General features: G+C 62.8%; 53 protein-coding genes and 2 pseudogenes (2 of these 55 cut by a window edge). 32 read left to right on the top strand and 23 right to left on the bottom strand.

The genetic code is table 11. From position 1 onward, the window contains the following. The 3 genes from ACYU03_RS24260 to gpmI form a co-directional block, all read right to left on the bottom strand. A protein-coding gene (locus tag ACYU03_RS24260; RefSeq protein ID WP_461887139.1) for a S41 family peptidase crosses the window boundary here: on the bottom strand, positions 1-180 show its start. 1,143 nt of this gene lie to the left of the window's left edge; only the first 180 of its 1,323 coding nucleotides appear in the window; the start codon lies at positions 178-180; its stop codon lies beyond the left edge, outside the window. Between the two features lie 89 nt (positions 181-269). Then, positions 270-1,553, bottom strand: a complete 1,284-nt coding sequence (locus ACYU03_RS24255; protein ID WP_461887138.1) for a murein hydrolase activator EnvC family protein — start codon at positions 1,551-1,553, stop codon at positions 270-272. Positions 1,554-1,786: 233 nt separating this feature from the next. Continuing rightward, on the bottom strand, positions 1,787-3,322 hold the full coding sequence (gpmI, locus tag ACYU03_RS24250) for a 2,3-bisphosphoglycerate-independent phosphoglycerate mutase (RefSeq protein ID WP_461887137.1): 1,536 nt from the start codon (positions 3,320-3,322) through the stop codon (positions 1,787-1,789). Between the two features lie 205 nt (positions 3,323-3,527). Between gpmI and ACYU03_RS24245 the strand changes: the two genes are divergently transcribed. The 3 genes from ACYU03_RS24245 to secB are packed head-to-tail and all read left to right on the top strand — an operon-like array spanning position 3,528 to position 4,722. Continuing rightward, on the top strand, positions 3,528-3,941 hold the full coding sequence (locus tag ACYU03_RS24245) for a rhodanese-like domain-containing protein (protein ID WP_461887136.1): 414 nt from the start codon (positions 3,528-3,530) through the stop codon (positions 3,939-3,941). 1 nt (position 3,942) lies between these two features. Continuing rightward, a complete protein-coding gene (grxC, locus tag ACYU03_RS24240; RefSeq protein ID WP_461887135.1) occupies positions 3,943-4,197 on the top strand; it encodes a glutaredoxin 3 in 255 nt (84 codons plus the stop codon). Between the two features lie 39 nt (positions 4,198-4,236). Next, positions 4,237-4,722 carry a protein-export chaperone SecB gene (secB, locus tag ACYU03_RS24235; protein WP_461887134.1) on the top strand — a complete coding sequence of 162 codons (486 nt, stop codon included), beginning with the start codon at positions 4,237-4,239 and terminating at the stop codon, positions 4,720-4,722. Positions 4,723-5,000: 278 nt separating this feature from the next. Here the strand turns inward: secB and ACYU03_RS24230 are convergent, their stop codons facing one another. Then, a complete protein-coding gene (locus ACYU03_RS24230; protein WP_461887133.1) occupies positions 5,001-5,456 on the bottom strand; it encodes a tRNA (cytidine(34)-2'-O)-methyltransferase in 456 nt (151 codons plus the stop codon). On the opposite strand from ACYU03_RS24230, the gene ACYU03_RS24225 reads away from it, so the two are divergent. Continuing rightward, positions 5,455-5,892, top strand: a complete 438-nt coding sequence (locus ACYU03_RS24225; RefSeq protein WP_461887132.1) for a hypothetical protein — start codon at positions 5,455-5,457, stop codon at positions 5,890-5,892. The two genes, ACYU03_RS24230 and ACYU03_RS24225, sit on opposite strands and share 2 nt — an antisense overlap. 358 nt (positions 5,893-6,250) lie before the next feature. Here the strand turns inward: ACYU03_RS24225 and ntrC are convergent, their stop codons facing one another. The 3 genes from ntrC to glnA form a co-directional block, all read right to left on the bottom strand. Beyond that, the gene (gene ntrC / locus ACYU03_RS24220) at positions 6,251-7,687 is read right to left on the bottom strand and encodes a nitrogen regulation protein NR(I) (protein ID WP_461887131.1); all 1,437 of its coding nucleotides are present in this window, start codon (positions 7,685-7,687) and stop codon (positions 6,251-6,253) included. Next, positions 7,684-8,769: a nitrogen regulation protein NR(II) gene (glnL, locus tag ACYU03_RS24215; RefSeq protein ID WP_461887130.1), complete on the bottom strand. Its 1,086-nt coding sequence runs from the start codon at positions 8,767-8,769 to the stop codon at positions 7,684-7,686. The genes ntrC and glnL overlap by 4 nt, the downstream gene beginning before the upstream one ends. A gap of 424 nt (positions 8,770-9,193) precedes the next feature. After that, positions 9,194-10,600 carry a glutamate--ammonia ligase gene (gene glnA, locus ACYU03_RS24210; RefSeq protein ID WP_461887129.1) on the bottom strand — a complete coding sequence of 469 codons (1,407 nt, stop codon included), beginning with the start codon at positions 10,598-10,600 and terminating at the stop codon, positions 9,194-9,196. Positions 10,601-10,932: 332 nt separating this feature from the next. Between glnA and thiI the strand changes: the two genes are divergently transcribed. The 3 genes from thiI to ACYU03_RS24195 all read left to right on the top strand — a co-directional run bounded on the left by thiI (position 10,933) and on the right by ACYU03_RS24195 (position 15,938). Further along, positions 10,933-12,387: a tRNA uracil 4-sulfurtransferase ThiI gene (thiI, locus tag ACYU03_RS24205; RefSeq protein WP_461887128.1), complete on the top strand. Its 1,455-nt coding sequence runs from the start codon at positions 10,933-10,935 to the stop codon at positions 12,385-12,387. A gap of 128 nt (positions 12,388-12,515) precedes the next feature. Then, positions 12,516-14,336 carry a translational GTPase TypA gene (gene typA, locus ACYU03_RS24200; protein ID WP_461887127.1) on the top strand — a complete coding sequence of 607 codons (1,821 nt, stop codon included), beginning with the start codon at positions 12,516-12,518 and terminating at the stop codon, positions 14,334-14,336. A gap of 180 nt (positions 14,337-14,516) precedes the next feature. Further along, positions 14,517-15,938, top strand: a complete 1,422-nt coding sequence (locus ACYU03_RS24195; RefSeq protein ID WP_461887126.1) for a PhoPQ-activated pathogenicity-related family protein — start codon at positions 14,517-14,519, stop codon at positions 15,936-15,938. 8 nt (positions 15,939-15,946) lie between these two features. Here ACYU03_RS24195 and ACYU03_RS24190 read toward each other — a convergent pair whose 3' ends face one another. Then, positions 15,947-16,351 (bottom strand): YkgJ family cysteine cluster protein, encoded by a 405-nt coding sequence (locus ACYU03_RS24190; RefSeq protein WP_461887125.1) that lies wholly within the window; start codon positions 16,349-16,351, stop codon positions 15,947-15,949. 184 nt (positions 16,352-16,535) lie between these two features. Here ACYU03_RS24190 and ACYU03_RS24185 point away from each other — a divergent pair, with 184 nt between their 5' ends. The 5 genes from ACYU03_RS24185 to ACYU03_RS24165 all read left to right on the top strand — a co-directional run bounded on the left by ACYU03_RS24185 (position 16,536) and on the right by ACYU03_RS24165 (position 21,776). Further along, positions 16,536-18,986: a glycogen/starch/alpha-glucan phosphorylase gene (locus ACYU03_RS24185; protein WP_461887124.1), complete on the top strand. Its 2,451-nt coding sequence runs from the start codon at positions 16,536-16,538 to the stop codon at positions 18,984-18,986. A gap of 177 nt (positions 18,987-19,163) precedes the next feature. After that, a complete protein-coding gene (locus ACYU03_RS24180) occupies positions 19,164-20,174 on the top strand; it encodes a class 1 fructose-bisphosphatase (protein ID WP_461887123.1) in 1,011 nt (336 codons plus the stop codon). A gap of 3 nt (positions 20,175-20,177) precedes the next feature. Next, positions 20,178-20,774 (top strand): DUF924 family protein, encoded by a 597-nt coding sequence (locus ACYU03_RS24175; protein ID WP_461887122.1) that lies wholly within the window; start codon positions 20,178-20,180, stop codon positions 20,772-20,774. A gap of 184 nt (positions 20,775-20,958) precedes the next feature. Further along, positions 20,959-21,213: an outer membrane protein assembly factor BamE domain-containing protein gene (gene bamE / locus ACYU03_RS24170; protein ID WP_461887121.1), complete on the top strand. Its 255-nt coding sequence runs from the start codon at positions 20,959-20,961 to the stop codon at positions 21,211-21,213. Further along, positions 21,210-21,776: a lipocalin family protein gene (locus tag ACYU03_RS24165; protein WP_461887120.1), complete on the top strand. Its 567-nt coding sequence runs from the start codon at positions 21,210-21,212 to the stop codon at positions 21,774-21,776. The genes bamE and ACYU03_RS24165 overlap by 4 nt, the downstream gene beginning before the upstream one ends. Before the next feature lie 63 nt (positions 21,777-21,839). Here the strand turns inward: ACYU03_RS24165 and ACYU03_RS24160 are convergent, their stop codons facing one another. After that, the gene (locus tag ACYU03_RS24160; protein WP_461887119.1) at positions 21,840-23,204 is read right to left on the bottom strand and encodes a formimidoylglutamate deiminase; all 1,365 of its coding nucleotides are present in this window, start codon (positions 23,202-23,204) and stop codon (positions 21,840-21,842) included. A gap of 144 nt (positions 23,205-23,348) precedes the next feature. Here ACYU03_RS24160 and hutC point away from each other — a divergent pair, with 144 nt between their 5' ends. The 17 genes from hutC to ACYU03_RS24075 all read left to right on the top strand — a co-directional run bounded on the left by hutC (position 23,349) and on the right by ACYU03_RS24075 (position 43,698). Further along, positions 23,349-24,059, top strand: a complete 711-nt coding sequence (gene hutC / locus ACYU03_RS24155) for a histidine utilization repressor (protein WP_461891542.1) — start codon at positions 23,349-23,351, stop codon at positions 24,057-24,059. Further along, a complete protein-coding gene (locus ACYU03_RS24150) occupies positions 24,056-24,634 on the top strand; it encodes a HutD/Ves family protein (protein ID WP_461887118.1) in 579 nt (192 codons plus the stop codon). The genes hutC and ACYU03_RS24150 overlap by 4 nt, the downstream gene beginning before the upstream one ends. A gap of 309 nt (positions 24,635-24,943) precedes the next feature. Then, a complete protein-coding gene (gene hutU / locus ACYU03_RS24145; protein WP_461887117.1) occupies positions 24,944-26,623 on the top strand; it encodes a urocanate hydratase in 1,680 nt (559 codons plus the stop codon). 130 nt (positions 26,624-26,753) lie between these two features. After that, entirely contained in the window at positions 26,754-27,722 is a 969-nt protein-coding gene (locus ACYU03_RS24140; protein ID WP_461887116.1) for an ABC transporter substrate-binding protein, read from the top strand. A 30-nt stretch (positions 27,723-27,752) separates the two neighbouring features. Further along, positions 27,753-28,604 (top strand): ABC transporter permease, encoded by an 852-nt coding sequence (locus tag ACYU03_RS24135; RefSeq protein ID WP_461887115.1) that lies wholly within the window; start codon positions 27,753-27,755, stop codon positions 28,602-28,604. After that, positions 28,601-29,431 carry a quaternary amine ABC transporter ATP-binding protein gene (locus tag ACYU03_RS24130; protein ID WP_461887114.1) on the top strand — a complete coding sequence of 277 codons (831 nt, stop codon included), beginning with the start codon at positions 28,601-28,603 and terminating at the stop codon, positions 29,429-29,431. Before ACYU03_RS24135 ends, ACYU03_RS24130 begins: the two co-directional genes overlap by 4 nt. 8 nt (positions 29,432-29,439) lie before the next feature. Continuing rightward, on the top strand, positions 29,440-30,963 hold the full coding sequence (locus ACYU03_RS24125; protein WP_461887113.1) for an HAL/PAL/TAL family ammonia-lyase: 1,524 nt from the start codon (positions 29,440-29,442) through the stop codon (positions 30,961-30,963). Positions 30,964-30,978: 15 nt separating this feature from the next. Next, complete coding sequence (gene hutH / locus ACYU03_RS24120) at positions 30,979-32,517, top strand: histidine ammonia-lyase (protein WP_461887112.1); 1,539 nt, start codon at positions 30,979-30,981, stop codon at positions 32,515-32,517. A 93-nt stretch (positions 32,518-32,610) separates the two neighbouring features. Then, positions 32,611-33,816: an imidazolonepropionase gene (hutI, locus tag ACYU03_RS24115; protein WP_461887111.1), complete on the top strand. Its 1,206-nt coding sequence runs from the start codon at positions 32,611-32,613 to the stop codon at positions 33,814-33,816. A gap of 10 nt (positions 33,817-33,826) precedes the next feature. Next, positions 33,827-34,627 carry an N-formylglutamate deformylase gene (gene hutG, locus ACYU03_RS24110; RefSeq protein ID WP_461887110.1) on the top strand — a complete coding sequence of 267 codons (801 nt, stop codon included), beginning with the start codon at positions 33,827-33,829 and terminating at the stop codon, positions 34,625-34,627. A gap of 150 nt (positions 34,628-34,777) precedes the next feature. Continuing rightward, on the top strand, positions 34,778-35,749 hold the full coding sequence (pip, locus tag ACYU03_RS24105; protein WP_461887109.1) for a prolyl aminopeptidase: 972 nt from the start codon (positions 34,778-34,780) through the stop codon (positions 35,747-35,749). Continuing rightward, positions 35,746-36,183, top strand: coding sequence for a D-aminoacyl-tRNA deacylase (gene dtd / locus ACYU03_RS24100; RefSeq protein ID WP_461887108.1), 438 nt, complete (start codon positions 35,746-35,748; stop codon positions 36,181-36,183). Before pip ends, dtd begins: the two co-directional genes overlap by 4 nt. Before the next feature lie 261 nt (positions 36,184-36,444). Next, on the top strand, positions 36,445-38,178 hold the full coding sequence (locus ACYU03_RS24095; protein WP_461887107.1) for a glucan biosynthesis protein G: 1,734 nt from the start codon (positions 36,445-36,447) through the stop codon (positions 38,176-38,178). After that, positions 38,171-40,744, top strand: coding sequence for a glucans biosynthesis glucosyltransferase MdoH (gene mdoH / locus ACYU03_RS24090; protein ID WP_461887106.1), 2,574 nt, complete (start codon positions 38,171-38,173; stop codon positions 40,742-40,744). Before ACYU03_RS24095 ends, mdoH begins: the two co-directional genes overlap by 8 nt. Before the next feature lie 337 nt (positions 40,745-41,081). Then, positions 41,082-41,879, top strand: a complete 798-nt coding sequence (locus ACYU03_RS24085) for a transporter substrate-binding domain-containing protein (protein WP_461891541.1) — start codon at positions 41,082-41,084, stop codon at positions 41,877-41,879. A 129-nt stretch (positions 41,880-42,008) separates the two neighbouring features. Next, positions 42,009-42,971, top strand: a complete 963-nt coding sequence (locus ACYU03_RS24080; protein WP_461887105.1) for an amino acid ABC transporter permease — start codon at positions 42,009-42,011, stop codon at positions 42,969-42,971. Further along, a complete protein-coding gene (locus tag ACYU03_RS24075) occupies positions 42,964-43,698 on the top strand; it encodes an amino acid ABC transporter ATP-binding protein (RefSeq protein ID WP_461891540.1) in 735 nt (244 codons plus the stop codon). Before ACYU03_RS24080 ends, ACYU03_RS24075 begins: the two co-directional genes overlap by 8 nt. A gap of 69 nt (positions 43,699-43,767) precedes the next feature. On the opposite strand, the gene ACYU03_RS24070 is transcribed toward ACYU03_RS24075, so the two are convergent. From ACYU03_RS24070 to ubiE, 13 genes and pseudogenes are all read right to left on the bottom strand, one after another. Continuing rightward, positions 43,768-44,481: a methyl-accepting chemotaxis protein gene (locus ACYU03_RS24070; protein ID WP_461891539.1), complete on the bottom strand. Its 714-nt coding sequence runs from the start codon at positions 44,479-44,481 to the stop codon at positions 43,768-43,770. A gap of 141 nt (positions 44,482-44,622) precedes the next feature. Beyond that, positions 44,623-45,699 (bottom strand): annotated as a pseudogene (locus ACYU03_RS24065) (methyl-accepting chemotaxis protein); the annotation flags it as partial. Positions 45,700-45,909: 210 nt separating this feature from the next. Then, the gene (locus tag ACYU03_RS24060) at positions 45,910-46,623 is read right to left on the bottom strand and encodes a methyl-accepting chemotaxis protein (RefSeq protein ID WP_461891538.1); all 714 of its coding nucleotides are present in this window, start codon (positions 46,621-46,623) and stop codon (positions 45,910-45,912) included. A 141-nt stretch (positions 46,624-46,764) separates the two neighbouring features. Continuing rightward, positions 46,765-47,826: pseudogene (locus ACYU03_RS24055) on the bottom strand (methyl-accepting chemotaxis protein); the annotation flags it as partial. A gap of 96 nt (positions 47,827-47,922) precedes the next feature. Continuing rightward, entirely contained in the window at positions 47,923-48,630 is a 708-nt protein-coding gene (locus tag ACYU03_RS24050; RefSeq protein WP_461887104.1) for a 16S rRNA (uracil(1498)-N(3))-methyltransferase, read from the bottom strand. After that, positions 48,627-49,418 (bottom strand): twin-arginine translocase subunit TatC, encoded by a 792-nt coding sequence (gene tatC, locus ACYU03_RS24045; RefSeq protein ID WP_461887103.1) that lies wholly within the window; start codon positions 49,416-49,418, stop codon positions 48,627-48,629. Before tatC ends, ACYU03_RS24050 begins: the two co-directional genes overlap by 4 nt. Further along, complete coding sequence (gene tatB, locus ACYU03_RS24040) at positions 49,415-49,795, bottom strand: Sec-independent protein translocase protein TatB (protein ID WP_461887102.1); 381 nt, start codon at positions 49,793-49,795, stop codon at positions 49,415-49,417. Before tatB ends, tatC begins: the two co-directional genes overlap by 4 nt. Positions 49,796-49,798: 3 nt before the next feature. After that, positions 49,799-50,068, bottom strand: coding sequence for a twin-arginine translocase TatA/TatE family subunit (locus ACYU03_RS24035; RefSeq protein WP_461887101.1), 270 nt, complete (start codon positions 50,066-50,068; stop codon positions 49,799-49,801). A 25-nt stretch (positions 50,069-50,093) separates the two neighbouring features. Then, on the bottom strand, positions 50,094-50,429 hold the full coding sequence (locus ACYU03_RS24030; RefSeq protein ID WP_461887100.1) for a phosphoribosyl-ATP diphosphatase: 336 nt from the start codon (positions 50,427-50,429) through the stop codon (positions 50,094-50,096). Position 50,430: 1 nt separating this feature from the next. Then, positions 50,431-50,823 carry a phosphoribosyl-AMP cyclohydrolase gene (hisI, locus tag ACYU03_RS24025; protein ID WP_461887099.1) on the bottom strand — a complete coding sequence of 131 codons (393 nt, stop codon included), beginning with the start codon at positions 50,821-50,823 and terminating at the stop codon, positions 50,431-50,433. Between the two features lie 72 nt (positions 50,824-50,895). After that, positions 50,896-52,503 (bottom strand): ubiquinone biosynthesis regulatory protein kinase UbiB, encoded by a 1,608-nt coding sequence (ubiB, locus tag ACYU03_RS24020; RefSeq protein WP_461887098.1) that lies wholly within the window; start codon positions 52,501-52,503, stop codon positions 50,896-50,898. After that, on the bottom strand, positions 52,500-53,123 hold the full coding sequence (locus ACYU03_RS24015) for a ubiquinone biosynthesis accessory factor UbiJ (RefSeq protein ID WP_461887097.1): 624 nt from the start codon (positions 53,121-53,123) through the stop codon (positions 52,500-52,502). The genes ubiB and ACYU03_RS24015 overlap by 4 nt, the downstream gene beginning before the upstream one ends. After that, positions 53,123-53,893, bottom strand: a complete 771-nt coding sequence (ubiE, locus tag ACYU03_RS24010; protein WP_461887096.1) for a bifunctional demethylmenaquinone methyltransferase/2-methoxy-6-polyprenyl-1,4-benzoquinol methylase UbiE — start codon at positions 53,891-53,893, stop codon at positions 53,123-53,125. The genes ACYU03_RS24015 and ubiE overlap by 1 nt, the downstream gene beginning before the upstream one ends. 121 nt (positions 53,894-54,014) lie before the next feature. Between ubiE and ACYU03_RS24005 the strand changes: the two genes are divergently transcribed. From ACYU03_RS24005 to ACYU03_RS23995, 3 genes are all read left to right on the top strand, one after another. Further along, the gene (locus tag ACYU03_RS24005) at positions 54,015-54,290 is read left to right on the top strand and encodes a polyhydroxyalkanoic acid system family protein (RefSeq protein ID WP_461887095.1); all 276 of its coding nucleotides are present in this window, start codon (positions 54,015-54,017) and stop codon (positions 54,288-54,290) included. 174 nt (positions 54,291-54,464) lie between these two features. Continuing rightward, positions 54,465-54,887, top strand: a complete 423-nt coding sequence (locus ACYU03_RS24000) for a phasin family protein (RefSeq protein WP_461887094.1) — start codon at positions 54,465-54,467, stop codon at positions 54,885-54,887. 10 nt (positions 54,888-54,897) lie between these two features. Continuing rightward, the gene (locus ACYU03_RS23995; RefSeq protein WP_461887093.1) at positions 54,898-55,686 is read left to right on the top strand and encodes a phasin family protein; all 789 of its coding nucleotides are present in this window, start codon (positions 54,898-54,900) and stop codon (positions 55,684-55,686) included. Between the two features lie 120 nt (positions 55,687-55,806). On the opposite strand, the gene ACYU03_RS23990 is transcribed toward ACYU03_RS23995, so the two are convergent. After that, positions 55,807-56,163, bottom strand: the 3' portion of a protein-coding gene (locus tag ACYU03_RS23990; RefSeq protein WP_461887092.1) for a TetR/AcrR family transcriptional regulator. It continues 258 nt past the right edge of the window; 357 of the gene's 615 nt are visible here — the last part of the coding sequence; its start codon lies off the right edge, out of view — the gene reads right to left on this strand; its stop codon occupies positions 55,807-55,809.

The raw sequence follows: 56,163 nt of genomic DNA, 5'->3' as shown, positions 1-56,163 counted from the left end.
GATCCGGTCCATGACCTCGGCGAAGGTACGCAGCTCATCCAGCGGCAGTGGTGCCTTGGTCGTCACTGCGGTGGCGGACGCCGCGGCTGGCCTGGCCGGCTCGGCCGCGCAGGCCAGGGGCGCGCCAACGACCAGGGCGATGGTCAGGGCCAGCGAGGTGAGGCGAGGCGATTGCTGCATGTCGAACGAACTCCTGATCCTGATAACGCTCCGCGGGGAGCACCGGCGCAGCCATGGCCTGCGCTACGCCGTCAAATAAGAGAAGGTGCCTATCCCTGGGCACGGCACCATTGCGCTGGGTCGCTGGGGCGCCCCTGCTGGCGGATTGCGAAATACAGGCCTGCGCTGTCCTGGCCGCCACTGTTGCCAACGGTGGAGATGGCCTCCCCGGCCTTGACGATGTCTCCGGCGCTCTTGAGCAGGCTTTGGTTGTGGCCGTACAGGCTCAGGTAACCATTCCCATGGTCGAGAATGACCAGAAGTCCGGCGCCGCGCAACCAGTCTGCGAACACCACTCGGCCACCATGCACGGCGCGTACTTGGCTGCCGGGAGTGGCACTGATCATCACACCATCCCACTTTGCCCGGGAGTCGTCACCCCGGGCTTCGCCGAAGCGTGCCAGTAATCGACCATTGACCGGCCATGGAAGTTTGCCGCGTGCGGCAGAAAAAGCGCCGCCATAGGTTTCGCCGGTACTGGAAACCAGCGGGCCAAGAAGGGGGCGCGGCTTCTTCGAGCCATCGTCGCGAGCCGCCAGGGCTTCGCGTTGGCGTTGTTTTTCAGCTTCCTGCCGGGCCAGCAGAGCGCGTTGGCGTGCTTGCTCGGCTTCGCGGGCCTGGCGCGCGAGGGTTTCTTCGATAGTCTTGAGCACGCGGGTCAGCTCGGCCTGGTCTTGCTGGCGGGACTGGAGCTTCTGGTCGCGGGCCTTCATGTCGCTATTGAGCTTGGCCAACACTTGCCGGCGTTCATTGCGCACGGCCTCCAGTTCCTGGCGGCGACTGTCGAGGTTGCCGCGCTGGGCCAGCAACTGGGCTTGCTGGCGGGCGATGTCCTGCTCGACGCCGGCCAGCTGGCGCAGGGTTTCGTTGAAGGCGCGCAATTGCTCCAGGCGTGCCTTGCTCAGGTAGTCGTAGTAGGTCAGGGTGCGGGCGAATTTTTCCGGGTTCTGCTGGTTGAGCAGCAGTTTGAGGTATTCCTCACGGCCATTCTGGTAGGCCGAGCGGGCCTGGACGGCAATCAGTCGCTGTTGTTCAATGCGGGCGCTCTGGAGTTTTTTTTTCTCGTTATCAAGGCGCTCCAGCTCGCCCTCGGTCTTTTTTAGTTCCTGTTGCAGAGCCTCCACCTGCTTTTCAAGCTTGCCGATGTCGGTCTCGGTAGCGCGCAGGTCTTTCTGCACGCCGGATTTTTCTTCCTGCAGCTTGCCCAGCATCTTCTGTAACTCGGCGATGTCCTGGCGGGTGGCGTCGAGTTTCTGCTGGGTCTGCGCGCGCTCGTCGGCGAAGGCCGGGCTGAGCAGGCAGGTCAGGACTAGGAGGATCAGGGCGCGAAGCATGGAATGGGCGTACCAGGGGCTGGAGACGGGCCTAGTATGCCCGCCATGGCCTGCAAAAAAAACGCCCCACGGTACATGCGGTAGGCGTTTGTCTGGAAAATCAATGTTCGGCCATTGCGAGGGCTTTGCCCTCGATCGCGACACAAGGCCGTTCCCATTAGGTTTCAAGTGAAGAGTCTGCGGGAGCGACCTTAGTGCCGCGATGGGCCGCATCGCGGCCCTTGGCGCGGATCTCAGGCGTTGACCAGGATCGAGGTGCCGGTCATTTCCGCCGGCTTCTCCAGGCCCATCAGTTTCAGCATGGTCGGGGCCACGTCTGCCAGGACACCGCCTTCGCGGACCTTGAGGGCACGCTTGCCGACATAGATGAACGGTACCGGCTCGGTGGTGTGGGCGGTGTGCGCCTGACCGGTGCACTCGTCTTCCATCTGCTCGACATTGCCATGGTCGGCAGTGATCAGGGCTTCGCCACCGACCTTGTCCAGAGCCTCGACGATGCGACCTACGCAGTGGTCCAAGGCTTCGACGGCCTTGACCGCTGCCTCGAACACGCCGGTGTGGCCTACCATGTCACCATTGGCGTAGTTGACCACGATGACGTCGTAGCGCTGCTGCTCGATGGCCTCGACGATGCGGTCGGTGACCTCGGGCGCGCTCATTTCCGGCTGCTGGTCATAGGTGGCGACCTTCGGCGAGGGGATCAGGATGCGCTCCTCGCCTTCGAACGGTTCTTCGCGTCCGCCGGAGAAGAAGAAGGTGACGTGGGCATACTTCTCGGTTTCGGCGATGCGCAGTTGGGTCTTGCCGTTCTTGGCCAGGTATTCGCCGAGCACGTTGTTCAGGCTGGCCGGTGCGAAGGCCGCTGGCGCAGGGATCTTCGCCGAGTACTGGGTCAGGCCGATGTAGGCCGCCAGCTTGGGCAGTCGGGCACGGGGGAACTCGTTGAAATCAGGCTCGACGAACACACGGGACAGTTCGCGGGCGCGGTCGGCGCGGAAGTTCATGAAGATCACCGCGTCGCCGTCCTCGACCTTGACCGCTTCGCCGATGCGGGTGGCTTTGACGAATTCATCGCTCTCGTCGCGGGCATAGGCCGCTTCCAGACCGGCCACCGCCGTGTCGGCGCTGTATTCGGCAACACTGTCGACGATCAGGTTGTAGGCGGCGGATACGCGGTCCCAGCGGTTGTCGCGGTCCATGGCGAAGTAGCGGCCGATGATGCTGGCAATGCGGCCCTTGCCAAGGCGCTGGAAGGTGGTGTCGAGCAGTTCCAGCGAGGATTGGGCGCTGCGCGGCGGGGTGTCACGGCCGTCGAGGAAGGCATGCAGGTAGATTTTCTCGGCTCCCCGTTGCGCGGCCAGTTCGGCCATGGCGATCAGGTGGTCCTGGTGGCTGTGCACGCCGCCATCCGACAGCAGGCCAAGAATATGCACGGCCTTGCCAGCACCCGCAGCTTTGTCGACCGCGCCGGCCAGCACCGGGTTCTCGAAGAACTCGCCGTCACGGATGGCCTTGGTTACCCGGGTGAAGTCCTGATACACCACGCGCCCGGCGCCGAGGTTCATGTGGCCGACCTCGGAGTTGCCCATCTGGCCGTCAGGCAGGCCGACATCCATGCCGGAGCCGGAGATCAGGCCATGTGGCTGGCTGGCGCGCAGGCGGTCGTAGACCGGCGTGTTGGCCGAGTAGATGGCGTTGTACTCGGGGCTTTCGCTGTGACCGAAACCATCCAGGATGATCAGGACCAGGGGTTTAGGCGTGCTCGTCATCAATCCCACTCACGGTTGCTCAAGATGATAAAGACACGCATTTTAGGGCAAATCGGCCAGGGATGACGAATTATCCTTGGCCTGGCTGCCAGCCGGGCCGACAGGCTGCAGCCATTACCGGCGTCGGCCCTGTCGGGCGGGCTTTGGCCGACCTTGGGGGCTGTGTATACTGGCCGGCATTTTCAATGGCCTGGAAACACCCCTGATGGTTGCTAACCTGATTGAATTCGCGACAAATCACTATCTACTGGTGGGTATCTTCGTCGTTCTGCTGGTCTTGCTGATCCTCAACGAAGCCCGCCGTGGCGGCCGCAGCTTGAGCAACGGCGAGCTGACCTCGCTGGTCAACAGTGAAAAAGGCCTGGTGATCGACATCCGCCCGACCAAGGAATACTCCTCCGGCCATATCGTCGGCGCCCTGAACATTCCCCAGGACAAGCTGACCAGTCGCATGGCCGAACTGGAAAAACACAAGGCCAAGACCCTGATCATCGTCGACAACATGGGCCAGCACTCAGGCGGCGTCGCTGGTGAACTGATCAAGGCCGGCTACACCGCGGCCAAGCTGAGCGGTGGTGTTTCCAGCTGGAAAGCCGATAACCTGCCGCTGGTGAAGTGATATGAAGCCCGTCATCGTCTACTCCAGCGACTATTGCCCCTATTGTTCCCGTGCCAAGTACCTGCTCGAGAGCAAGGGCGTGGCCTTCGAGGAGATCAGGGTCGACGGCAAGCCGCAGGTGCGCGCTGAAATGAGCCAGAAGGCCGGCCGTACCTCGGTGCCGCAGATATGGATCGGCAGCACTCACGTGGGTGGCTGCGATGAGCTGTATGCGCTGGAGCGAGCGGGCAAGCTCGATGCTCTGCTCGAGGCTTGATTCACCCCCCTTTAAAAGACCTTAGAAAAAGGATCTGCCATGACTGACCAACAGAACAACGGCGCTGCCGCTGACGAAAACGCTCCACAGTTCTCCATGCAGCGCATTTACGTGCGCGATCTGTCGTTCGAAGCTCCGAAAAGCCCGGCGATCTTCCGCCAGCAGTGGGAGCCGAGCGTCGCCCTGGACCTGAACACCAAGCAGAAGGCCCTGGAAGGCGATTTCCATGAAGTGGTGCTGACCCTGTCGGTCACCGTCAAGAACGGCGAGGAAGTGGCCTTCATCGCTGAAGTGCAGCAGGCCGGTATCTTCCTGATCAAGAACCTCGACGCCGCTTCGATGAGCCACACCCTGGGCGCGTTCTGCCCGAACATCCTGTTCCCGTATGCCCGTGAGGCGCTGGACAGCCTGGTGACCCGTGGTTCGTTCCCGGCGCTGATGCTCTCGCCGGTCAACTTCGACGCACTGTACGCGCAGGAAATGCAGCGCATGCAGGAAGCTGGCGAAGCTCCGTCGCTGCAGTAAGCGTTACCGCGACGAACGAAAAGCGTCCTGCGGGGTAATGCTGTTCACTTAAGCTGGAGTGCCTTCAGGTGGGGCTGCTACGCAGCCCATCGCGACACAAGGCCGCTCCCACAGAGGACTTGCAAGCCATACATTTACGTATCGGCAAGCCCCTTGTGGGAGCGGCCTTGTGTCGCGATGGGGCGCGCAGCGGCCCCAAACCATACGACAGATGCCTTAAGTGAACAGCATTACCCTGCGGGGCGCTTTTTTATGATTCGCAGGCTTTGCCCGCGATCTCAGGCAAAGCCCTGCTGGCGCCAGGCCTCGTAGACGGTGACGGCCACGGTGTTGGACAGGTTGAGGCTGCGGCAGCCGGGGCGCATGGGCAGGCGCAGGCGCTGCTCGGGGGGCAGGCTGTCGAGCACGTCGGCGGGCAGGCCACGGCTTTCCGGGCCGAACAGGAAGGCGTCACCTGGCTGGAAGGCGACCTCATGGTAGGGATGCGAGGCTTTGGTGGTAAAGGCGAACAGCCGGGGTTGGCCGAGGCTTTCCAGGCATCCGGCCAGGCTCTCATGGCGCTTGAGCGTGGCATACTCGTGATAATCCAGGCCCGCCCGGCGCAGGCGCTTGTCATCCAGTTCGAAACCTATGGGTTCGATCAGGTGCAGGTCGCAGCCGCTGTTGGCGCAGAGCCGGATAATGTTGCCGGTATTTGGCGGAATCTCTGGTTGAAAAAGGATGACGTGAAACATGCACGGCTCCGAGCGTGAAGATGGCGAGCATTCTACCCTCGAACCGGACCCGCGTTCGAAGGCCTGGCCACGGGTGCTGTTCTCCCTGGCGATTCTGGGCATGCTGGTGGGGCTGATGATCGGCCGCTTGACTGCACCTGAACCTAGGGTGTTGGAGCGGGTTGAGGTGGCCGAGGCCGGGCTGGACCTGTGGTTCAACGAAGAACCCAAGTTGCACGGGGAAGAGGTGGAGGGGACCGTGGCGCTGCTGTTCGATGCCCAGGGTAAAGCCCAGCGTGGCCAGTTGCAGATGCAGGGCAAGCCCGTCAGCTGGCGTGTGCAGAACAGTGAGGGTGGTTTGCTTGTGACCCTGATTGCCGCGCGTCCCCTGCACGGCGACTGGGCCGGTGCAGAGGACGCTGGGCGTTGGCGGGTGCAGGTGAGGCTGCACGAATAAAAGAGGGGATTTCCCGGCCTGCCTGTACCGAGGTCCCCAAAACTGGAGGTACTTGGCTTATTGCAGGTGTCGTGCCAATTCTGCAAAGGCCGAAAAATGGGCGGTTTAGAGGGAGTTGGGCGGGGAGGGCGGCTACTTTGTGCCTTCAGGCGGTGCAAGAAGCACAGGATCGGTGCATTGCATGTTGCGGCGGCTGCTGTAGGAGCGGCGGTTCGGCGCCCCGACTTGCCCGCGAATGCGGCGGTGAATTTACCGACGCATTCGTGGGCAAGCCCGCTCCTGCAGGGTCCTGCTAAGTCAATGAGCTATGTGTTGTTCTATGAGGGCCAGCGAGGGAGTGCAAAGGCTGGGGTGAGGCTCAGTGCTCATCACCCTCATCATCATCCCCGCCATCGACCTTCATCCCCAGTTCCTTGATCTTGCGGGTCAGCGTGTTGCGGCCCCAGCCCAGCAGCACAGCGGCATCACGGCGGCGGCCAGCGGTGTGCTTGAGGGCAGTCTCGATCATGATGCGCTCGAAGCTGGGCACCGCGCTGTCGAGCAGGTTCGACTGGCCACGGGCCAGAGCCTGGTCGGCCCACTGGCGCAGGGCTTGTTCCCAGTTGGTCACCGGGGCGGCGTCCTGGGGCAGGTTGAGCAGTTCGGGCGGCAGATCGCCAATGAGCACCTCTCGGCTGGAGGCCATCACGGTGATCCAGCGGCAGGTGTTCTCCAACTGGCGTACGTTGCCCGGCCAGGGCAGGTTACGGATGAACTCTTCGGTTTCCGGCTTGAGCAGCTTGGGCTCGACGGCCAACTCTTGGGCGGCGCGGCCAAGGAAGTGGCGGGCCAGAGCCGGGATGTCTTCGCGACGGTCGGCCAGGCGTGGAATGTGGATGCGGATCACGTTCAGGCGGTGGAACAGGTCTTCACGGAACTTGCCGGCCTGCACCAGGGTTTCCAGATTCTGGTGGGTGGCGGCGATGATGCGTACGTCGACTTTCACTGGCACGTGGCCGCCAACGCGGTAGAACTCGCCATCGGCCAAAACCCGCAGCAGGCGGGTTTGGGTGTCAGCGGGCATGTCGCCGATCTCGTCAAGGAAGAGGGTGCCGCCGTCAGCCTGCTCGAAACGGCCTCGGCGCAGGTTGGCTGCGCCGGTGAAGGCGCCTTTCTCATGGCCGAACAGCTCGGACTCCATCAGGTCCTTGGGGATTGCCGCCATGTTCAGGGCGATGAACGGCGAGGCAGCTCGAGGGCTGTGGCGGTGTAGGGCATGGGCGACCAGCTCCTTGCCAGTGCCGGACTCGCCGTTGATCAGCACGGTAATATTGGAGTGGCTGAGGCGGCCGATGGCCCGAAACACCTCCTGCATCGCCGGCGCTTCACCGATGATCTCCGGGGTACGGGCCAGGCTGGGTGGAGCATCCAGGCCTTGCTGCTCTTGGGCATGCTGGTTGGCGCGCTTGACCAGCGATACGGCTTCGTCCACGTCGAAGGGCTTGGGCAGGTACTCGAAGGCGCCTCCCTGGTAGGAGGCCACGGCACTGTCCAGGTCCGAATGGGCGGTCATGATGATCACCGGCAGGCGCGGATGCTGTTCGCGGATCTGCGCCAGCAGGTCCAGGCCGCTGGTACCTGGCATGCGGATGTCGGAGATGATCACATCAGGTTGCTGTCGTGCCAGGCGGCCCATGACGCCATCGGCGCTGTCGAAGCTCTGGGTGGTCATGCCCTCCTGTTGCAGGGCCTTTTCCAGGACCCAGCGGATGGAGCGATCATCGTCGACGATCCAGACAGTTTCACTTCGGCTCATGAGGCAGTGGCTCCTTGTTCCAGTGGCAGGAAGATCGAGAAGTTGGTGTGTCCAGGATGGCTGTCACACTCGATCAGGCCCTGGTGCTGGCTGATGATGTTCTGGGTGATAGCCAGGCCCAACCCGGTACCGTCCGGGCGACCGCTGACCATGGGGTAGAAGAGGGTGTCCTGGAGTTCTGCCGGAATGCCCGGGCCGTTGTCGGCGATCTCGACCCGCGCCACCAGGCGATGGCGAGTGTGGCCGATGGTGAACTGGCGCATGGCCCGGCTGCGTAGGGTGATGCGACCCAGGCGCAGCTCGTTCTGGCCGCTGATGGCTTGCATGGCGTTGCGCACGATGTTGAGTACGGCCTGGATCATCTGTTCGCGGTCGATCAGCACATCGGGCAGGCTTGGGTCGTAGTCGCGCACTATGGTGATAAGGCCCTGGCTTTCCGCCTCGACCAGGCTGCAGACCCGCTCCAGCACTTCATGGATATTGGTCATGGCCAGCGATGGCAGCTTGTTCGAGCCGAGCATGCGGTCGACCAGGTTACGCAGGCGGTCGGCCTCCTCGATGATCACGTTGGTGTAGTCGCGCAGCTCGTCAGCGGGCAGTTCCCGCGACAGCAACTGGGCGGCGCCACGGATGCCACCGAGGGGGTTCTTGATCTCGTGGGCGAGACCGCGCACCAGCATCTTGGTGGTCTCCTGCTTCGACAGCTGGGCTTCTTCCTTGGTGATGCGCAGCAGTCGGTCACGCGGATGCACCTCCAGCAACAACAGGGTCTGGCCCTGGTTGAGGATGGGCGTGACGGCATAGTCGACGGTGAGGTTCTGGCCGCTCAGCGATGTCAGCTGTGCCTCGCGCTTGGTGAACGGGTGTGCCTGTTCCACGGCCTGGCGCAAGGAGTTGAGCGCCTCGGCCGATTCGGTGAACAGCTCACTGATGAATTGTCCATGGCTACGCTGGCCACTGATGGCCAAGAGCATTTCCGCTGCCGGATTCATGTACTCGAGGCGCAGTTCGGCATTGAGCAGGATGGTGGCAGTGGTCAGGTTGTCCAGGAGCAGACGGTGCAGTGCATCGCTGATGGTCATAAGGCGTTGTTGACCTCTTTTGGCTCATGGCGCCTCTGGCTGGGCCAGGGGCGGGCGCGCTGGTAATCCGCTGATACGAAGAAAATGCAAAAAACAAACCAAGGCTCCGAAAAGAAGCGGGATTTCCGGATAAAGACCTGTAATTGCGCGGATCAGGGCTATAAACGCCTGGAATTCCAACTTTTGTGAGCCAAAGTGGGGAGTGGATTAGCCCGCTCGGGCGTCGTGCGCACCAATATAGAGCATAGGGTGCTCCAGGTTTTTCCGCGTAGTTGTCTGGTAGGGCGGAGTCAATCCCGGGACGGTGTCCGGAGGAGAGGGCGTAGCGCCTCATTCGAGAGGGCTGTCTGCGTAGGGGTGAAAAAAATGGCCTCACGAAGGAGGCCATTTTGGGAGGATGCCGCTGACGCCAGGCGTCAATGCATCAGACGCTGTAGTACAGGTCGTATTCCAGCGGGTGTACGAAGGTACGGACTTTGATTTCTTCTTCCGACTTCAGCTCGATGTAAGCGTTGATGAAGTCGTCGGAGAACACGCCACCCTTGGTCAGGAACGCACGGCCCTTGTCCAGTTCTTCCAGGGCTTCCTTCAGGCTACCGCAAACCTGTGGGATTTCCTTGGCCTCTTCAGGCGGCAGGTCGTACAGGTTCTTGTCGGCGGCATCGCCTGGGTGGATCTTGTTCTGGATGCCGTCCAGGCCGGCCATCAGCAGTGCGGCGAAGCACAAGTACGGGTTGGCAGCCGGGTCCGGGAAGCGCGCTTCGATACGGCGGGCTTTCGGGCTGGAAACGTATGGAATACGGATCGAGGCCGAACGGTTACGGGCGGAGTAAGCCAGCATGACCGGAGCTTCGAAACCTGGAACCAGACGCTTGTAGGAGTTGGTCGAAGGGTTGGTGAAGCCGTTCAGGGCCTTGCCGTGCTTGATGATGCCGCCGATGAAGTACAGGGCGGTGTCGGACAGGCCGGCATAACCTTCACCAGCGAAGGTGTTCTTGCCTTCCTTGGAGATCGACATGTGCACATGCATGCCGGAGCCGTTGTCGCCGTACAGGGGCTTGGGCATGAAGGTCGCGGTCTTGCCATAGGCATCGGCCACGTTGTGTACGCAGTACTTGAGGGTCTGTACTTCGTCAGCCTTCTTGACCAGGGTGTTGAACTTCACGCCGATTTCGTTCTGGCCAGCGGTAGCCACTTCGTGGTGGTGGACTTCGACGACCAGGCCCATCTCTTCCATGGCGTTGCACATGGCGGTACGGATTTCGTGGTCGTGGTCGACCGGTGGGACCGGGAAGTAGCCACCCTTGACGGCCGGACGGTGGCCCTTGTTGCCGCCTTCGATGTCGCCATCGGTCATCCAGGAGCCTTGCTCGGAGTTGATCTTGAACATCGAGCCGGAGATATCGGACTTGAACTTCACTTCGTCGAAGATGAAGAACTCAGGCTCGGGACCGACGAATACGGTGTCACCGATACCGGTGGACTTCAGGTATTCCTCGGCACGCTTGGCGATGGCGCGTGGGTCGCGGTCGTAGCCTTGCATGGTGGACGGTTCGATCACGTCGCAGACCAGGATCAGGGTCGGCTCTTCGGTGAACGGGTCCAGGACGGCGGAGTCGTCGTCCGGCAGAAGGATCATGTCGGAGGCTTCGATGCCTTTCCAACCTTCGATGGAGGAACCGTCGAACATCTTACCGGCTTCGAAGAACTCATCTTCCAGCGCGTCGCGAGCTGGCATGGTGACGTGTTGCTGCTTGCCTTTGGTGTCCGTGAAACGCAGATCAATCCACTTTACGTCATGATCTTTGATGAGCTGAACCGACTTCGACATGGTGTCCTCCGGATGGTCAAGAGCGCGGTTGGCCGCTGCCCTGGAAAAAGGGTGTCGCCGGGCGCGCATACTCGGCCAAGCTTACCTGCCTCACAAGAGAGCAAATTGCATGCCAGTGCCCGAAATTGGCGAGTTTGCCCCAATCTCAGGCGTTTTCAGGGGGATGCAGGCGCTGCAAGCGCTTTTGCTGCACTTATAAGAGGCGCCTGCACAAGATTGCGCACTAATTTGGTGCAAAGCAACCTTCTGTACAAAAGCTGCTCAAAGCTTGAGCAATTTCCGCTATAATTCGCGCCCTTCTTTTTCGGCAGGCCCTTCGCGCGCTGTTTTCCATGAAACTAATCGTCAAAGTCTTCCCAGAAATCACCATCAAGAGCCGGCCGGTGCGCAAGCGTTTTATCCGCCAGCTGGCCAAGAATATCCGCGTCGTGCTCAAGGACCTGGATCCGGAGCTCGTGGTCGATGGTGTCTGGGACAATCTCGAGGTGGTCACCCGTGCCTCGGACGAGAAGGTCCTGCGCGAGATGATCGACCGCCTGACGTGCATGCCGGGCATCGCGCATTTCCTGCAGGTCGAGGAGTACCCACTGGGCGACTTCGACGACATCGTCGCCAAGTGCAAGGAACACTTCGGCCACCTGTTGGCGGGCAAGCGCTTCGCCGTGCGCTGCAAGCGCGGCGGTCACCACGATTTCACCTCGATGGACGTCGACCGTTATGTCGGTAGCCAACTGCGCCAGCAGTGCGGTGCCGCCGGTATCGACCTGCGCAATCCTGAGGTCGAGGTGCGCATCGAGGTGCGCGACCAACGCCTCTATGTGGTGCACACCCGCCATCCGGGCATTGGCGGCTATCCGCTGGGCGCGCTGGAGCAGACCCTGGTACTGATGTCCGGTGGCTTCGACTCCACCGTTGCGGCCTATCAGATGATGCGCCGAGGCCTGATGACCCACTTCTGCTTCTTTAATCTTGGTGGCCGCGCCCATGAGCTGGGCGTGATGGAAGTCGCGCACTACCTGTGGAAGAAATTCGGCAGCAGCCAGCGTGTGCTGTTCATCAGCGTGCCCTTCGAGGAAGTGGTCGGTGAGATCCTCGGCAAGGTCGACAACAGCTACATGGGCGTGACCCTCAAGCGCATGATGCTGCGCGCCTCGGCCAAGATCGCCGAGCGCCTGGAGATCGACGCCCTGGTCACCGGCGAGGCGATTTCCCAGGTTTCCAGCCAGACGCTGCCGAACCTGGCGGTGATCGACCAGGCCACCGACAAGCTGGTGCTGCGTCCGCTGCTGGCCAGCCACAAGCAGGACATCATCGACACCGCCTACAAGATCGGCACCGCCGAGTTCGCCAAGCACATGCCCGAGTATTGCGGCGTGATTTCGGTGAACCCGACCACCTGCGCCAAGCCGCACCGGGTCGCCCATGAGGAGCAGCAGTTCGACATGGCGGTGCTCGAGCGCGCCCTGGAACGGGCCCGCTTCATCTCGATCGACAATGTCATCGATGAGCTGGGCCAGGACGTCGAAGTCGAGGAAGTGCGCGAGGCCCTGCCGGGGCAGATCGTCCTCGACATCCGTCACCCCGATGCCCAGGAAGACGAGCCGCTGGCGCTCGAAGGCATCGAGGTCCAGGCGCTGCCGTTCTATGCGATCAACAGCCGCTTCAAGCACCTGGATGCCAACCGGCAGTACCTGCTGTATTGCGACAAGGGCGTCATGAGTCGCCTGCATGCGCATCACCTGCTCAGTGAGGGACATGCCAATGTGCGTGTTTATCGTCCGACATAAGACGCCGGGGCTGTATGGCGGCAGTATCCGCCATCGCCCTCCCGACCATCCGGCCCACTGAGCACCATTCATTCATATTGGCCGCCTAGACTGGGCGGCAACCCGAATCCTCTGATCGAGATACACTTGTGATCGAAAATCTGCGTAACATCGCCATCATTGCCCACGTTGACCATGGCAAGACCACCCTGGTTGATAAACTCCTGCGTCAATCCGGCACCCTGGAACGTAACGAGCTCAACGACGAGCGCGTGATGGACTCCAACGACCAGGAAAAAGAGCGCGGCATTACCATTCTGGCGAAAAACACCGCCATCAACTGGAACGGCTACCACATCAACATCGTCGACACCCCCGGCCACGCCGACTTCGGTGGCGAGGTTGAGCGTGTAATGTCGATGGTCGACTCGGTGCTGCTGCTGGTCGACGCTCAAGATGGCCCTATGCCGCAAACCCGTTTCGTGACCAAGAAGGCCTTCGAGGCCGGCTTGAAGCCGATCGTGGTAATCAACAAGGTCGACCGTCCGGGTGCGCGTCCTGACTGGGTCCTGGACCAGATCTTCGACCTGTTCGACAACCTTGGCGCCACTGACGAGCAGCTGGACTTCCAAGTCGTCTACGCCTCGGCCCTGAACGGCATTGCTGGTCTGGACCACACCGACATGGCCGAAGACATGACCCCGCTGTACCAGTCGATCATCGACAACGTACCAGCGCCTGCCGTTGACCGTGACGGTCCGTTCCAGATGCAGATCTCTGCACTGGACTACAACAGCTTCCTGGGTGTGATCGGCGTTGGCCGTATCGCCCGCGGTCGCGTCAAGCCGAACACCCCGGTTGTCGCCATCGACGCCGACGGCAAGAAGCGTAACGGCCGTATCCTGAAGCTGATGGGCCACCACGGCCTGCATCGCGTTGACGTCGAAGAAGCCCAGGCCGGCGATATCGTCTGCATCAGCGGTTTCGACGAGCTGTTCATCTCCGACACCCTGTGCGACATCAACCACGTCGAAGCGATGAAGCCGCTGACCGTCGATGAGCCGACCGTTTCGATGACCTTCCAGGTCAACGACTCGCCGTTCTGCGGCAAGGAAGGCAAGTTCGTCACCAGCCGCAACATCAAGGAGCGCCTGGACAAGGAGCTGCTGTACAACGTGGCACTGCGCGTTGAAGAAGGCGACTCGGCTGACAAGTTCAAGGTTTCCGGCCGTGGTGAGCTGCACCTGTCGGTATTGATCGAAACCATGCGTCGTGAAGGCTTCGAGATGGCTGTTGGCCGTCCTGAAGTGATCATCCGCGAAGTCGACGGTGTCAAGCAGGAGCCGTTCGAGAACGTCACCATCGACATCCCTGAAGAGTCCCAGGGCAAGGTCATGGAAGAAATGGGCCTGCGTAAAGGCGACCTGACCAACATGGCGCCGGATGGCAAGGGCCGTGTCCGTCTGGAATACAACATTCCAGCCCGTGGCCTGATCGGCTTCCGCAACCAGTTCCTGACCCTGACCAACGGTGCGGGCATCCTGACCTCGATCTTCGACCGTTACGACACCATGAAGTCCGGCCACATGTCCGGCCGTCAGAATGGCGTACTGGTTTCGATCGAGACCGGCAAGGCCCTGACCTACTCCCTGGAAACCCTGCAGGCTCGTGGCAAGCTGTTCATCGAGCACGGGCAGGACATCTACAACGGTCAGATCGTCGGCCTGAACAGCCGCGACAACGACCTGGGCGTGAACCCGACCAAAGGCAAGAAGCTCGACAACATGCGTGCTTCGGGCAAGGACGAGACCATCGCCCTGGTTCCGCCGGTTCGCTTCACCCTGGAGCAGGCCCTGGAATTCATCCAGGACGACGAGCTGTGCGAAGTCACGCCGAAGTCGATCCGCCTGCGTAAGAAGATCCTGGACGAAGGCGAGCGTACCCGCGCTGCCAAGAAAGCCAAGGCTTGATCATCTAGCCTGAGCTGAAACGAAACGCCCCCGGTCGAAAGGCCGGGGGCGTTTTCGTTTGTGGGCATTGTAGGAAACGCGCTTGTTTGTTGAGGGTGTATTCGACAGGCATGCCTGTCGCCTTGCTGTCACCACGAAGCGCTTCTAGGTTTGCGGGGTCTTTGTCCAAGGAACCAGGCCATGAACCATCGCCTCATGCTCGCTATCCCTTGTCTTGCGCTATGCCTGCCGGCCATTGCTCGGCAGGACTGTGCCTCTCTGCGCCCCCAGGAGGTGGCTCGTTGCCATGTGCAGAACGTGCGCCAGACGCCGCTGGACTACCAGTTGCTTCAGCGTGTTCCAGCCGACGACCACACGCTCTACCGCTATCGTATGACCTCGCAGACCTGGGCGCCGGTGCCGGTGGTCGAACCCCGGCAGTGGGTGCACACCGTCGAGTTGTACGTGCCCGATGACGTCCTGCCACAACAGGCATTGTTGGTGGTCAACAATGGTGTGCGCTTCGGCGCCGAGCAGCAACAGCCGGACTATTCCGCTGAAGCCTTGGCTGAAATCGCCGTCCAGGCGCGCAGCGTCGTGGTGGTGATCAGCGATGTGCCCAACCAGTACGTGACCTTCAGCGATGCCACGGCACCGATGAGGGAGGACGATGCCGTGGCCCACACCTGGGCGCACTGGCTTCGCGGAGAGGGGGCCGCCCCGGAGCTGCCCTTGCACGTGCCGATGGCCGCCGCCGCCAGCCGGGCGATGGACCTGGCCACGCGCGTGCTGCCTGAGCAGCGCCTCGAGCGCTTCATCATCAGCGGGGCATCGAAGCGCGGTTGGAGTGCTTGGCTGACGGCGATGGCCGATGAGCGCGTCACGGCCATAGTGCCTTCGGTCATCGACATCGCCGACACCGACGCCATGCTCGCCGGCCTGCGTCAGCGCTACGGCGGTGCCTGGCCGATGGCTCTGTGGCCGTACCAGGCAGCGGGCGTGTTGCAGCAGCGCGGCAGTCCGGCCTTCGGTCGGCTGATGGCGATGATGGACCCGGTGCAGTACCTGGGCGAGCCCGGCGAGCGCCTGGCCATCCCCAAGTACCTGGTGTCGGCCAGCGGCGATGACTTCTTCGCTCCAGACCAGATCACCGACTTCCTACCGCGGCTGCCGGGCCAGACCAGCTTGAGGGTGCTGCCGAACTCGGACCATGGGGGCGTGCGCGGGCATGTCGTCAGCACGTTGGTGCCGCTAGTGCGACGGGTCCAGGCGGGCCAGCCGCTGCCTACTGTGCAGGTCTCGGCGGCGGATGGCGCGGGGCTTGTACAGGTCCGGCTGTCGGAGCGCCCGGTTGCCGTGCGGGTGTGGACAGCCCTCAACCCCAGGCACCGGGATTTCCGCTATGCCTGTAAGGTGCGCTACACGTCGCAGACGCTGGTGCCCAGCCAGGCGTTCAGCCTTGAATGGACGGCACCCTCATCGGGTTGGGAGGCCCGCTTCGTCGAGGCTCGTTTCGACGATGGTTTCGTTGCCACCAGCCCAGTGTCGGTGTTGCCTACGACCTTCCCTGATAACCCGCCCGTGGAAGTGGGCAAGGCCTGCAGGACCTTCCCTGACCACTGATACACGCCTCAGCGCCCGGTCTTCTTCGGCGTGTAGGCGCAGTAGCCCGGGCGCGGCCCTACCTTCGGGTGGTTGCGGCAGGTGTCCGGGCGTTTGTCATAAATGGTGCACAGCCGGCTCTTACGGTCCAGATACAGGCAATCATCGTTGCTCATGCGGGTCAGAGTGAAGATCCCCGACTTCTGGTTGAAGCGCTCGATCACTCCTTCCTTCTGCAAACGCTTGGCCACGTTCTTCGGCGGCTCATCCTTCTCGAACTCATCGACCACGCCAATACGGATCAGGTCCTTGATCTTGACCTCGACGGGCAGGGTGCAGCAGGTCGAGTTGCAGCCCCCGCACATATGGCTGGCGTAGCGTTGCCAGGTGTCCAGGCGGTCGACTTCGGCGGCGGCGATCAGGGTCGGTTTCATCGTGATGGGCTAATGACGGTCATGTGGGCGCGCGATCATACCGGAGTTGTTCAATTTGTGAACAACCTTTTGCCGGTTTCGCTATGCGCACATGAAAAGCGCGAACCCACGCTGTCGCTCTGTGTCGAAGCGTCTAGGCTGATACTTCTCCATCCGCTTTCGTCAACTTGCCCGAGGACTCCGCATGTCTCAGGAACCCACCGCACGTGACGCCGAGGTGGCTGCTTTCCGCGCAGCTGTACTGGACAAACTGACCTACGCGGTCGGTAAGGACCCGGAGCACGCTTTCGAACATGACTGGTTCGAAGCCATCGCCCTGGCTGCCCGCGACCACATGGTCGATCACTGGATGGATCACACCCGACAGGTCTACCGCAAGAGCCAGAAACGGGTCTATTACCTGTCGCTTGAATTCCTCATTGGCCGGCTGTTGTACGACAGCTTGAGTAACCTGGGCCTGCTGGATATCGCCCGCGAAGCCCTGGATGGGCTGGACGTGGATTTGGAACGCATCCGCTTGCTCGAACCCGACGCGGCCTTGGGCAACGGTGGTTTGGGGCGTCTGGCTGCCTGCTTCATGGAAAGTATGTCGACCCTGGGCATCGCCGCCCATGGCTATGGCATCCGCTATGAGCATGGGCTGTTCCGCCAGGCCGTGGTCGACGGCTGGCAGCAGGAGCAGACGGAGAACTGGCTGGATTTCGGCAACCCCTGGGAGTTCGAGCGTGCCGAGGTGATCTACCCGATCAGCTTCGGTGGCAGCGTCGAGACCGTGCACGACGCCAACGGCCAGCAGCGTCAGGTCTGGTGGCCGGGCGAGACCGTGCGGGCGGTGGCGTATGACACGCCGGTGGTCGGCTGGCGCGGCGCCAGTGTGAACACACTGCGGTTGTGGCGTGCCCGGGCGCTGGAGGAGCTGCACCTGGAGCGCTTCAACGCCGGTGACCACTTGGGGGCGGTGGCAGAGGTTGCCAGGGCTGAAAGCATCTCACGGGTGCTGTACCCGGCCGATAGTACCGAGGCCGGGCAGGAACTGCGCTTGCGTCAGGAGTACTTCTTCGTCTCGGCCTCGTTGCAAGACTTGCTGCGTCGCCACCTGAACATGCACGACAGCCTGCTCAACCTTCCCGATCAGGCGGCCATCCAGCTCAACGACACCCACCCCTCGATCGCCGTGGCCGAGCTGATGCGCCTGCTGGTCGACCAGCACGAAGTGCCGTGGGAAACCGCCTGGCAACTGACCGTCAATACCCTGGCCTACACCAACCATACCCTGTTGCCAGAAGCCCTGGAGACCTGGCCTGTAGGCCTGATGGAGCGCATGCTGCCGCGGCACATGCAGATTATCTATCTGATCAACGCCTTCCATATCGATGCCTTGCGCGCCAAGGGCATCCATGACTTCGATGTGTTGCGGGCGGTGTCGCTGATCGAGGAAGACAATGGCCGCCGGGTACGCATGGGCAACCTGGCTTTCCTCGGCTCTCACAGTGTCAACGGCGTGTCGGCGCTGCACAGCAAGCTGATGCGCAGCACCGTGTTCGCCGAGTTGCACAAACTCTATCCGAGGCGAATCAACAACAAGACCAACGGCATTACCTTCCGCCGCTGGCTGTACCAGGCCAACCCTCAACTGACCGGCATGCTGGTCGAGGCGCTGGGTGAGGTGGTGCTGGACGATCCAGAGGGGCGCCTTGCCGGCTTGGCACCTTTTGCCGACAAGAGTGGCTTTCGCAAGCAGTTCGCCGCCCAGCGCTTGCACAGCAAGCGCGCCCTGGCCGGCATCATCCAGGATCGCCTGGGCATCACGCTCAATCCCGAAGCGCTGTTCGATGTACAGGTCAAGCGCATCCATGAGTACAAGCGGCAGTTGCTCAACCTGCTGCACACCGTGGCCCTGTACCAGGCCATCCGTGCCGAGCCAGGGACGGAATGGGTGCCGAGGGTGAAGATCTTTGCCGGCAAGGCCGCGGCCAGCTACCACCAGGCCAAGCTGATCATCAAACTGACCAACGACATCGCCCGGGTCGTGAACAACGACCCGACCGTACGCGGCTTGCTCAAAGTGGTTTTCCTGCCTAACTACAACGTCAGCCTGGCGGAAAGCATCATCCCGGCAGCGGACCTCTCCGAGCAGATTTCCACCGCCGGTTACGAAGCGTCCGGCACCAGCAACATGAAGTTCGCCCTCAATGGTGCTCTGACCATCGGCACCCTGGACGGCGCCAACGTGGAAATGTGCGAGCAGGTCGGCTCTGAGAACATGTTCATCTTCGGCCTGACCGCCCAGCAGGTGGAAGCGCGCCGGCGCAGCGGCGATTTCGGCGCCAGCACAGCGATCGCCGCGTCGCATCGACTCAACGACGTGCTCCAGGCCATCCGCAGCGGTGTGTTTTCGCCGGATGATCCTGCGCGCTACACCGGCCTGGTCGACGCACTGATCGCTCACGACCGCTTTCTAGTCTGCGCCGATTTCGATGCTTACTGGGAGGCGCAACAGCGTGTCGAAGAGCTATGGCACCAGCCGCAGGACTGGTGGCGCATGGCAGTGCTCAACACCGCACATATGGGGTGGTTCTCCTCTGACCGGACCATCCGCGAATACGCCAGCGAAATCTGGAAGGCCTTGGCGTGACGTGACGGCCGGCCCCGGAGGGCGCTGAACTCCGGGGCTGAAGTGCCGTCTGATTCGCAGCAAGGCGACCGCGAATCGAGTCAGCAAAAGCCCTTGGGTATCTCTCATCGCTCGCTAGCGTCCAACTCTCCCTGTAAACTGCGGGGGTTTTTTCCACCTTTCCCTTCGGAGCCATACATGTCCCGCGTTACCCTGAGTCGCTATTTGATTGAGCAGACCCGCAGCAACAATACCCCTGCCGATCTGCGCTTCCTGATCGAAGTGGTGGCGCGTGCGTGCAAGGAAATCAGCCATAACGTCTCCAAGGGTGCCTTGGGCGGTGTACTGGGTAGCATGGGCACCGAGAACGTGCAGGGTGAAGTCCAGAAGAAACTCGACGTGATTTCCAACGAGATCCTGCTCGAAGCCAACGAGTGGGGCGGCCACCTGGCCGGCATGGCCTCCGAAGAGATGGATAACGCCTACCAGATTCCCGGTAAGTATCCCAAAGGCGCTTACCTGCTTGTCTTCGACCCGCTGGACGGCTCCTCGAACATCGACGTCAACGTCTCGGTCGGCACCATCTTCTCGGTGCTGCGTTGCCCGAGCGAGTACTTGAGCCAGAACGAAAGCCTGAACGAAAAGGCCTTCCTGCAACCGGGCACCAAGCAGGTCGCCGCCGGTTACGCCATCTATGGCCCGCAGACCATGCTGATCCTGACCCTGGGCAATGGCGTCAAGGGCTTCACCCTGGACCGCGAGCTGGGCAGCTTCGTCCTGACCCACGAGAACATCAAGGTGCCGGAAAGCACCGCCGAGTTCGCCATCAACATGTCGAACCAGCGTCACTGGGAGCCGCCGGTACAGCGCTATGTGAGCGAACTGCTGGCCGGTGAGACCGGCCCGTTGAAGAAGAACTACAACATGCGCTGGATCGCTTCGATGGTTGCCGACGTGCACCGCATCCTGACCCGTGGCGGCCTGTTCATGTACCCGCGCGATGCCCGCGAGCCTTCCAAGCCCGGCAAGCTGCGGCTGATGTACGAAGCCAATCCGATGTCCTTTATCATTGAGCAGGCCGGCGGTGCTTCCACCAACGGCCAACAGCGCATCCTCGACATCCAGCCGGAAAGCCTGCACCAGCGCGTGTCGGTCATCCTTGGCTCGAAGGAAGAGGTAGAGCGCGTCACCCGTTATCACCAGGAGTAAACCATGCTCGCACCTTGGCAGCCGTTGCTGGAATGGTGGTTCGGCTGGGGCAGCAGTCCCCAGGCCGTGGCTGACGAGAAGAGTACCCTGTGGTTCGGCAAGCACCACGACGACGAGGCGCGGGAGCGCTTCGGCGATCTGGTCGAGCAGGCCCTGGCCGGTGGTCTGGATGAGTGGCAGCAAAGCCCGCAGGGCTGGCTTGGCCTGATCCTGCTGCTGGACCAACTGCCACGCATGATCCACCGCGACACGCCGCGCGCCTTCGATGGCGACCGGCGTGCCCAGGTCGTGGCCATGCAGGGGCTGCAGAAGGGCTGGGACTACCAACTGCTGCCGATCCAGCGGGTGTTCATCCTGCTGGTGCTGGAGCATGCCGAGGTGCTGGACTGGCAGAACCTGTGCGTCGAGCGTTACCAGACCCTCCTGGACGAGCAGCCGGAAGCCAACCGCCGGCTGTTCGAGGGCTTCCTCGACTACGCCGAACAGCACCAGCGGGTCATCGCCCGCTTTGGGCGCTTCCCGCACCGCAACCTGGTGCTGGGCCGGCCGAGCACCGATGAAGAGATGGACTTTCTGCTGGAGCCGGGTTCGCGGTTCTGAGCTGATGAGATGGGCGCGGGGCGTTGATCCGCAGTCGGCGTCGTAAGCTGCAAGAGTTCGTCATCAGCCGTTCAGCGGCATCTCGAGAAAAGCCTGTGTGGGCAGGGAACCGAGGGGGTTTTTCCCCTTCTAAGCTCCCTGCAGGCCGCTGCGCCTGCATCTTCATGCCCAGGAGTGTCCCTTCATGTCGTTTCGTTCCCTCGCCCTGCTGTCCTTGTGCGTGTTTCTGACTGCGTGCAGCAAGATCAACCAGGAAAACTATTCCAAGCTCAAGGCCGGCATGACCAAGACCGAGGTCGAGCAGCTCCTCGGCACCCCAACGGAATGCTCCGGCGCCCTGGGCATGAGCAGTTGCACCTGGGGTGACGAGAAGAGCTTCATCAGCGTGCAATACGCGGCGGACAAGGTGTTGATGTATTCCGGGCAGGGCCTCAAATGAGACGCCTCTACCTCCTGCTGGGCGTGTGCGTAGCCTTGTTGTTGAGTGGCTGTGCCAGCACCGGCGGTGGACCGCTGGCGCCCAAGTCTGCCGGTAATGTCGACCTCAAGCGCTACCAGGGCAAATGGTTCGAGCTGGCGCGCCTGCCGATGCACTTCCAGCGTGATTGCGCGCAGTCCGAGGCGCATTACAACCTCAAGGCCGATGGCACCCTCGGCGTGCTCAACCGCTGCCGCACCCTCGACGACGAGTGGTTGCGTGCCCAGGGCACCGCCACGCCCCAGGAACCGGGCCATACCGACAAGCTCTGGATCGAGTTCGACAACTGGTTCACCCGCCTGGTGCCAGGTGTGGCCAAGGGTGAGTACTGGGTGCTCTATGTGGACGATCGTTATCGGACCGCACTTGTCGGCAACCCGAACCGCAAGTACCTGTGGGTACTCTCGCGCACGCCGAATGTGTCTGCGGTGGAGCAGGAAGTATTGCTGGCCAAGGCGCGGCAGCAGGGCTATGACACCTCGCGGCTGATCTGGCGGGTGTCTGATCGGGATATCGTGCACTGACACTCTGCAAGGCTTCGCAGCCCAGCGTCAGTTGACGCTGGGCTGCGAAGCGGCCCACTGGCTTTAGCCAAGCAACTCGCGTAACACGTCGGTAAACGCCAAGGCACTTTCTTCCTCGCCAGCATGACGCCCTTGGCTGACCACCCACTGGCCGTTGACCATCACGTCGCGAACCTGGCGATCGCCGCCGGCGAACAGCCAGCGGTTGAGAATGCCATCCCCGCTGGCGGTGGCCAGGTACGGGTCATTGCCATCGAGCACCAGCCAGTCGGCACGCTTGCCCACCGCCAGTTCACCCACCGGCTGGCCTAGGGCCTGGGCGCCGCCGCTCAAGGCGGCGTCATACAGGGTGCGCCCGACCATCGGCTGGTCGCTGCCATACAGGCGGTTGCGACGTTGGTCGCGCAAACGCTGGCCGTACTCCAGCCAGCGCAGTTCCTCGACCACGCTCAGTGACACATGGCTGTCGGAGCCGATACCCAGGCGCCCGCCCTGAGCGAGGAAGTCCACGGCCGGGAAGATGCCATCGCCCAAGTTGGCCTCGGTGGTCAGGCACAAGCCAGCCACGGCACCGCTGCGGGCCATGGCGCTGACTTCGTCGGCTTCGGCATGGGTGGCATGGACCAGGCACCAGCGTGGGTCCACCTCGATGTTCTCGTACAGCCATTGCAAGGGGCGGCGGCCGCTCCAGGCCAGGCAGTCGTCGACTTCCTTCTGCTGCTCGGCGATATGGATATGCACCGGGCAGGCCTGGTCGCTGGCGGCGAGCACCATGGCGATCTGCTCGGGGGTAACCGCGCGCAGGGAGTGGAAGCACAAGCCCAGCTGCTGAGCCGGGTGGGCGGCAAGCATCGGCTTGAGGCTTTCTTGCAGGCGCAGGTACTGCTCGCTGCTGTTGATGAAGCGGCGCTGCCCATCATTAGGTGCCTGGCCGCCAAAACCGGCATGGCTATAGAGCACCGGCAGCAGGGTCAGGCCAATGCCACTGGCGCTGGCGGCGGCGCTGATGCGCCGCGACAACTCGGTCGGGTCGGCATAGGCGCGGCCATCGCTATCGTGGTGGACATAGTGGAATTCGGCCACCGAGGTGTAGCCGGACTTGAGCATCTCGATGTAAAGCTGGTGGGCGATGACCTGCAGTTGCTCTGGGGTGATCTTGCCGACCAAGCGGTACATCAGCTCGCGCCAGGTCCAGAAGCTGTCATTGGGGTTGCCGGCCACTTCGGCCAGGCCCGCCATGGCGCGCTGGAAGGCATGCGAGTGGAGGTTCGGCATACCCGGCAGCAGCGGGCCGGCCAGGCGTTCGGCCCCTTGTGCCGAGGCGTCGGGCTCGACCTTGGCCAGGCGGCCGTCAGCCGCCACCTCGAGTCGGACGTTGTTGGCCCAGCCTGTTGGCAGCAGGGCGCGTTCGGCAAAGAAGGCAGGCATCGCGGCAAATTCCTGTTCTGATTGGTTGTATATACATATACAGGTGTTTGCCTGGTGGGTAAACTCCGGCAAGCTACCGTTCATTCAACCGAACAAGGATATCTTGCCGTGCCGACACCTCCTGTCTCCGCGCTGGTTGCCCAGATGGGCGAAGGGCCGGCGCCGCTTTATGCCCGGGTCAAGCAGATGATCATCCAGCAGATCGAGAGCGGCAGCTGGCCGCCGCATCATCGCGTGCCTTCGGAAAGCGAGCTGGTCAGCGAGCTGGGGTTCAGCCGCATGACCATCAACCGCGCCTTGCGCGAACTGACCGCCGAAGGGTTGTTGGTACGCATGCAAGGCGTCGGCACCTTCGTTGCCGAGCCCAAGACCCGCTCGGCGCTGTTCGAGGTCAACAACATCGCCGACGAAATCGCCAGCCGTGGCCATCAGCATAGTTGCCAAGTGATGGTCCTGGCCGAAGAGGCGGCCGGGTCCGAACGAGCCCTGGCCTTGGACATGCGCGAAGGGCAGCGGGTGTTCCATTCGCTGATCGTGCACTACGAGAATGACGTGCCGGTGCAGATCGAAGATCGCTACGTCAACGCCCTGATCGCCCCCGACTACCTCAAGCAGGACTTCACCCGGCAGACCCCTTATGCCTACCTGTCCCAGGTGGCGCCGCTGACCGAGGGCGAGCACGTGGTCGAAGCGATCCTCGCCGAGCCGGAGGAATGCCAACTGCTGCAGATCGAGCGTGGCGAACCTTGCCTGCTCATTCGTCGCCGCACCTGGTCGGGCCGGCAGCCAGTGACCGCCGCGCGGCTGATCCACCCCGGTTCCCGTCATCGCTTGGAAGGACGTTTCAGCAAATGAGTCGATTGCAGTTGTTGCGCGCGCAGGACTATCCGCGCATGCCCTGGAAGAACGGCGGTGGCAGCACCGAAGAGATCACCCGCGATGCAGGCGCTGGCCTGGAGGGCTTCGGCTGGCGCCTGTCGATCGCCGATATCGGGGCTTCTGGCGGGTTCTCCAGCTTCGCTGGTTACCAGCGCATTATCACCGTGCTGCAAGGCGATGGCATGCGCCTTCTGGTCGATGGCCAGCCCAGTCGGCCATTGCTGGCGTTCGATGCTTTTGCCTTCAGTGGTGAAAGCCAGGTCAGTTGCACGCTGCTTGGCGGGCCGATCCGTGATTTCAACCTGATCTACTCGCCGCAGCGTTACCTGGCGCGGTTGCAGTGGTTCAGTGGCAGCACCCGGCTGTTCAGTAGCGCCAGCACGGTACTGTTGTTCAGTGCCGAGGCCGCTTTGCTGGTCAGCCTCAGTGGTCACCCTGCGCAGCAGTTGGGCCTGTACGACTGCCTGCAGGTCAGCGACAACACGCAATTGCTGGAGCTGGAAACCTCTGGCCGCTGCTGTGTGATCGAGCTCACCAGCGTTTCCCGGTAACGCACACTTATCGCGCGCATTGTTACCAAATGCCCCAAGGTGGCGCACCGCCACCTTGCTCTGAAATCCCTTCCTCTACTTCGTCAGCACACTTTTTCGTTAGCGCTTCCCTCGATCCTGCGCGGCCTTCAGCCAGTTCACCTATTCGCTTCGAATCAGCGAGACACGACTTGGCAACTCAATTGCATATGCTTGTATGTACAAGTAAAGATAAGTGCGTATGAGTGGATAGGCCGTCCCTCCTGCGCTGTTGATACCGCGCCCGCCGAGCGGGTCGGGTTTGGATAGATCGCTTGAGGAGCCCTTTTCGTGACTGACAACAACCTGAACAAATTCCGTGATGTCGAGATCCGCGCCCCGCGTGGCAACACGCTGACCGCGAAGAGCTGGCTGACCGAAGCGCCACTGCGCATGCTGATGAACAACCTCGACCCGGAAGTGGCAGAGAACCCCAAGGAGCTGGTGGTGTACGGCGGTATCGGCCGTGCCGCGCGTAACTGGGCGTGCTACGACAAGATCGTCGAAAGCCTGACCAACCTGAACGACGACGAGACCCTGCTGGTGCAGTCCGGCAAGCCGGTCGGCGTGTTCAAGACTCACACCAATGCCCCGCGCGTGCTGATCGCCAACTCCAACCTGGTGCCGCACTGGGCCACTTGGGAACACTTCAACGAGCTGGATGCCAAGGGCCTGGCCATGTACGGCCAGATGACCGCCGGCAGCTGGATCTACATCGGTAGCCAGGGCATCGTCCAGGGCACCTACGAAACCTTCGTCGAGGCGGGCCGCCAGCACTACAACGGCAGTCTCAAGGGCAAGTGGGTGCTGACCGCGGGCTTGGGTGGCATGGGCGGCGCCCAGCCGTTGGCCGCGACCTTGGCCGGCGCTTGCTCGCTGAACATCGAATGCCAGCAGAGCCGCATCGACTTCCGCCTGAGCACCCGCTACGTCGACGAACAAGCCACGGACCTGGACGACGCCCTGGCCCGCATCGCCAAGTACACCGCCGAAGGCAAGGCCATCTCCATCGCCCTGCACGGCAACGCCGCCGAGATCCTGCCTGAGCTGGTCAAGCGAGGCGTACGTCCAGACATGGTCACCGACCAGACCAGCGCCCACGACCCTCTGAACGGCTACCTGCCCGCCGGTTGGACCTGGGAGCAATACCGTGACCGCGCGCAGACCGAACCGGCGGCGGTGGTCAAGGCGGCCAAGCAATCCATGGCCGTGCACGTTCAGGCCATGCTCGACTTCCAGAAGCAGGGCATCCCGACCTTCGACTACGGCAACAACATCCGCCAGATGGCCAAGGAAGAGGGGGTGGCCAATGCCTTCGACTTCCCGGGCTTCGTCCCTGCCTACATCCGCCCGCTGTTCTGCCGTGGTGTCGGTCCGTTCCGCTGGGCGGCGCTGTCGGGTAACGCCGAGGACATCTACAAGACCGACGCCAAGGTCAAGGAGCTGATCCCCGACGATGCCCACCTGCACAACTGGCTGGACATGGCCCGCGAGCGCATCAGCTTCCAGGGCTTGCCGGCGCGCATCTGCTGGGTCGGCCTGGGCCAACGCGCCAAGCTGGGCCTGGCCTTCAACGAAATGGTGCGCAGCGGCGAGCTGTCGGCACCGATCGTCATCGGCCGTGACCACCTGGACTCCGGTTCGGTCTCCAGCCCTAACCGTGAAACCGAAGCCATGCGCGATGGCTCCGATGCGGTCTCTGACTGGCCGCTGCTCAACGCCTTGCTCAACACCGCCAGCGGTGCCACCTGGGTCTCGCTGCACCACGGTGGTGGCGTCGGCATGGGCTTTTCACAGCACTCGGGCATGGTCATTGTATGCGATGGCACCGACGAGGCTGCCGAGCGCATCGCCCGTGTGCTGACCAACGATCCGGGCACTGGCGTCATGCGTCACGCCGATGCTGGCTACCAGATCGCCATCGATTGTGCCAAAGAGCAGGGTCTGAACCTGCCGATGATTACCGGCTGATCAGCGTCGCGGCGGAGGGCCGCAGGGCCCTTCCCGCAGACGTCGTTTCAGGGAAAGGGACGACCGGACGCATGGCTGCGTTTGCCACTGGACTGCCGATATCCACTTTCATGTTTGGGAGCGTCACGCAATGAAAACCACCAAGACCCTGCTCGCGTCGCTGTTTGCCCTTGGCCTGCTTGGCGCTGCCGGTGCGAGCCAGGCCGCGACCTGGTGCGAGTCCGGCAAGCCGGTGAAATTCGCCGGGCTGAACTGGGAAAGCGGCATGCTGCTGACTGACGTGATGCAGTTCGTGCTCGCGAACGGTTACGGCTGCAGCACTGACAGCCTGCCGGGCAACTCCATCACCATGGAGAACGCTTTGGGCACCAACGACATTCAGGTGTTCGCCGAGGAGTGGGTGGGCCGCAGCGAAGTCTGGAAGAAGGCCGAGGCGGCCGGCAAGGTGGTCGGTGTCGGCGCGCCAGTGGTCGGCGCGACCGAGGGCTGGTACGTACCGCGCTACGTGATCGAGGGCAATCCTGAGCGCAAGCTGCAAGCCAAGGCCCCGGATCTCAAGAGCATCGCCGATCTGGGCAAGTACGCCAGCGTCTTCCGCGACCCGGAAGAACCGGGCAAGGGCCGTTTCTACAACTGTCCGGCCGGTTGGACCTGCGAGCTGGACAACAGTCAGATGCTCAAGGAGTACGGCCTCGAAGGCAGCTACACCAACTTCCGTCCGGGTACGGGCCCGGCGCTGGATGCGGCGGTTCTGTCGAGCTACAAGCGGGGTGAGCCGATTCTTTTCTACTACTGGTCGCCCACGCCGCTGATGGGCCAGGTCGACCTGGTCAAGCTGGAAGAGAAGAGCGGCGTGGACAAAAGCGTTTCGATCAAGGTCGGCCTGTCCAAGACCTTCCACGACGAAGCGCCGGAACTGGTCGCGGTGCTGGAGAAGGTCAACCTGCCGATCGAACTGCTCAACCAGAATCTGGCGCGCATGGCCCAGGAGCGGATCGAGTCGCCCAAGCTGGCCAAGCTGTTCCTCAAGGAACATCCTGAAGTCTGGCAGGCATGGGTCAGCGAAGATGCCGCCAAGAAGATCAACGCGGCGCTCTGAGCGTCCACTCCTACTTGACGAGTGAACCTTATGTTTCCCGAAAACCTTACCTTCTCCATCGCCGACTGGGTCAATGGCTGGGTCGATGCGCTGGTGACCAACTACGGTGATGTGTTCCGGCACATCTCTGACACCCTGCTGTGGGCCATCGTCAACCTCGAAGGGCTGCTGCGCGCCACGCCGTGGTGGCTGATGCTGGGGGTGGTCGCGCTGGTCGCCTGGCACGCCACTCGTCGTCTGGTACCGACCCTGGTGATTGCTGGCCTGCTGTTCCTGGTCGGCGCCGTGGGCCTGTGGGACAAGCTGATGCAGACCCTGGCGCTGATGCTCGTGGCGACCCTGATATCGGTGCTGATCGGCATTCCGTTGGGCATTCTCTCGGCGCGCAGCAATCGCTTGCGCACGGTATTGATGCCGTTGCTGGACATCATGCAGACCATGCCCAGCTTCGTGTACCTGATTCCGGTGCTGATGCTGTTCGGCTTGGGCAAGGTCCCGGCGATCTTCGCCACGGTGATCTACGCCGCGCCACCCTTGATCCGCCTGACCGACCTGGGCATCCGCCAGGTCGACGGCGAAGTGATGGAGGCGATCAACGCCTTCGGTGCCAACCGTTGGCAGCAACTGTTCGGTGTGCAATTGCCGCTGGCCTTGCCAAGCATCATGGCCGGGATCAACCAGACCACCATGATGGCTCTGTCGATGGTGGTGATCGCCTCGATGATCGGTGCCCGTGGCCTGGGTGAGGATGTGCTGGTGGGCATCCAGACCTTGAACGTCGGTCGCGGCCTTGAAGCCGGCCTGGCAATCGTGATTCTGGCGGTGGTGATCGACCGCATTACCCAGGCCTACGGTCGGCCACGGCATGAGGTGAGCAAATGAGCACGCAGGCGATCAGCAAGATCGAAGTGAAGAGCGTCTTCAAGATCTTCGGCGACCGCGCCGAAGAAGCCTTGCAACTGATCCGCCAACAGCGCAGCAAGGAGCAGGTGCTGGCGCAGACCGGTTGCGTGGTCGGGGTCAACGACCTGTCGCTGTCCATCAGCAGTGGTGAGATCTTCGTCATCATGGGTTTGTCCGGCTCTGGCAAGTCGACCCTGGTGCGCCACTTCAACCGCCTGATCGACCCCACCAGCGGGGCGATCCTGGTCGATGGCGAAGACATCCTGCAATACGACATGGAGGCCCTGCGCCAATTTCGCCGACGCAAGATCAGCATGGTGTTCCAGAGTTTCGGCCTGCTGCCGCACCGCAATGTGCTGGACAATGTCGCCTACGGCTTGAAGGTACGTGGCGAGAGCAAGCAGATGTGCATCGAGCGCGCATTGCACTGGATCGACACCGTCGGCTTGAAGGGTTACGAGAAGTCCTACCCGCATCAACTTTCCGGTGGCATGCGCCAGCGCGTCGGTTTGGCCCGCGCCCTGGCGGCGGACACCGACATCATCCTGATGGACGAAGCTTTCAGCGCCCTCGACCCGCTGATCCGTGCCGAAATGCAGGACCAACTGCTCGAACTGCAGAAGACCTTGCACAAGACCATCGTATTCATCACCCATGACCTGGATGAAGCCGTGCGCATCGGCAACCGCATCGCGATCCTCAAGGACGGGCGCCTGATCCAGGTCGGCACGCCGAAAGAGATCCTGCATTCGCCGGCGGATGACTATGTCGACCGCTTCGTCCAGCGCCGTGCGGCAACCGTATGAGGGCAGCCATGTCAGAGCGTGAAACCGTGGTGATCAGCGATGCACCGGTACGTTGGCAGGACATTGTCGCCGTGGCCCGCCGCGGCGCGCGCCTGGAGCTGTCGGCGCAGGCCTGGGCGCGGATCGACAATGCCCAGGCTATCGTGCGGCGCATCGTCGATAGCGGCGAGCGGGCCTATGGCGTGAACACCGGGCTGGGTGCGCTGTGCAATGTCTCGCTGCAAGGCGAGCAATTGAGCCAACTGTCGCGCAATACTCTGCTCAGCCATGCGTGTGGCGTGGGGCCGGTACTGCCTGACGAACAAACCCGGGCAATCATCTGCGCGGCCATCGTCAACTACAGTCACGGCAAGTCCGGCCTGCAACGGCAGGTGGTCGAGGCACTGCTGGCGCTGCTGGAGCGGGGGATCACCCCGCAGGTGCCATCCCAGGGGTCGGTGGGCTACCTGACGCACATGGCGCATGTCGGCGTCTGTCTGCTTGGCATCGGCCAGGTGAGCTACCAAGGACAAGTCGTGGACGCCGCGCTGGCCCTGGCCGCAGAAGGCCTGGCTCCGGTGCGGCTGGGGGCCAAGGACGGGCTTTGCCTAGTCAACGGCACGCCCTGCATGACTGGCCTCGCTTGCCTAGCCCTGGACGACGCGACCCGCCTGCTGCAGTGGGCCGATGTCGTCGGTGCCATGAGTTTCGAGGCCTTGCGTGGCCAGATTGCCGCGTTCGACGCCGAGATCATCGCGCTCAAGCCGCACCCCGGCATGCAGCGGGTGGCGGCGAACTTGCGAGCATTGCTCGACGGCAGCGAAGTGATCGCCTCCAGTGCAGGCATCCGTACCCAGGATGCCTTGAGCATCCGCTCGATCCCGCAGGTCCACGGTGCCGCCCGTGACCAGCTGGCGCATGCCGCCGCGCAGGTCGAGGCCGAACTCAACGGGGCCAACGACAACCCGTTGCTGCTCGGGACACCGGACAACTTCCGAGTGATGTCCCAGGCCAACCCGCACGGCCAGTCTGTAGCCATGGCTGCCGACCTGCTGGCCATCGCCATCGCCGAAGCCGGCTCGATTGCCGAGCGCCGCCTGGACCGCCTGATCAACCCGCATGTCAGCGGCCTGCCGGCGTTCCTGGTGAGCGACCCCGGGGTCAACTCGGGAATGATGATCGCCCAGTACGTTGCCGCCTCGCTGTGCGCGCAGAACCGCCAGTTGGCGCAACCGGCCGTGCTCGATAACTATGTGACCTCGGGGCTGCAAGAGGATCACTTGAGCCTGGGGACAGGTGCCGCGCTCAAACTGCATCAGGCGCTGGAGAACTGCACGCAGATCCTCGCCATCGAGTATCTGCTGGCCGCCCAGGCTTTCGAATTCCTCAAGGAGCAGCGCTTTGGCGCCGGCACTGACGCGGCGTGGCGCCTGCTGCGCGAACAGGTTCCGGCCTATGTGGAAGACCGCTGGCTGGCGCCGGATATCGCCCGTACCGCCGACCTGCTCAGACAACCGCAGTTGCTGCAGCGCGTGCTGCCGGCGCTGTACTGAATAATGACAAGGAGCATGAACGTGGACGCCCTCAAGCTGATTCCAGGCCAACTGACCCTGGCCCAACTGCGCAACCTCTATCGCCAGCCGCTATCCGTGAGCCTGGACGCCAGCGCCGACGCGCCGATCGAAGCCAGCGTCGCCTGTGTCGAGCGCATCATCGCCGAGGACCGTACCGCCTACGGCATCAACACCGGTTTCGGCCTGCTGGCCTCCACCCGCATCGCCAGCCATGACCTGGAAAACCTGCAGCGCTCGCTGGTGCTGTCCCATGCCGCCGGTATCGGTGCGCCGCTGGACGATGACATGGTGCGCCTGATCATGGTGCTCAAGATCAACAGCCTCAGCCGTGGTTTCTCCGGCATCCGCCGCAAGGTCATCGATGCGCTGATCGCCCTGGTCAATGCCGAGGTCTACCCGCACATTCCGCTCAAGGGCTCGGTCGGCGCGTCCGGTGACCTGGCGCCGCTGGCCCATATGTCGCTGGTGTTGCTCGGCGAAGGCAAGGCACGGCACAAGGGGCAGTGGCTGCCCGCCACCGAAGCCCTAGCCATCGCCGGCTTGCAACCATTGACCTTGGCTGCCAAGGAGGGCCTGGCCCTGCTCAATGGCACCCAGGCCTCCACCGCTTATGCCCTGCGTGGCCTGTTCGAAGCCGAGGACCTGTTCGCCGCCGCGGTGGCCTGCGGTGGCCTGACCGTGGAAGCGGTGCTCGGCTCGCGTTCGCCATTCGATGCCCGCATTCACGAGGCCCGTGGCCAGCGTGGGCAGATCGATGCGGCAGCCTGCTACCGTGACCTGCTGGGTGATGGCAGCGAGATTTCCGCATCCCATGAGAACTGCGGCAAGGTCCAGGACCCATACTCCCTGCGCTGCCAGCCTCAGGTCATGGGCGCGTGCCTGACCCAACTGCGCCAGGCCGCCGAAGTGCTGGCCGTCGAGGCCAACGCGGTGTCGGACAACCCCCTGGTGTTCGCCCGTGAAGGCGATGTGATCTCCGGCGGCAATTTCCACGCCGAGCCAGTGGCCATGGCTGCTGACAACATGGCCTTGGCCATCGCCGAGATTGGCTCGCTGAGCGAGCGACGCATTTCTCTCATGATGGACAAGCACATGTCGCAGTTGCCGCCGTTCCTGGTGGAAAACGGCGGGGTCAACTCCGGCTTCATGATCGCCCAGGTCACCGCCGCCGCCCTGGCCAGCGAGAACAAGGCGCTGTCCCATCCGCACAGCGTCGACAGCCTGCCGACGTCGGCCAACCAGGAAGACCACGTGTCTATGGCCCCGGCTGCTGGCAAGCGCCTCTGGGAAATGGCCGAGAACACCCGTGGCATCCTCGCCATCGAGTGGTTGGGCGCCTGCCAGGGCCTGGACCTGCGCGAGGGTCTGAAGACCTCGGTCAAGCTGGAGGAAGCGCGCCAGGCCCTGCGCCGCGAAGTGCCGCACTACGACAAGGATCGCTTCTTCGCCCCGGATATCGAAGCCGCTGTGGAGCTGTTGGCCGAAGGCCGCCTGACCGGGCTGCTGCCGGCCGGAGTCCTGCCCAGCCTGTGACCCGCGCTGGCCTTGAGGGCCAGCACCTTGCGCCATGAACACCGTGTTGGGTTCTTGGCGCTTTTTGCTGACGACAAGAACAGGATGCGAACTATGAGAACCCTCTGGCAGCACTGCCACGTGGCAACCATGGCCCAAGGTACCTACTCGATCATCGAACAAGCGGCGATCGTCACCAGTGCCGGGCTGATCGAGTGGATCGGTCCGCAACAGGACCTGCCAGCCGTGGAGGCCGACAGAACCGTCGACCTCGGCGGCGCCTGGGTTACCCCGGGGCTGATCGACTGCCACACTCATGCGGTGTTCGGCGGTAACCGCAGCGGCGAGTTCGAGCAGCGCCTGCAAGGGGTCAGCTATGCCGAGATCGCCGCCCAGGGCGGTGGTATTGCCAGCACCGTGCGGGCGACCCGCGCGGCCAGCGAGGATGAACTATTCGCCAGCGCCCGGCAGCGGGTCCAGGCGCTGATGCGCGAGGGTGTGACCACGCTGGAGATCAAATCCGGCTACGGCCTGGACCTGGCCAACGAGCGCAAGATGCTCAGGGTTGTCCGCCGCCTGGGGGAAGAGCTGCCGTTGACTGTGCGCAGCACCTGCCTGGCGGCCCACGCGTTGCCGCCGGAATTCGCCGGGCGCTCTGACGACTATATCTCGCATATCTGCGAGCACATGCTTCCGGCCTTGGCCGAAGAAGGGCTGGTGGATGCCGTGGATGCCTTCTGCGAGCATCTGGCGTTTTCCCCTGAGCAGGTCGAACGAGTGTTCATCAAGGCGCGCGAGCTGGGGCTGCCGGTGAAGTTGCATGCCGAACAGCTGTCGTCGCTGCATGGCTCCAGCCTGGCGGCGCGCTATCAGGCGCTGTCGGCCGATCACTTGGAGTTCATGACCGAGGACGACGCTATCGCCATGGCCGATGCGGGCACTGTGGCGGTGTTGTTGCCCGGCGCCTTCTACTTCCTGCGTGAAACCCAATTGCCACCCATGGAGGCCCTGCGCAAGCACGGGGTGAAGATCGCCCTGGCCAGTGACCTCAATCCGGGCACTTCGCCTGTGTTGTCGCTGAGGCTGATGTTGAACATGGGGTGCACTCTGTTCCGCATGACCCCGGAGGAAGCACTGGCCGGCGTTACCCTGCATGCCGCCACGGCCTTGGGCCTTGGGCACAGTCACGGTTCGCTGGAGGAGGGCAAGGTGGCCGACTTCGTCGCCTGGCAGGTCGAGCGGCCTGCCGACCTGGCCTATTGGCTCGGTGGCGACCTGCACAAGCGGGTCGTGCGCCTGGGCCATGAGATTTCCAATTGAGCGAGGTGTTATGGACAAGGTACTGAGTTTTCATCAAGGTCGGCTGCCACTGCTGGTCAGCATGCCCCATGCTGGGCTGGGCTTGACTCCGGCGGTCGAAAAGGGCCTGGTCGAGCAGGCGCGCAGCCTGCCGGACACCGACTGGCACATTCCGCGGCTGTACGATTTTGCCCGTGGCCTGGGCGCCAGCGTGGTCGCGGCGGAGTATTCGCGCTTCGTCATCGACCTCAACCGTCCAGACGACGACAAGCCGTTGTACACCGGCGCTACTACGGGCCTATACCCAGCCACGCTGTTCGAGGGTGAGCCGCTGTTCAAGGAGGGCCAAGAGCCATCCGCCGAGGAGCGAGCCACCTACCTGGAGAAGATCTGGCGCCCGTATCACGACACCATCCGCCGCGAACTGGCGCGCCTGCGCGAGACCTTTGGCTACGCATTGCTGTGGGATGCCCACTCGATCCGCTCGCAGGTGCCGCACCTGTTCGATGGCAAGCTGCCGGACTTCAACCTGGGCACTTTCAACGGCGCCAGCTGCGATCCCGCCTTGGCACAGCGCCTGCTGGGCATCTGTGCCGAGGCCAAGGGCTACAGCCATGTACTCAATGGCCGTTTCAAGGGCGGGCACATCACCCGGCACTACGGTGCCCCGGCGAACCATATCCATGCCGTGCAACTGGAGCTGGCGCAGAGCACCTACATGGAAGAGGTCGAGCCGTTCACCTACCGCGAGGACCTGGCGCAGCCGACGCAGCAGGTGTTGCAGCGATTGCTGGAAGCGCTGTTGGCGTGGGGGCAGGAGCGTTACGCGTAAGCTGCGCGGCTGGGGCTTGACTGTGCCGGTCCAATTGCAGGCTTCGGTTGTAGGACTCGAGGCCTGCGGTTTCACCACAGGTGCATGCTCAAAGCGCAATTCGGGTTTATGATGCCCAACGGCAGAATAATTCCCCACACGGAGTGCGCAATGCAGACCTTGTACCCGCAGATCAAACCCTACGCCCGGCACGATCTGGCCGTGGAAGCGCCGCATGTGCTGTATGTCGACGAGAGCGGCTCGCCGGAAGGTCTGCCGGTGGTGTTCATCCACGGTGGCCCGGGCGCCGGGTGCGATGCACAGAGCCGCTGCTATTTCGACCCGAACCTGTACCGCATCATCACTTTCGATCAGCGCGGCTGTGGCCGCTCCACTCCCCACGCCAGCCTGGAGAACAACACCACCTGGCACCTGGTCGAGGACATGGAGCGTATTCGCAAGCACCTGGGCATAGACAAATGGGTGCTGTTTGGTGGCTCTTGGGGTTCCACCCTGGCCCTGGCCTATGCCCAGACCCACCCCGAGCGGGTGCATGGCCTGATCCTGCGGGGCATTTTCCTCTGCCGTCCGCAGGAGATCGAGTGGTTCTACCAGGCTGGTGCCAGCCGCCTGTTCCCGGACTACTGGCAGGACTACATCGCGCCGATCCCGCCCGAAGAGCGCGGCGACATGGTCAGGGCATTCCACAAGCGCCTGACCGGCAATGACCAGATCGCCCAGATGCACGCGGCCAAGGCCTGGTCGACTTGGGAAGGGCGTACCGCCACCCTGCGGCCTAACCCCCTGGTGGTCGACCGCTTCTCCGAACCGCAGCGGGCCCTGTCGATCGCCCGGATCGAATGCCACTACTTCATGAACAACGCGTTCCTCGAGCCGGACCAACTGATTCGCGACATGCCCAGGATCGCCCACCTGCCGGCGGTGATAGTGCACGGCCGCTACGATGTTATCTGCCCCCTGGACAACGCCTGGGAACTGCACCAGGCCTGGCCGAACAGTGAACTCAAGGTGATTCGTGATGCCGGTCATGCGGCTTCCGAACCGGGTATCACCGATGCCCTGGTGCGTGCCGCCGACCAGATGGCCCGGCGCCTGCTCGACCTGCCACTGGACGAAGCATGAAAGGCTTGCTGCAACGCGTGCGTGGTGCGCGGGTCGAAGTGGACGGTGAAATCGTCGGCGCCATTGACCAGGGCCTGTTGGTGCTGGTGGCGGTAGAACCTGAAGATACCCCGGAGCATGCCGACAAACTCTTGCACAAGCTGCTCAATTACCGGGTGTTCAGCGACCCCGAGGGCAAGATGAACCTGTCGCTGAAGGATGTCGATGGTGGGCTGTTGCTGGTGTCCCAGTTCACCTTGGCTGCCGACACCCGCAGTGGCCTACGCCCGAGTTTCTCCACCGCAGCCCCTCCGGCCCTGGGGGCCGAGCTGTTCGACTACCTGGTGGCCCGGGCCCGGGTGCAGCACTGCGCAGTGGCCAGCGGTCGTTTCGGTGCTGACATGCAAGTGCATCTGGTCAATGATGGCCCTGTGACATTTATGTTACAAATATGAAGGTAAAAACCCGTTATCTTTATGAAAATCGCGGTTTCATACGATAAATAGTTTTGCCAGTCTGATGCGTTGCAACGCGGCCTGCTGGATAATCGCGCGCTGTGTGAACCTGCGTTCGCAGGTTCGTTTCACTCTGACTTGAGTATCGTCCGGAGCCGTTTGGGGAATCATTGCGCCCTTACGGGGTCCGAACAGTGCTCGCCAACCCGGCAATTGTCGCTGGCCGTTGGTTCTATGATCTGTTTTCGGCGAGGTTTGCTCGTGATTGTAAGTCCCTATACTGCTCCAAGAACTCCCGGCAATTGGCTGCGCAAGGCCATGTTGGCAGGCGCAACCCTGGTCAGCCTGTTGGGCGCCGGCCAGCTGTGGGCGTTCACTCTTGACGATGTTGCAGCCAAGGCAAAGGATCTGGCCGGGCAGAAGTACGAAGCACCGAAGAGCAATCTGCCGGATGTGTTCCGCGAGATGAAATTCGCGGACTACCAGAAGATTCGCTTCCTCGAGGAAAAGGCCGAGTGGGCCAAGGACAAGACCCCCTTCAAACTGTCCTTCTATCACCAGGGCATGCATTTCGACACCCCGGTGAAAATCAACGAAGTCACTGCTACCACGGTCGAGGAAATCAAGTACGACCCCAGCCGCTTCGACTTCGGCGACCTGCAGTTCGACCCCAAGGCGACCAAGCAGCTTGGTTACGCGGGGTTCCGCGTGCTCTACCCGATCAACAAAGCTGACAAGCAGGACGAGATCATGACCCTGCTGGGTGCCAGCTACTTCCGCGTGGTCGGCAAGGGGCACGTCTATGGGCTGTCGGCCCGCGGCCTGGCCATCGATACGGCGCTGCCATCGGGCGAGGAGTTCCCGCGCTTTACCGAGTTCTGGGTGGAAAAGCCCAAGCCTGGCGACAAGCACCTGGTGATCTATGCCTTGCTCGATTCGCCACGCTCTACCGGTGCCTACAAGCTGACCTTGCGTCCGGGCAGCGACACCATCGTCGACGTCAAGTCGCGGGTCTACCTGCGTGAGCAGGTCAGCCGCCTGGGCATCGCGCCGTTGACCAGCATGTTCCTGTTCGGCAGCAACCAGCCGTCCAAGGTCCTGAACTACCGCCCGGCCCTGCACGACTCCGAAGGCCTGTCGATCCATGCCGGCAACGGCGAATGGTTGTGGCGTCCGCTGAACAACCCGAAACATCTGGCCGTGAGCAACTTCAGCGTAGAGAACCCGCGTGGTTTCGGCCTGCTGCAACGCCAGCGCGAGTTCAGCCATTACGAAGACCTGGATGACAACTACCAGAAGCGTCCAAGCGCTTGGATCGAGCCGCGTGGCGACTGGGGCAAGGGTACTGTCGACTTGGTCGAGATCCCCACCGCCGATGAAACCAACGACAATATCGTTGCCTTCTGGAGCCCAGAGAAACTGCCGGAGCCTGGCCAGCCGTACGAACATGACTATCGCCTGCACTGGACCATCGATGAGGCCCAGTTCCACTCGCCGGACCTGGGCTGGGTCAAGCAGACCCTGCGTTCGACCGGTGACGTCAAGCAATCCAACCTGATCCGCCAGCCTGACGGCAGCGTCGCCTTCCTGGTCGACTTCGAAGGCCCGGCCCTCGCGGCCCTGCCGGAGGACACCGCGCTGCGTAGCCAGGTCAGCGTCGACGATAATGCCGAGCTGATCGAAAACAACCTGCGCTACAACCCTGAAACCAAGGGCTGGCGCCTGACCCTGCGGATGAAGATCAAGGACCCGGGCAAGTCGGTCGAGATGCGTGCTGCGCTAGTGCGTGATGTACCGGTCGAGGCAGCGAAGCCAGCCAAGGACAGCAAGCAGGACAAGGCCGGTGCCAAGCACGTCAAGGCCGAGAAAGCCGGCAAGGCCGACAAGCCAGCCGAGCAGCCTGCCGCCGATGCGGCGACCACCACCGAGGCCCCGGCCACCACTGAAAAAGTGCTGACCGAAACCTGGAGCTATCAGTTGCCTGCCGATGAGTAACTCAAGCGCACGGCCAGAGTCGCTTGGCGAGTACCTGGCCCATCTACCACTGAGTGACGAGCAGCGCGCCGAACTGGCCCGTTGCTCGTCGTTCAGCGAACTGCACCAACGCCTTTCGGCACAGCCTGCCAGCAACCCCGCCGAGGCTGTCCAGGCCTCGGTCGGTAGCCGGCTGACCTTGGGAACGGCCGCCGAGCTGGAAGACGCCGAGATGCTCGGCGTCGACGCCGGTGGCCGGTTGAGCCTGAAGATTGCGCCACCGATCCAGCGCACCCGGGTCATTCCCGAGCCGTGGCGCACCAATATCCTGATCCGTGGCTGGCGCCGCCTGACTGGCCGCACCAACGCTCCTGCGCCGGTCAAGCGCGAGCTGCCGAAGGCGCGCTGGCGCTGGGTTGGCTCCCTGCGCCGCTACATCCTGCTGGCCCTGATGCTCGGCCAGACCCTGGTCGCGGGCTGGTACATGAAGGGCATCCTGCCTTATCAGGGCTGGTCCTTCTTCGAGTTCGACGAGGTGCTCAACCAGCCTGTGCTGCAGACCGTGACCCAGGTTTGGCCCTATGCCCTGCAGACCAGCATCCTGATCCTCTTCGGCATCCTCTTTTGCTGGGTGTCCGCGGGCTTCTGGACCGCGTTGATGGGATTCCTCGAGCTGCTCACCGGGCGTGACAAGTACCGGATCTCCGGCAGTAGCGCGGGCAGCGAGCCGATCGCTGCGCACGCGCGTACCGCGATTGTCATGCCGATCTGCAACGAGGACGTACCGAGGGTCTTTGCCGGCCTGAGGGCGACCTTCGAGTCGGTGGCCGCCACAGGTGACCTGGATCGCTTCGACTTCTTCGTGCTCAGCGATACCAATGACACCGACATCGCCGTCGCCGAACAGCAAGCCTGGCTGGAGGTCTGTCGCGAAGCCAAGGGTTTCGGGCGCATCTTCTATCGCCGCCGCCGTCGCCGGGTCAAGCGCAAGAGCGGCAACCTCGACGACTTCTGCCGCCGCTGGGGCGGCGAGTATCGCTATATGGTGGTGCTCGATGCCGACAGCGTGATGAGCGGCGAATGCCTGACCAGCCTGGTGCGCCTGATGGAGGCTAACCCCGATGCCGGTATCATCCAGACCGCGCCCAAGGCTTCTGGCATGGACACTCTGTATGCGCGCATGCAGCAGTTCGCCACCCGTGTCTACGGCCCGCTTTTCACCGCAGGCCTGCACTTCTGGCAATTGGGTGAGTCGCACTACTGGGGCCATAACGCGATCATCCGCATGAAACCCTTCATCGAGCACTGTGCCCTGGCGCCGTTGCCGGGCAAGGGCGCCTTTGCCGGGGCGATCCTTTCCCACGACTTCGTCGAAGCTGCGCTGATGCGTCGTGCCGGCTGGGGCGTGTGGATCGCCTACGATTTGCCGGGCAGTTACGAGGAGTTGCCGCCGAACCTGCTCGACGAGCTCAAGCGGGACCGTCGCTGGTGTCATGGCAACCTGATGAACTTCCGACTGTTCTTGGTCAAGGGCATGCACCCGGTACACCGTGCGGTGTTCCTCACTGGCGTAATGTCCTACTTATCGGCGCCGCTGTGGTTCTTCTTCCTGGTGCTCTCGACCGCGCTGCTGGCGACCAATACCCTGATGGAGCCGCAGTATTTCCTCGAGCCATTCCAGCTCTACCCGCTGTGGCCGCAGTGGCATCCGGAGAAGGCCATCGCGCTGTTCTCCACCACCATCGTGCTGCTGTTCCTGCCCAAGCTGCTCAGCATCATCCTGATCTGGGCCAAGGGCGCCAAGGAATTCGGCGGGCGTATCAAGGTAACCCTGTCGATGTTGCTGGAGATGCTTTTCTCCATGTTGCTGGCACCGGTGCGCATGGTGTTCCACACCCGCTTCGTGCTGGCTGCGTTCCTCGGCTGGGCGGCAACCTGGAACTCGCCACAGCGCGACGACGACTCCACCTCGTGGAGCGAAGCGGTGCGCCGCCATGGCCCGCAGACCCTGTTGGGCCTAGCCTGGGCCCTGCTGGTGGCCTGGCTGAACCCGAGCTTCCTGTGGTGGCTGGTGCCGATCGTCGGCTCGTTGATGCTGTCGATCCCGGTGTCGGTGATCTCCAGCCGGGTCAAGCTGGGTTTGCGCGCCAAGGATGAGAAGCTGTTTCTGATCCCTGAAGAGTACGCCACCCCGCCTGAGTTGCTCGCCACTGACCAGTACACCCATGAGAACCGCTGGCACGCGCTCAACGACGGTTTTGTTCGCGCTGTGGTCGACCCTCGCCAGAATGCTCTGGCTTGCGCCATGGGCACGGCCCGTCACGGCCTGGCCGAGCCAGTCGAGGCGCTGCGCGCCGAGCGTATCGCCATGGCCCTGGAGGCTGGCCCCGAGGGTCTGGATGGCAATACCCGCCTGGCGTTGTTGAGCGACCCGGTGGCCCTGACGCGTTTGCACGAGCGGGTCTGGGCCGAGCAAAGCGAGGCCTGGCTGGGCGTTTGGCGCAACTCGATTGCCAGCGACCCGCACTCGCCGTTGCTGCCACTGCATCCCGAGGGCCAGGCCCAGCCCACGCTGGCCGGGGCCTGACGGGGTGCTCCAGGGCCGCGTCGCGGCCCGTTGCCGTCAGTCTGCTCCTGCAGTCTGGGCCATAGGCCTCTGCAGGAGTGTAATGCTGTTCATTTAAGACATCTGTTGCATGCTTTGGGGCCGCTGCGTAGCCCTAACTGAAGGCACTCCTGCTTAAGTGAACAGCATTACGCCAAGCAGCGGGATTGCCGATGTTTTGGCCAACAAAGTCCCCCCCGGCTCTAGGTCCCGAGCCGCGCATGCGTTAGCATCCCTCCCGATATTGCGCATCGGTCTGTAAACCGTTCGCTTCCAACAATAAAGTTCGCTCTATTTCTTGCTAGGGGACCTGGTGATGATGAAGAAATACCTGTCGCGACTGCTGGTCGCTGTCGCCGCGCTGGTCGCGGTCACGACCGCCCAGGCGGGCGCCATCGAAGACGCGGTCAAGCGCGGCACCCTGCGTGTAGGCATGGACCCGACCTACATGCCGTTCCAGATGACCAACAAGCGCGGTGAGATCATCGGCTTCGAAGTGGACATCCTCAAGGCCATGGCCAAGTCCATGGGCGTCAAGCTGGAGACCGTCTCCACTGCGTATGACGGCATCATCCCGGCCCTGCTGACCAACAAGTTCGACATGATCGGCAGCGGCATGACCCTGACCCAGGAGCGTAACCTGCGCCTGAACTTCAGCGAGCCCTTCATCGTGGTCGGCCAGACCCTGTTGATCCGCAAGGAGCTGGCAGACAAGGTCAAGTCCTACAAAGACCTGAACAGCGCTGACTACCGCATCACCTCCAAGCTCGGCACCACTGGCGAGATGGTCGCCAAGAAGCTGATCAGCAAGGCCAAGTACCATGGCTACGACAACGAGCAGGAAGCGGTGATGGACGTGGTCAACGGCAAGGCCGACGCCTTCGTCTACGACGCCCCCTACAACGTGGTCGCGGTGAACAAGGCCGGTGCTGGCAAGCTGCTGTTCCTCGACGAGCCGTTCACCTACGAGCCGCTGGCCTTCGGTCTGAAGAAGGGCGACTACGACAGCATCAACTTCATCAACAACTTCCTGCACCAGATCAAGCACGACGGTACCTACGATCGAATCCACGACAAGTGGTTCAAGAACACCGACTGGCTGAAGGAAATGGAATAAGGGCCAGCCACAAGCCGCAGGTTGCAAGCTGCAAGAAGAAGCGGGGCGGTGCACGTCCTGGCTTTTTCTTGCGGCCTGTAGCTTGCGGCTTGCGACTTTTTGGCATTCGCATCTACGGAATTACCCGACGTGATCAAACACAAGAAAGCCCAGTGGCCCTGGCACGGGCTGACCGCACTGGTCCTGGTGGGCCTGGCGGTCAGCCTCTACTTTGCCACTTCGATGATTTCCTACGAGTGGCGCTGGAACCGGGTGCCGCAGTATTTCGCCTACCAGGCCGAGGACGCCCAGCGCGCCGCTGGATATGGCACGGTGGAGGACATCGTCCTTCAGGGCGATATGGCCCGTGTCACCTTGCGTGACGAGGATGGCGACGAACAGGTACTGGAAGTCGAACGGAACAGCGTGCAGGTGAGCCGGGGCGACGATGTCGCTGAAGGCGACCTGGTTGGCGTGACCCGCCATTGGGCTGCGGGCCCGTTGGCCTGGGGCCTGTGGACCACCCTGTGGATCTCTGTGGTGTCCGGTGCGTTCGGCCTGGTGATTGGCCTGTTTGCAGGGTTGTGCCGGCTGTCGAGCAACCCGACGCTGCGCGATCTGTCGACGGTATATGTCGAACTGGTGCGCGGTACGCCACTGCTGGTGCAGATCTTCATCTTCTACTTTTTCATCGGCACCGTGCTCAACCTGTCCCGCGAGTTCGCCGGGGTGGCGGCGCTGGCGCTGTTCACCGGCGCCTATGTGGCCGAGATCGTCCGGGCTGGCGTGCAGTCGATCGCTAAGGGGCAGGGCGAGGCGGCCCGCTCGCTGGGGCTCAACACCAGCCAGTCGATGCGCCATGTGATCCTGCCACAGGCGTTCAAGCGTGTGCTGCCGCCTCTGGCCGGGCAGTTCATCAGCCTGGTCAAGGACACGTCGCTGGTGTCGGTGATCGCCATCACCGAATTGACCAAGAGTGGCCGCGAGGCGATCACTACTTCGTTCTCGACCTTCGAGATCTGGTTCTGCGTGGCAGGTTTGTACCTGCTGATCAACCTGCCGCTGTCGCACTTCGCCAGCCGGCTCGAGCGGAGGCTTGCGCAAAGTGATTGAAGTCCGAGATCTAGTAAAAGTCTTCGACACCCGTGGCCAGGTGGTGCGTGCGGTCGACAACGTCACCACCGGCGTTGCCAAGGGCGAAGTGGTGGTGGTGCTGGGCCCGTCGGGTTCGGGCAAGTCGACCTTCCTACGCTGCCTCAACGGCCTGGAGGACTTCGATGAGGGCCATGTGGCCATCGACGGTCTGCAGTTGGACGACCCGAAGACCGACATCAATGCCTACCGTCGTGAAGTCGGCATGGTGTTTCAGCATTTCAATCTGTTCCCGCACATGACCGTGCTGGAGAACCTGTGCCTGGCACAGAAGGTGGTGCGCAAGCGCGGCAAGGCCGAGCGTGAGGCCAAGGCCCGGGCGTTGCTGGAGAAGGTCGGCATCGGCGAGAAGGCCAACGAATATCCTTCGCGCTTATCGGGTGGTCAGCAGCAACGCGTGGCCATCGCCCGCGCCCTGGCGATGGACCCGAAGGTCATGCTGTTCGACGAGCCGACCTCGGCGCTGGACCCGGAGATGGTCGGCGAAGTGCTGGATGTCATGAAGACCCTGGCCCAGGAAGGCATGACCATGGTCTGCGTCACCCACGAAATGGGCTTTGCCCGGGAAGTGGCCGACCGGGTGCTGTTCTTCGACCATGGCAAGCTGCTGGAAGACTCGCCTCCCCAGCAGTTCTTCAGCGCACCCAAGGACCTGCGGGCCCAGGCGTTCCTGCGCCAGGTGCTGTAGGCCACCTACACGAGCCTGTAGGAGCCGGCTAACGCTAGCTCCTACCCGCTGAGTGTCGATCACAAGTATCTACAGGCTGAACCTGCCCACCATGCTGCGCAGTTGCTTGCCCAGCTGTTCCAGTTCGCCGCTTGACGCTGCGGTCTGCTCACTGGCCGTGCTGGTCTGGTCCGACACGTCGCGCACGTTGATCACATTGCGGTTGATCTGCTCGGCGACCACGCTTTGCTGTTCGCTGGCGGTGGCGATCTGCTGGTTCATGCCCTGGATGGTCGAGACCGTGTCGGTGATCTGGCCCAGGGCACTGCCGGCCTTACGGCTCAACGCCACGCTCTGTTCGGTGAGGCGCTTGCTGCTGTCGAGCAGGCCCGTGACCTGGTCGGTGCCATGGTGCAGGTTACCGATCAACTGCTCTATCTCCTCGGTCGATTGCTGGGTGCGCTGTGCCAGGCCCCGGACTTCGTCGGCCACCACGGCGAAGCCGCGGCCAGCCTCACCGGCTCGGGCGGCTTCGATGGCGGCGTTGAGCGCCAGCAGGTTGGTCTGTTCGGAGACCGACTTGATCACGTCAAGGATGCTGCCAATACGCTGGCTCTCTCCAGCCAGGTTGTGCATGGCATCTAGGCAATGGTCCATCTGGCCGGCCAGTTGTTCGATCTGGGCGATCGCCTCGGCGACCACTTGATCGCCCAGCTGTGCTTGGTGATCGGCGGTGGTCGCCGCTGCCGAGGCTTGCTCGGCACTGTGCGCCACCTCTTGGACTGTAGCGCTCATCTGGTTCATGGCCGTGGCAACCTGGTCGGTTTCTTCCTTCTGTTGGCTGACGCGGACTTTGGTCTCCTCGCTGGCTGTCGCCAGTTGCTCGACGGCAGCCGACAGCTGGGTGACGCCCTGGTCGATGCCGCCCAGCAGCTCACGCAGGCTGAAGGTCATGTCGCGCATGCTGTCTTGCAATTGCCCCAGTTCATCGCACCGCTCTGTCATTTGCACCTGGCTGAGGTCGCCGCGTGCGATCCTCGACGCTTGGGCCAGGGTCTGGCGTAGCGGTTGGGTGATTTGCAGGGTGATCAGCCACGCGGCCAGGATGCCAATGACCAAGGCCAAGACTGCCACGCTGGTCATCAAGGTGCGCGCCGCGCTGCTCTCCTGGTCGCGTTGCACGACCTGGTTGTCGCTCAGGTGCTCTCCGGCCTCACCTAACTGATCGCCCAGCGCTTCCATGTTTGACTGCAACTGTTCGACACGGATGGCCATGCGCCGGTACGCCTCCAGGTTGCTGCGGTACTTGCCCAGTTCGATGCCGGGGCGCTCCAGTGGGGGACGGGGCAGGTCAAGGCGCTGCAGCCTTTGCAGCAGCTGGGCCAAGCTGGTTTCGGCGGCTTCCAGGGCTTTCTGCCCGACGCTTTCGAAACGCTCCAATGGCGAGAAGGTGTAAGCGGGCACCAGACTCTGCTGGTTGGCCGTATCGACATGCCGCGCCAAGGCCTCCATCAGGCCGAGCACATTGCCCTGGCCAGACTGCTGGCTGTCACTGGACATCCGCAGCAGTACCTGGCGTTGCAGGCTATCGATCGCATCTGTCAGGCGTGTTTCCTGCTGTTGCAAGTCCTGCTGCAGTTGCTGGCGAGAGGCAACGGCTTGCTGCAAGGCCTCGAAATCCTGCCGATAGCGCTGCAGTTGCCGCTGCATAGGGCCGACAGTCTGGCGGTCCTGCTCATTGGTGTAACGCTGCTGCATGCTGGCGACCAGGCCATCGAGCTGGTTCAGCGCTTGGTTGATCTGGGCCTTGCTCTGCTCGTCGGCAAGCACCCGGAAGGTGATACGTTCGGCGCGCAGGTCTTTGATGATGTCGGTGAGCAGGCCGATTTCGTTCAGCTTGTCAGCACGCTCGATGGCGTTGCCCAAGGCGATCCAGCCTGTAAGTGTGGTGACCAGTGTCAGCAGCAGGACAGTGGCAAAGCCCAGAGTGAGTTTGAGTCTTACGCTCAGGTTGCCGAGCATCCGGTTGATGGGTCCGACCATGATGAATCTCCTACCTGTTGGAAAGCGGTGCACGCCGGGGGATCCAGCGGGCCAGGCCTTCTTTGCTCATCGGCCGTGGGGCCTCAAGCTGGACCTTCAAAAGGCGTAGGAGGATTCGGACGTGTTGGTAGGCTTTTTCGTGGTGTGGTGCCTATAGGCGCGAGCTGACGCCAGCGCCTATAGGGGGCGTTACAGCCTGAACTTGCTCACCAGGTTTTGCAGGTGGTTGCCCAGACGTGCCAGCTCGGCACTGGAGGAGGCCGTTTCCTCGCTGGCCGCCGAGGTCTGGTCGGAGATATCGCGTACGTTCATCACGCTGCGGTTGATCTCTTCGGCCACCGCGCTCTGTTGCTCGGCAGCCGTGGCGATCTGTTGGTTCATTGCCTGGATCGACGACACGGTGCGGGTGATGGTGTCCAGCGAGCCACCGGCGCGCCGGGTCAGCTCCACGCTGCTGTCGGTCAGGCTGCGGCTGTTGTCCATGACGCTGGCTACCCGCTGAGTACCGTTCTGCAGTCCGGCAATCAGTTCTTCGATTTCTTCGGTCGACGCCTGGGTGCGCTGGGCCAGGCTGCGCACCTCGTCGGCGACCACGGCGAAGCCACGACCGGCTTCGCCGGCGCGAGCAGCTTCGATGGCGGCGTTGAGCGCCAGCAGGTTGGTTTGCTGCGCCACCGACTTGATCACGTCCAGCACGCTTCCGATCTTGTCGCTTTCGGCCTTCAGTTCACCCATGGCTTCGCTGGAGTGCAGGACTTCATTGGCCAGGCGCTCGATCTGAGCGATCGCCTCGCCGACCACCCGGTCGCCTTCCCGTGCCTGCTGGTCGGCCATCAGTGCCGCCTCCGAAGCTTGCTCAGCGTTGCGGGCGACATCCTGGACGGTGGCGGTCATCTCATTCATGGCCGTGGCGACTTGATCGGTCTCGACTTTCTGACTGTTGACCCCGGCGCTGGTCTGTTCGGTCACCGCCGAGAGCTCCTCGGCTGCGCTGGCGAGCTGGGTGACACCGTCGCCAATGCCTCCGATCAGCTCGCGCAGGCCTTGGGTCATGCGTTGCATGCTGGCTTGCAGTTGGCCCAGTTCATCACGGCGGTTCACCGCCAGGTCATGGCGCAGGTCGCCGCTGGCGACACGTTCGGCGGCCGCCAGGGTCTGGCGCAGAGGGATGATGATTTGCCGGGTGATCGCCCACGCGGAGAGGATGCCCAACACCAGGGCCAGCAGGGTGGCGACGATCAGTGTGGACTTGGCCTGCTGTGCGTCTTGGTCGCGTTTTTCAGTTTGCGACTGGGTCAGTGCCTGGCTGGCGCTGATCAGCACCTGGCCCTGCGTAGCCATGTGTTGCAGGGCTTGTTCGCTGGCAGACTGGGCTGCACCGACTTGGATCACCGCATCGCGATAACCGGCCAGGGCCTGGCCGGCCTCGTCGAGGTTGGCGGCGTATTCGGCTGGCAGCCTGGCGGGCAACTCCTTGAGCACTGCGGCAGCCTGGTCGATAGCGTCTAGAGCTGTCTTCTGGTATTCGGCCTGGCCGCTGTAGGTGTAGCCGCGCACTTGGAAGCGTGCCTGTTGCAGCAGTTTGCTGGCCTGGACCGTGCTCTGGTACGGGCTGATATCGCCGGCCTGCAACAGGCGTCGCTCGGCCTGGGCGATCACCTCGGCCGCCTTGTCGGCAGTGCTACCAAGCATCTCGCGGCTGGCTTCGCGGTGTTGCCCTGCCTGCTGCAGGCTGTCGAAGGCCTGTTGGTACTGGCGCACGGCTTCGCGCTGCTGTTCCAGGTGCTGCAGTTCGTCGGGGCTGCTGAGACGCTGCTGCATCTTCTGCGTCTGTTGCTCGAGGCCGGTCAGGAGCTTTTTCATTTCCGCCTCGCTGGCGGCATCCCGGTTGCGTTCATAGTTCTGCCGGGTGATGCGCAGTTCCTGAGTGTCCTGGAGGATCTGCGCGATACCGCTGAGCTTGCCGGACCGGTCGATGATGCCGGTGAGCGCCAGCCAACCGGTCAGGGTGATGGCCAGTGTCAGCAGGAGGACCAGGCTGAAGCCGATGCCCAGTTTGCGATTGACGCTCACATTGCCCAGAGTCTGGGCTAACCAACGGTACATGGTGGACTCCCTAGCGATCAGCTTTGCTGAATATCGTTTTGCCAGTACATCGGCCTGGAGTCACAAAACTTGACGTAGGAAAGCCTGGAGTTGTTGTCAGAAAAGACGAGATAAGAGGGCTGTAACAGCGGTTTCGACCCGCAGGATACGGTCACCAAGCTGTACCGGGCTCAGTCCTGCCTTGCCCAGTAGCTCGACCTCATAGGGGATCCAGCCACCTTCTGGGCCGATGGCCAGGGTCACGGGGTGGTCCACCGCCCGTGGGCAGGCTGGGTAGGGCCCGGGGTGGCCGATTAGGCCCACGGTGCCATCGGCGATGGCCGGCAGGCGGTCCTCGACGAACGGCTTGAAACGTTTCTCGATGATCACTTCCGGCAATACGGTGTCGCGGGCCTGTTCCAGGCCGAGGACAAGTTGCTCGCGTATCGCCCCTGGGGTGAGGAACGGGGTTTGCCAGAAGCTCTTCTCGACCCGGTAGCTGTTGACCAGGATCAGGCGCGGTACGCCCAGGGTGGCGACTGTCTGGAAGACCCGGCGCAGCATCTTTGGCCGGGGCAAGGCCAGGACCAGGGTCAAGGGCAGCTTGGCGGGCGGCGCCTGCTCGAAGTTGACCTCGAGCTCGGCCTCATGCCCATTCAGGCGCAGCACCGTGGCCTTGCCCATCAGGCCGCCGAGCTGGCCGACACGCAGGCTGTCGCCGACTTCGACCCGGTGGATCTCTTGCATGTGGGTAAAACGCCGGTCAGCCAGGACCACGCGGTCGGCCGCGATGAAGTCGGCGTCTTCGAGTAGCAGCAGGTTCACGGTTGGGTCGCTGGCGGCTGGTCGTTGTGGTCGTCCGCGGCGTCTTCGCGGGTCTGGCTGCGTTTGCGGATCAGGCCGCCGAACAGCACGCCGATCTCGAACAGTAGCCACATGGGTACGGCCAGCAGGGTCTGGGAGAAGATGTCCGGCGGGGTCAGGATCATGCCGACGACGAAGCAGCCGATGATCACGTAGGGGCGGATCTTCCTCAGGTATTGCACGTCGACCACGCCGATCCACACCAGCAACACCACGGCCACCGGGATCTCGAAGGCTACGCCGAAGGCGAAGAACAGGGTCATGACGAAGTCCAGGTAGCTGGAGATGTCCGTCATCATCGATACGCCTTCGGGCGTGGCGCTGGCGAAGAAGCCGAAGATCAGCGGGAACACCAGGAAGTAGGCGAAGGCCATCCCGGCGTAGAACAGGAGGATGCTGGAAATCAGCAATGGAATAGCGATGCGCTTTTCATGGCGGTACAGGCCCGGTGCGATAAAGCCCCAGATCTGTTGCAGGATGAACGGCATGGCCAGGAACAGCGAGACGATCATGGTCAGCTTGAACGGCGTCAGGAACGGCGAGGCCACGTCGGTGGCGATCATCGTCGCATTAGCTGGCAAGTGGGCGCGCAGCGGCGCCGAGACCAGGGTGTAGATCTGCTGCGCGAAGGCGAACAGCCCGGCGAAGATCAGGAAGATGGCAGCAACGCAGCGCAACAGGCGCGTGCGCAGTTCGGTCAGGTGCGAGACCAGCGGCATCGGCTGGTCGTTTTCCGGGATTTCGCTCATGGGGCTCGTGGCGGTTGTGTCGGCTCGGACGCCGTGCCGGGGAGCGGCTCAGCGGTGCTGGTGCTGCTCTCGACAGGCGGCGTTGGCGCCTCGGGGCTTGCAGGCGTGACCGGCGTGTCCGCAGTCGGAGTCTGTGGGTTGAGGATTTTCCGTGCTTCCTGCTCCATGGAGAGGATGTGTTCGTTGTGCAACTGGCGGCGGATATCATCGGCGCCGATCTCGCGCTCGACTTCCTGCTTGATGCTGTTGAAGCTGCGCTTGAGCCGGCCGATCCACAGGCCAGCAGTGCGCGCGGCGCCCGGCAGGCGCTCGGGGCCGAGCACCAGCAGGGCTACCAGGCCGACGAGCAGCAGCTCGCTGAAGCTGATCCCGAACATCGGTCAGTCTTTCCGGGTCGGTTCTTGGACCGGTTGGGCCTGGCCGTCGATGGTGTGCGGCGGGTTCTGCGGCGCGGAAGTCTGGGACTGGACGGGTTGTGCCGGTGGTGGGGTTGGCTCGGCCGGTTTGGACTCTTCTTCGTTCATGGCCTTGCGGAAGCCCTTGATCGATTCGCCCAGATCGCTGCCGAGGTTCTTCAGCTTCTTGGTGCCGAACACCAGCACCACGACTACCAGCAGGACGATCCAGTGTTTCCAGTCAAAAATACCCATGGTGCACTCCTCGGATTTTATTCAGTTAGGCCGACGGCTGGCGTGCGGCCTTTTCCGCGTGCCCGGACAGGCCGAAGCGGCGCTCCAGTTCATCGAGCACGGCCTGCGGATGCTGGCCCAGCGCGCTGAGCATGACCAGGCTATGGAACCACAGGTCGGCGGTTTCATAGATGACATCGCTGCAATCACCGCTGTTGGCGGCGTCCTTGGCGGCGATGATGGTCTCTACCGATTCCTCGCCGAGCTTTTCCAGGATCTTGTTCAGCCCCTTGTGATGCAGGCTGGCCACGTAGGAACTGTCGGGTGCCGCGTTCTTGCGGGCTTCAAGCACTTCGGCGAGGCGGGTCAGGGTGTCGCTCATGTCAGTGTCCTGCGCTGTAGATGGCATCCGGATCCTTGAGGACCGGGTCGACGATTTTCCACTGGCCGTCCTCGAACACCCGGTAGAAACAGCTCTCGCGGCCGGTGTGGCAGGCGATATGGCCCAGTTGCTCGACCATCAGGATGATCACGTCAGCGTCGCAGTCCAGGCGTATCTCATGCAGCTTCTGCACGTGCCCCGATTCTTCACCCTTGCGCCACAGTTTGCCACGTGAGCGCGACCAGTAGATGGCGCGATGCTCAGCGGCGGTCAGGGCCAGGGATTCGCGGTTCATCCAGGCCATCATCAGTACGCGCCCGGTCTTGTGGTCTTGGGCGATTGCCGGTACCAGGCCATCGCTGTTCCACTTGATCTCGTCCAGCCAGTCTTTCATCGTCGACTCCAAAACCAGGCCCGCTCCTGTACCGGGCCCTTGCGCTAGTGTGCCAGCCAGCAGCGCGGCTGGCTATCGGCGCACGATCAGATAAAGTCCGGCAGCGAGCATCAGCCAGGCCGGCCAGGCGGCCGGCGCGCTGAGGCTGGCAGCGCCGGCGGCCAGGGTCGCACCACCGCCCAGCAGCCCCGCGCCGAGCAGGCGCAGTGCCCAGCCATCGTTTTGGCGCTGCTGTGGCATTTCCGGGTCGTTCAGGTGGGGGTGCGACAGCCGCTCGAGCAGGTCACGGGTCATGTCCGCCAGGTGCGGCAGTTGCTCGACTTGGCTCTGCAGGTTGCCGATGACCGTCTTCGGGCTCATGCGCTCGCGCATCCAGCGTTCGAGGAAGGGCTTGGCGGTGCTCCATAGGTCAAGGTCGGGATACAGCTGGCGGCCCAGGCCTTCGATATTGAGCAAGGTCTTTTGCAGCAACACCAGCTGTGGCTGGACCTCCATGTTGAAGCGCCGGGCTGTCTGGAACAGGCGCATCAGCACCTGACCGAAGGAGATGTCCTTCAGTGGCTTCTCGAAGATCGGTTCGCACACGGTGCGGATCGCTGCCTCGAACTCGTTGAGCTTGGTCTGCGCGGGTACCCAGCCGGAGTCGATGTGCAACTGGGCGACCCGGCGATAGTCGCGTTTGAAGAAGGCGAACAGGTTGCGCGCCAGGTAGTCCTGGTCCTCGGGAGTGAGGCTGCCGACGATGCCGCAGTCGATGGCGATGTACTGGGGACTCCAGGGCTTGACGGTGCTGACGAAGATGTTGCCTGGGTGCATGTCGGCGTGGAAGAAGCTGTCGCGAAACACCTGGGTGAAGAAAATCTCCACGCCACGCTCGGCGAGCATCTTCATGTCGGTACGCTGGTCGGCCAGGGTCGCCAGGTCGGTGACCGGCACGCCGTAGATCCGCTCCATCACCAATACCTTGGGGCGGCACAGGTCCCAGTACACCTGGGGCACGTACATCATCTCCGAACCTTCGAAGTTGCGCCGCAATTGGCTGGCGTTGGCGGCCTCGCGCAGCAGGTCGAGCTCATCGAAGATGGTCTTCTCGTAGTCCCTGACCACTTCCACCGGGTGCAGGCGGCGGGCGTCGGCGGAGACGCGTTCGGCACCCTTGGCGATCAGGAACAGCCAGGCCAGGTCCTGGGCGATCACTGGCTTGAGGCCGGGACGCACCACCTTGACCACCACTTCTTCGCCGCTCTTGAGCCGTGCGGCATGCACCTGGGCGACCGAGGCCGAGGCCAGGGGCTCGACATCGAAGCGGCTGAAGACTTCGCTGACCTTGGCACCGAGCTGTTCCTCGATCAGTGCCACGGCTTGCTTCGGGTCGAACGGTGGCACCCGGTCCTGCAGCAGCATCAGCTCATCGGCAATGTCGGTGGGCAATAGATCGCGGCGGGTCGAGAGCAACTGGCCGAACTTGATGAAGATCGGGCCCAGGTCCTGCAGGGCTTGACGCAGGCGGGCACCGCGGCTGAGCTCGGATGGCTTGCGCGGCAGCCAGCGCCAGGGCATGAGCAGGCGCAGGCTGCGCAGCCACCAGGGCAGGGGCAGGTCGAACAGCAGGTCATCGAGACGGTAGCGGATCACGACGCGCTGGATGCGCAACAGACGGCGGACGGCAAGCAGCTTCATGCTTTATCGCTGGTATCAAGGGATCGGGCAAGGCGCTGTACGCGCGCCTCGAGGCGTTCAATGTCTAGCTTGATCGAATCGAGCCCGCGGAAGGCCGCTTCGGCCTCGCGTTGGCCGACCAGGGTGCGGGCTTCTTCGGCCAGGTACTCGGACAGGTTCTGACTGAAACGCGTCAGGCCTTCGCGGGTCCAGCGGGCGCGCAGGCGCAGGTGGCCGGCGAGCAATGCGGTAGGCACGGGGCCAAGCCAGCGTGACAGCTCGTATTCCCAGTCCAACTCCAGGTCCTGCAATACGCCGAACAGGTCCAGCAACACCGCACTGTCGCCATGCAGCTCGACCTGCGGGCTGTGCAGCACGGCGTTCTTGTCCCCGGCGAAGGCCAGTTGCACCAGGCTGCCCGCAGGCGCACGCAGGGTGCAATCGACTTCGCCTTCCCAGTGCGCGGCAAGCATCAAGCCTTCTTCGTCGGGCAGGATGAACAGGCGCAGGGCCGGCTGGCGGCAGTCGATGGCAATCACCTTGCCTTCGAGCGCGGCCAGGCGCGGCAGCGCCGTGCTGTCCATGCGCAGGACACGGTTGAGGCCGTGCTCGACGCTGGCGAGAAGGCCGGCCAGGAGCATCAGGGCTTGATTCCCCGGTGCAGGGCGACGATGCCGCTGGTCATGTTGTGGTAGGTGACGCGATCGAAGCCGGCGTCGACCATCATGGCCTTGAGAGTTTCCTGGTCGGGGTGCATGCGGATCGACTCGGCCAGGTAACGGTAGCTCTCGGAGTCATTGGTGATCAGCTTGCCAGCCAGGGGCATGAACGCGAACGAATAGGCGTCGTAGGCCCTGGACATCAGCTTGTTGGTCGGCTTGGAGAACTCCAGCACCAGCAGGCGGCCACCGGGCTTGAGCACACGCAGCATCGAGCGCAGGGCATCTTCCTTGTGGGTGACGTTGCGCAGGCCGAAGGCGATGGTCACGCAGTCGAAGTGGTTGTCCGGGAACGGCAGTTTCTCCGCGTCGGCCTGGACGAACTCGATATTGCCGGCCACGCCACGGTCGAGCAGGCGGTCACGGCCGACCTTGAGCATCGATTCGTTGATGTCGGCCAGCACCACCTGGCCGGTGGGGCCGACCAGGCGTGAGAACTTGGCGGCCAGGTCACCGGTGCCACCGGCGATATCCAGTACCCGGTTGCCGCTGCGCACGCCGGACAGCTCGATGGTGAAGCGCTTCCACAGGCGGTGCATGCCGCCGGAGAGGATGTCGTTCATCAGGTCGTACTTGGCTGCCACCGAGTGGAAAACCTCGGCGACCTTCTGGGCCTTTTGGCTCTCCGGCACGTTCTGGTAGCCGAAATGGGTGGTGGGTTCGGCGTGGTCGCCTTTGCGCTGATCGTTCATATCGCTTCACCGGAAAAAATTACGGCCATTCTAGGGCGAACGGGCGGATTTGTCTTGGCGGGGTGTGCCGTCGAGCGGGTGCGGGCATAATGAGTATGTCTCTTTACCCAGGATCGGATGCATGACCCAGATCAGCGTTGAACGCAAACACAGCCTGGGCCGCGAAGCGGCGCGGGAAAAGGCTGAAGCCCTGGTCGACAGGCTGGCCCGCGAGTACGACCTCAAGGCCAAGTGGAATGGCGACCGCGTCGAGGTGTCGCGCAGCGGTGCCAATGGCAGCGTGCAGATCCTTGATGACAGCATCCGCATCGAGCTCAAGCTGGGCATGATGCTGTCGATGATGAGCGGAACCATCCGTAGCGAAATCGAGCGCGCCCTCGACAAAGCCCTCGCCTGACGGCTAAAGCGGCAAGCCAGGCTCCATCCTGATGCTGGCGCTCCGGCTTTGCTTGTCGCTTTAGGTTTGCTTCTGCTCTTAGGGTGAGGATTCTAATTTTTCTCCCTACCTTGTGCTCAAGCCCGAGATCCGTGGGCAGTTCCTCCATTCCCTTATGAGCGTGAGGTGCAGAGCATGGCCAAAGTGACCCTGAAGAAAAAAGACGACGTCCCGGGCAGCACCCTGGGCGAGGTGCGCGGCTACGCGCGCAAGATCTGGCTGGCGGGCCTGGGTGCCTATAGCCGCGTAGGCCAGGAGGGCTCCGAGTACGTCAAGGAGCTGATAAAGGCGGGTGAAGGTGTCGAGAAACGTGGCAAGAAACGCATCGACCACGAACTCGACGCAGCCAACAGCCAAGTCGATGAAGTGAAGCAGGAACTGACCAGCGTGCGTGGCAAGGTCGAAGTTCAGCTCGACAAAATCGAAAAGGCTTTCGACGCGCGGGTAGCCAGTGCCTTGAATCGCATTGGCATTCCGTCTAAACATGACGTTGAGGCATTGTCCATCAAGCTCGAGGAGCTGACGGCGTTGCTCGAGCGTGTCGCGCGCAAACAATAAGGAGAGCAGGATGGCTGGCAAGAAGAACACTGAAAAAGAAGGCAGCTCCTGGGTCGGGGGGATTGAAAAGTATTCCCGCAAGATCTGGTTGGCTGGCCTGGGTATCTACTCCAAGATCGACCAGGACGGCAGCAAGCTGTTCGATTCCCTGGTCAAGGATGGTGAGAAGGCAGAAAAACAGGCCAAGGGTGCAGTCGACTCGGCCAAGGCCGGTGCCAAGTCGGCATCTTCGCGGGTGACTGACGTGAAGGAGCGCGCGCTGGGTAAGTGGGGCGAACTCGAAGAGGCTTTCGACAAGCGCCTGAACAGCGCGATTTCGCGCCTGGGCGTACCGAGCCGCAACGAGATCAAGGCCCTGCACCAGCAGGTCGACACCCTGACCAAGCAGATCGAGAAGCTGACCGGTGCTTCGGTCAAGCCGGTATCGGCCAAGGCCGCCGCCAGCAAGACCACCGCCAAGCCGCTGGCCAAGGCTGCGGCCAAACCAACTGCTAAACCAGCCGCTAAGACCGCAGCGGCGAAGCCTGCCGCCAGCAAGACCGCAGCGGCGAAAGCCTCTGCGGCCAAGCCAGCAGCTAAGCCAGCAGCCAAGACCGCCGCCGCCAAGCCGGCAGCCAAGGCCACTGCGGCAAAACCTGCTGCGGCGAAGAAGCCAGCGGCGAAGAAGGCTCCGGCCAAACCAGCAGCGAAGCCGGTAGCACCGGCGGCCAGCGCGGCACCGGCGGCGGCCCCTGCGCCAGCGCCTGCAGCGTCCACGGCAACCCCATCGGCGCCAGTGCCCCCGGCCAGCCAGGCCTGAGTCCGCAGCGTTCGGTGTTTGCGCAAGCCAGTCCCCAGGTATCAACCTACCTGCGAGGGCTGGCTCGCCATCGCCAGCTGATGCTGGCTCCTATCTCGTTAAGCGCAAACCTCGCGCTTATCATCTTTCCAGATACCTTAGCGCCAACTGTTCCGCCGCTTGCCGCGCCGGTTGCTGCAGGTGTGGCGCCACCAGCATCATCACTTGGTACACGACGACCCCCACGTCTCCTTCGCGGGCCAGCACCCTTTGATAGTCCAAGGAGAACAGCAAGGTCAGGGTGATTTGCTCCACCAGTTGCCCTAGCGCCTGGGTCTCGCTGGTCACCTGGCCATGGGCCTTGAGGCTGGCGAGCAGGGCGGCCAGAGTGCGCTTGAGGGCGTTGATCAGGTTGCGCATGCCTCGGGCCAGCTTGGGCAGGCGTCCGGTCAGGTTGGACAAGTCCTGGAACAGGAAGCGGTACTGGGCCATGCGCTC

This window comes from Pseudomonas sp. X10 (assembly GCF_054889225.1).
The sequence above is the reverse complement of the archived record's forward strand: the minus strand, read 5'-3'. Positions and strand labels throughout refer to the sequence as shown.

Bases quoted from the DNA above. Each gene is read 5' to 3' on its own strand.
- ACYU03_RS24255 (WP_461887138.1), bottom strand. From the start codon at position 1,553: ATGCTTCGCGCCCTGATCCTCCTAGTCCTGACCTGCCTGCTCAGCCCG.
- gpmI (WP_461887137.1), bottom strand. From the start codon at position 3,322: ATGACGAGCACGCCTAAACCCCTGGTCCTGATCATCCTGGATGGTTTC.
- ACYU03_RS24245 (WP_461887136.1), top strand. From the start codon at position 3,528: ATGGTTGCTAACCTGATTGAATTCGCGACAAATCACTATCTACTGGTG.
- grxC (WP_461887135.1), top strand. From the start codon at position 3,943: ATGAAGCCCGTCATCGTCTACTCCAGCGACTATTGCCCCTATTGTTCC.
- secB (WP_461887134.1), top strand. From the start codon at position 4,237: ATGACTGACCAACAGAACAACGGCGCTGCCGCTGACGAAAACGCTCCA.
- ACYU03_RS24225 (WP_461887132.1), top strand. From the start codon at position 5,455: ATGCACGGCTCCGAGCGTGAAGATGGCGAGCATTCTACCCTCGAACCG.
- ACYU03_RS24230 (WP_461887133.1), bottom strand. From the start codon at position 5,456: ATGTTTCACGTCATCCTTTTTCAACCAGAGATTCCGCCAAATACCGGC.
- ntrC (WP_461887131.1), bottom strand. From the start codon at position 7,687: ATGAGCCGAAGTGAAACTGTCTGGATCGTCGACGATGATCGCTCCATC.
- glnL (WP_461887130.1), bottom strand. From the start codon at position 8,769: ATGACCATCAGCGATGCACTGCACCGTCTGCTCCTGGACAACCTGACC.
- glnA (WP_461887129.1), bottom strand. From the start codon at position 10,600: ATGTCGAAGTCGGTTCAGCTCATCAAAGATCATGACGTAAAGTGGATT.
- thiI (WP_461887128.1), top strand. From the start codon at position 10,933: ATGAAACTAATCGTCAAAGTCTTCCCAGAAATCACCATCAAGAGCCGG.
- ACYU03_RS24195 (WP_461887126.1), top strand. From the start codon at position 14,517: ATGAACCATCGCCTCATGCTCGCTATCCCTTGTCTTGCGCTATGCCTG.
- ACYU03_RS24190 (WP_461887125.1), bottom strand. From the start codon at position 16,351: ATGAAACCGACCCTGATCGCCGCCGCCGAAGTCGACCGCCTGGACACC.
- ACYU03_RS24185 (WP_461887124.1), top strand. From the start codon at position 16,536: ATGTCTCAGGAACCCACCGCACGTGACGCCGAGGTGGCTGCTTTCCGC.
- ACYU03_RS24180 (WP_461887123.1), top strand. From the start codon at position 19,164: ATGTCCCGCGTTACCCTGAGTCGCTATTTGATTGAGCAGACCCGCAGC.
- ACYU03_RS24175 (WP_461887122.1), top strand. From the start codon at position 20,178: ATGCTCGCACCTTGGCAGCCGTTGCTGGAATGGTGGTTCGGCTGGGGC.
- bamE (WP_461887121.1), top strand. From the start codon at position 20,959: ATGTCGTTTCGTTCCCTCGCCCTGCTGTCCTTGTGCGTGTTTCTGACT.
- ACYU03_RS24165 (WP_461887120.1), top strand. From the start codon at position 21,210: ATGAGACGCCTCTACCTCCTGCTGGGCGTGTGCGTAGCCTTGTTGTTG.
- ACYU03_RS24160 (WP_461887119.1), bottom strand. From the start codon at position 23,204: ATGCCTGCCTTCTTTGCCGAACGCGCCCTGCTGCCAACAGGCTGGGCC.
- hutC (WP_461891542.1), top strand. From the start codon at position 23,349: ATGGGCGAAGGGCCGGCGCCGCTTTATGCCCGGGTCAAGCAGATGATC.
- ACYU03_RS24150 (WP_461887118.1), top strand. From the start codon at position 24,056: ATGAGTCGATTGCAGTTGTTGCGCGCGCAGGACTATCCGCGCATGCCC.
- ACYU03_RS24140 (WP_461887116.1), top strand. From the start codon at position 26,754: ATGAAAACCACCAAGACCCTGCTCGCGTCGCTGTTTGCCCTTGGCCTG.
- ACYU03_RS24135 (WP_461887115.1), top strand. From the start codon at position 27,753: ATGTTTCCCGAAAACCTTACCTTCTCCATCGCCGACTGGGTCAATGGC.
- ACYU03_RS24130 (WP_461887114.1), top strand. From the start codon at position 28,601: ATGAGCACGCAGGCGATCAGCAAGATCGAAGTGAAGAGCGTCTTCAAG.
- ACYU03_RS24125 (WP_461887113.1), top strand. From the start codon at position 29,440: ATGTCAGAGCGTGAAACCGTGGTGATCAGCGATGCACCGGTACGTTGG.
- hutH (WP_461887112.1), top strand. From the start codon at position 30,979: ATGAACGTGGACGCCCTCAAGCTGATTCCAGGCCAACTGACCCTGGCC.
- hutI (WP_461887111.1), top strand. From the start codon at position 32,611: ATGAGAACCCTCTGGCAGCACTGCCACGTGGCAACCATGGCCCAAGGT.
- hutG (WP_461887110.1), top strand. From the start codon at position 33,827: ATGGACAAGGTACTGAGTTTTCATCAAGGTCGGCTGCCACTGCTGGTC.
- pip (WP_461887109.1), top strand. From the start codon at position 34,778: ATGCAGACCTTGTACCCGCAGATCAAACCCTACGCCCGGCACGATCTG.
- dtd (WP_461887108.1), top strand. From the start codon at position 35,746: ATGAAAGGCTTGCTGCAACGCGTGCGTGGTGCGCGGGTCGAAGTGGAC.
- mdoH (WP_461887106.1), top strand. From the start codon at position 38,171: ATGAGTAACTCAAGCGCACGGCCAGAGTCGCTTGGCGAGTACCTGGCC.
- ACYU03_RS24085 (WP_461891541.1), top strand. From the start codon at position 41,082: ATGAAGAAATACCTGTCGCGACTGCTGGTCGCTGTCGCCGCGCTGGTC.
- ACYU03_RS24070 (WP_461891539.1), bottom strand. From the start codon at position 44,481: ATGAACCAGATGAGCGCTACAGTCCAAGAGGTGGCGCACAGTGCCGAG.
- ACYU03_RS24060 (WP_461891538.1), bottom strand. From the start codon at position 46,623: ATGAATGAGATGACCGCCACCGTCCAGGATGTCGCCCGCAACGCTGAG.
- tatC (WP_461887103.1), bottom strand. From the start codon at position 49,418: ATGAGCGAAATCCCGGAAAACGACCAGCCGATGCCGCTGGTCTCGCAC.
- tatB (WP_461887102.1), bottom strand. From the start codon at position 49,795: ATGTTCGGGATCAGCTTCAGCGAGCTGCTGCTCGTCGGCCTGGTAGCC.
- ACYU03_RS24035 (WP_461887101.1), bottom strand. From the start codon at position 50,068: ATGGGTATTTTTGACTGGAAACACTGGATCGTCCTGCTGGTAGTCGTG.
- ACYU03_RS24030 (WP_461887100.1), bottom strand. From the start codon at position 50,429: ATGAGCGACACCCTGACCCGCCTCGCCGAAGTGCTTGAAGCCCGCAAG.
- hisI (WP_461887099.1), bottom strand. From the start codon at position 50,823: ATGAAAGACTGGCTGGACGAGATCAAGTGGAACAGCGATGGCCTGGTA.
- ubiB (WP_461887098.1), bottom strand. From the start codon at position 52,503: ATGAAGCTGCTTGCCGTCCGCCGTCTGTTGCGCATCCAGCGCGTCGTG.
- ACYU03_RS24015 (WP_461887097.1), bottom strand. From the start codon at position 53,123: ATGCTCCTGGCCGGCCTTCTCGCCAGCGTCGAGCACGGCCTCAACCGT.
- ubiE (WP_461887096.1), bottom strand. From the start codon at position 53,893: ATGAACGATCAGCGCAAAGGCGACCACGCCGAACCCACCACCCATTTC.
- ACYU03_RS24005 (WP_461887095.1), top strand. From the start codon at position 54,015: ATGACCCAGATCAGCGTTGAACGCAAACACAGCCTGGGCCGCGAAGCG.
- ACYU03_RS24000 (WP_461887094.1), top strand. From the start codon at position 54,465: ATGGCCAAAGTGACCCTGAAGAAAAAAGACGACGTCCCGGGCAGCACC.
- ACYU03_RS23995 (WP_461887093.1), top strand. From the start codon at position 54,898: ATGGCTGGCAAGAAGAACACTGAAAAAGAAGGCAGCTCCTGGGTCGGG.